Source organism: Anaerospora hongkongensis, assembly GCF_004339805.1.
GTDB lineage: Bacteria > Bacillota > Negativicutes > Sporomusales > DSM-15969 > Anaerospora > Anaerospora hongkongensis.
Genome location: NZ_SLUI01000004.1, coordinates 115,344 through 173,014, shown reverse-complemented (window position 1 = coordinate 173,014; position 57,671 = coordinate 115,344). Strand labels below are relative to the sequence as shown.

The window sequence follows — 57,671 nt, the reverse complement described above, 5'->3', positions numbered from 1 at the left end:
GCTATTGTATATTCAACGCTGTCATCAAAAGACAACTCATATTCCGCTAAAAACGCCTCTATTTGACGAAACCGGTTGGCATCTTTCAGGTTTACAACTTCAATTTCGTACTCACTCCACACCACGACCTGTCTCCTTTCTGCAAGCTGCATCCTAATCTCTTAACTAACAAATTACCCCATTATAAGGTATCATTTGCCCTTATAATGGGGTAATTTACTAACTACAGCAAGGGACGCTTAACTACATCCAGTACTGTACCATCGCGATATTCTACCACTGCTACAATTTCATCGCTTATTTTTAGAGGCTCTGGTTTACCGCCAAGCTCATAAGCCATATCACGAAGCTGCTCGATTGTCATAAGCGGCAATCCCGATCCTTTTAGATTTTCAATTAAATCAGAACGCTTCGGATTTATCGCAACGCCGCGATCTGTAACAATCACGTCTACCGTCTCGCCTGGTGTAGAAATGGTTTGTACGGCATCAGTGACCATAGGCAACCGTCCTCTGAGCAGCGGAGCCACGATAATCGTACATTTAGCTCCCGCTGAAGCATCGGGATGACCGCCAAGAGCGCCCATCATAATTCCGTTGGAGTCAGTCATTACATTTACGTTGAAGTTCACATCTACTTCAGTAGCGCCTAGAACGACATAGTCCAGTTTATTGACCATTGGTCCCTTATTCCACGGATTAGCATAAAAGGTGCAGTCATATTCCTGATGCCTAGGGTTATCACGAATGGATTGGATTGTGCGGGCATCAAAGCTTTGCACATCAAATAGCGTACGGATTAATCCTTCATCCAGTAAATCGCAGAACGGGCCGACTATGCCCCCGATAGCAAAGCTTGCTGCTACCTTATCACGGATCATAACATCTCTCAGATATTTACCAGTCGCAACAGAAGCTGCCCCTGCGCCCAATTGCATACCGAATCCCTCTTTGAAATAGCCGCCACGCTCAATTACTTTCGCAGCCAGTTTTGCGATTTGCAGATCACGCGGATTGGATGTTAAACGCAGCGCACCAGTGGAAATACCTTTGGGATCACCAATGCAATCGATCTTGACAATAAAATCAACCTGATGCTGAGGAATGCTTACCGGGCAAATCGGATGGTCCACTAAATTATCCGTAATGGCAACAACCGTATCAGCCATGCGTGCATCCACCATTGCATATCCCATGGAACCGCAGGCAGCAGGTCCGTCAACGCCGTTAATATTCCCGTAGGTATCGCAGGCCGGAGCCGCAATAAAAGCAACATCAATCTTCAGTTCGCCGCTTTCAATAGCACGGACCCTGCCGCCATGAGTACGAAGAATTGTCGGTGTGCCGATTTTATTTGTTGTAAGGAACTGTCCCAGTTTGTTTCTAAGTCCACTCGTTTGCGCACTAACCAGTACTCCCTGCTGGAAATAAGGTATGAGTTCATCATTTGTATCCAAAAAAGAGCTGGGCGCCAGCGTAAGTCCTCTGATGCCTTTTTGGGCAATTGCTTTAATAACGGCATTCATCACATAATCGCCATTGCGTAAGGCATGATGAAAGGAAATAGTCATCCCATCCCGCAGCCCGGATGCTTCGATCGCTTCCTCAATTGACTGCAGTAGTTTGTTTGTGCCTGGATATATCGCTTTCAATTTAGGGCCTGCTTTACGCGCATCCGCTACCGGATGAGTTGCAAATGGACTCGCGTAGGGTATTATATTTTTATAACCTTGTATGCTAGTCGGGATTTCCCTTCCTGCTGCATTAATCATATATTTTCCTCCTTCTGGTAAACACCGGCTGCGCTGGCAATCGCTAATACACGCTCAGCTCGAATAACCATAGGCATATCAATCATTTTTCCATCCAGAGCGATTACACCGGAATTATTGGCCAGCGCTTCCTTAAATACATTAAGAACTCGATGCGCATAATTAATTTCTTTATCAGAGGGAGTGAAAACCTGATGAATAATATCAATTTGGCGAGGATTTACACAGGATTTACCATCAAAGCCCAATTCCTTGACTAACGCAACTTCATTGATTAGTGTTTCTTCATCTCGCATATCGGAGAATACCGAGTCTATAGCCTGAATGCCTGCTTCCCTGGCAGCGAATACGATCATACTGCGCGCCACATAAAGCTCTCTGCCGCCTGTTATGGTATTTCCCCTGGTCTTTGCTGTCTTCAGCGATGCGGCAAAATCTTCACCGCCAATGGCAATAGCGATCATCCTGGGGCTTGCTGAAGCAATCTCATAGGCATTACGCAAGCCTTTCGGACTTTCAATTGAAACCATAATTTTTATGCTTCCCGGTTCAAACCCGCACTCTTCTTCCGCTTTGGTAATAATTTTATCTATATCGCGAATTTCATCTCCGCTTTCCCCTTTAGGCAGCCGAATATAATCCGGTTTAGCAGGCAATAAACACTCTAAGTCTTTATAGCCCCAAGGAGTACTGATATGGTTGATCCGTACCCCTATTTCGCAAGGAAACTTGAGAGATTTCAGCGCATGATAGACCAGTTGACGGGCGCTGTCCTTTTCTGCAACCGATACAGAGTCTTCCACATCGAATATTACGCTGTCAGCTCCATAAATAGCCGCATTCTGTATTAGCCCGGGATTATTCCCGGCTGCGTACATAACTGTTCTGCGAAGCCTTTCCTTACTCATATTAAAATCCCCTCTCGCCCAGGGCTCGCTGAATAGCAGTCTTTACCCGAGCCTCTATTGTATAATCCAGAGCACCCTTTTCGTTTGCGTGTATGATTGCATCTTGTATCCCCTGGGCAGATGCTGTCTTCACAATCAAATTTTTAATATGTTCACCATACTGCTGAAGAGTAGGGCTGACTAGCTCCACCTGTATTCCTGTCCCTGCCTGAGCCGGAGCCAGCATTATAAGAATATCTGATGATTCAACTGTGCCCGCCTGAGCAGCTGTGAGTAATTTGGCCATGAATAATCCCCCTTTTGCACAAATATGATTTTGTCTTGTCATTGATACCCGAATTAAGCATCCGATTTGTTCCTGGCATCATTATAACTAACAACTCTATCTGTGAAAAATTCAGATTTACAATAGAAATCGATCAGAAATTTATATGGATCTCAAGAAATTAGCTAATAACAGGAAATAATAACCTAATCTCGAATCCATTCTATAGTCAGCATGTAATCATTTCATATGGACACAAAGTGAGGAATATCTATTGGATGAACGAGACTGGCTCATTATTCATATTCTCTATGAAAAAAAGAATATAACAAAAACGGGACAAGCTTTGTTTATTTCACAACCTGCACTTACCGCACGTCTACGCCAAATCGAGACCAACTTAGGTACTAAGTTGGTCTACCGTGCCGGTAAAGGCATTCATTTTACGCCTCAGGGCGAATATCTCGCCAAATGCTCTACAGAAATGCTGGGACGAATGAGAGAAATAAAAGATCATCTTATGAATATGCATGAAGATGTACAGGGAACTTTACGGATTGCCGCTTCACATTATATAACAAAGTACAAACTCCCCCGCCTCTTAAAACTCTTTAAAACAAGCTATCCCCGTATTGAGTTCAAAGTAACCACTACCTGGAGCAAAGAGGTATTAAACCTAGTTAATAACCAAGATGCCCACTTGGGGTTCATTCGTGGTGATTACCCTTGGCCAGCTGAAAGACATCTACTCTTCGAAGAGCCTATGTGTATCGCATCAACTGATCCTATAGCAATCAGCGATCTCCCCCGCCTGCCGATGATCAGCTATCGTTCGGAAGAATTTGCGCAATTATTAATTGACAATTGGTGGAGAGAGAATTTTACAATCCCCCCGTTAATCAGTATGGAGGTAGACCGTGTTGATACTTGTAAGGATATGGTGCTAAACGGTCACGGTTTTGCGATTATGCCTAGCTTGATCGTAAATGATACAGATGCTATACATAAAACAGTAATTACCAATAAAAATAATGATCCTATTCTTCGAAGAACCTGGTTGATTTATCAAAAGGAATTGCTGGATATCAATGCCGTGACAGCTTTTGTTAAATTCCTGGAGCCCATCGACTTTTATACTCTCTAAACAAGTAAACCACGTCTAAAGCATTAGCTTCATGCGTGGTTTACTTGTTTATCAATCACCCTGTATTTATTAATCGGCCGCCCTACTTCTCCGTGCTTATTTCCTTTGCTTAGTATGCCATTCGTAACTAAGAATTCTAAATACCGTCGCGCTGTGACTCGCGACAGCCCGCTCAGTACCGCAAATTCACTGGAGCTAAAATCGAGATCAGCGGGAATTTTTCTAATGGTTTCCTTGATTTTCAGGAGAGTCGTTTCATTTACTCCTTTTTGTCCCCCCTGTGGAACCAATGGCCCGTAATTAGTCTTATACCCCGGGCGGATCATAGAATGATCGGTATCAATCGTTATATAGCCCTTGTTTTCCAGGACTTTAACAACCGGCATCATTGCCGACTCCGTTATGTTCATCATCGATGCCAAATCTCTTAAGGCCACTTCCCGGGGCTCTTGTAAAAAGAGCTCTAAGCATTCGATTACTATTCTCATTGCACTAAGCTTATTCATACTTTTTCTCCATTCCAATATAGGCCAGCTACATTTGACACTCAATCATAATTCTTCTAAAATTATTTTATAGTAAATTGTCAAATATAAAAAATAATGGCTTTGAATATTCAGCCATAACAAAATAGAATAACACCAATGAAAGCAGGCAGATGATCAATATGGAAACTCAAGACTGGCTAATTTTAAAGGTTCTGTTTCATACGAAAAATATAACCAAAGCAGCCCAAACATTGTTTCTATCCCAACCTGCCATTACTCACCGCTTGCGTCATATGGAAGAAGAATTCGGCGTTACGATTGTCCAGCGAGCCAGCAAAGGTGTCCACTTCACACCTCAGGGAGAATATCTGGCCAAAGCAGCGGATGCCATGCTGGTACAATTTCGCCAATTAAAAGATGATCTATTAAATATGGAAGATGCAGTTACCGGTACGCTGCGCCTGGGATCGGCGCACGTTTTTACCAAGCATCGTCTTCCTGGTCTTTTAAAAGTTTTTAAAAATAATTATCCTAACGTTGAATTTAAAGTTACTACAACAAGAAGCAAAGATATTTTCAGTTTACTCTATAAACAGGATATCCAGGTTGGCTTTATTCGCGGTGCCTCCGGTTGGAATGGTGAAAAACATTTACTCTTTGACGAGGCGATATGCATAGCCTCTAAAGAACCTTTTGACATTATGGATCTCCCGCAGCTGCCGCGCATTGATTACCAGACTGACCCTACAATTCAAGCCTTAATCGACAATTGGTGGCGCGAAACTTATCCTGTGCCGCCATTAATCAGCATGAATGTCGACCGGGTTGATATCTGTAAAGAAATGATTTTAAATGGCCTTGGCTATGCCTTTCTCCCTGATATTCTCGTCAATGAAAGCGATAATTTGTATAAATACATCATAACCGATAAGGCTGGCAAGCCTATTTTACGGCAGACTTGGATGATTTATCAAAATACGGCCATAGAAACAAATGTCGTAAATGCGTTTGTTAAATGCGTCAAATCAATTAACTTTAAAACATTCTTTCCCTAGATATCGTTTATACAAAGAAGTGAGGGCGTCGCATTTGCTTTTCATTAAGCATTTTGCGCGCCCTCTTTTTGTAATCTTCTAGTCCTCAAATACTATAGACTTCTACTATCTGAAGCTGTTTTATTTTTTCCAGGTCAATACAATCCCCTTGTGATGTTTTAATAAGTGGTTTCGTGCCTCTTATGCAGTCTATATGGATAATAGTTCCCTCAGTCCCGTTATTTAATCGTACGGAATTGCCAATCAGCGACTCATAGAGTTTATTCAGAAACGTAGTACAAACGTAAGGGTCCAGTTTACCAAACATTTCCGCACACAGCTCCTCAATCACCCTAAAGGGGGTGGTGGCATTGCGGTACACGCGGTTAGAGGTCATTGCATCATAGATATCAGCGACGGCAATCATTTGAGCATGATAGCTGATCTGGCCGCCAGCTCGGGCATCCGGATACCCGCTGCCGTCCAGCCTTTCATGATGCTGCAGAATCCAAAGTTTAACCATTTGAGGAACTTCTTTATATTCTTGCAGCAATTGATATCCCAGCACAGAGTGCTTTTTCATATCATTCATTTCAGTCAAGCTAAGCTCACCAGGTTTATTTAGGATTGATAAGGGAACTTGCGTTTTTCCAATATCGTGCAGTATGCCGGCAAGAACTAGCTGTTGAATAATCCCTTCGGCCAAGCCCAGCCATTTCCCCATCAAACCGGCTACGATTGCCACATTAATGGAATGGCGAAAGGTATAATCTTCTTTATTAATCACAATCTTTTTTATTTGATTGAGCACGCCTACTGTATAGATTAGTTCCTCAACCCCTGTAACTAAGCCCTCTACCTCCGGCATAGGAACGTGTCCGGAATATCTTGTCTTTTGGAATACATTTCGTAGTGTCATTACTAAATCCCGGTGTTTTTCCTGAAACTGCCTTGAGCTTAACAAGGATCTCCCTTGCATAGGTCCTCCTCCTCATCAACTGTGTAACATTGTTAAAGACTCTTCCGCCCATTGCAGAGCTTGCAAGTAAACGTCATGTACCGCGGCCTCGTTAACCTGGCCCTTCTCCGTATAATACGAAAATTGGTTCCAGCGCCCGTTTTCATAAGACACCACCAAATAATAAAATACGCTAATTTGATTATCCCTTCCCAATAATGCATTTTTGACGTCCAATGGCAACGGAAATTCTATCAATATCTCATCCCACGAGAGCTGTAATATGCAGTCCAATAAAGAAAATAACCCTAGAACAAATGCATCCCGGGCATAGTGCGGAAAGTTCGTTTGCTCTACCAGCAATTCACCAAATCTTGCTCGTGTAAGTAAGATAAGAAGAATTTCATCAGTAATATTGCGGCTCATTTCCTGGAGAATAAGAATGGATAGCCATTTTTCGACCTCTTTTTTTCCTAGAATAATCAAAGCATGTTTAATGGAATGAATACGGGCATGAACGTCTAACCGAGCCCGATTAGCATATTTCAGCAGCTGCGAAGAAAAGGTATCATTGCCTGTGACGGTCTCTTCCATTCTTTTATAAGAAAAACCGGGCTGATAAATGTCTTGCAGGATCCGTAAATACTGCCGCCTCTCCGTCAAATCCAAAATACTGCTCTCTTTAAGTTCGCAGAAAAAACCACCTTGTATATAGATGTAGCCTAAAGCAGCCGCCTGTGCAAAGTCCTGTCGTGTTTCTACTTTTTCTGCCATAAGCCTAATTTGTGTATTTTTCATATGCCGTGCTATCCATTGCCGTTCGTCGCAGTCATTTTCCAAAAAATTGACTTTAACAACATCAACTAGATTATTTAGTTCTGATAAGTTATTGAAAAATTCACCTGCAGTAAGCGCTATCGCATATCCCTGACGCTTTAGCTTTTGGCAGATCTCCACAATCCCACTATCTTTTTCAGCAGCATCTGCTATTTCCACAATCACCGTCTGCCGAGGCAGGTACGTAATAAAATCTTCCATTTTCAGCATAGCTAGTGGAAACTGAATAAATACTTGCTTAGTTTTAGCAAGTATGCGAATTACATCCTCCTCAGCTTCTGCAGCATCATAAGCTGACGCAGGTCCCGCCCGGAAGAGTAGTTTATAAGCAACGACCTTTTCATTCCTGTTAAAGACAGGCCGCCTTACTACGAAAACTTTCATCAAATACACCACACATATCCACATACTACTTTGCGGCTATTCATGTGAACATTTGCCTGCCCGCTTGCAGCTATACAATTTACTGTCTGCCTGCTTAATCATTTCATCCATTTGCCCGGCATGCTCTAACCTGCCAATAGCCGACCCAATACTGACAGAGCAGTTCATTTTCTGTTCCCCATGACAAAACTTCCAGCTAGAAATACAATTCCGGATTGTTTGAGCGGCCAACGTTACTTCTGTCTCAGACCGATCAGGCAGAATAATCAGAAACTCATCGCCGCCAAACCGAATTACCCTGTCCCCTGGCCGGATATGCCTATGAATAAGATACCCCACTTCAATTAGCACCAAATCACCCGCTTGGTGTCCATAGCAATCGTTGATTTGCTTAAAATCATCAATATCCAGCAGCAACAAACCAATGTTGAGTTTAGTTATTCGCCCCAAATAGACGTCAAACAAGTAATGGCGGTTATACGTACCGGTAAGATAATCACGATAAGCCCGGCAGCTTAATCTATATAGTAACTTTTTGAGTTGAATTTTCTTTTCTTGATGTCGCGTAATATCCTTCACTTGCGCCAGGACATAACGCCTGTTATTCATTAATATAATCTTAGAAATTATTTTTACAGCAAATAAATTGCCATTCTTATGTATGTGCTTGGCTTTTGAATAATAATCGCGGGGATAGGTTCTGGCTACCTTTAAAAAGTAATTTGTCAACATATCTTCATTCACAGCACAAAACAGGGTAATTGGCATGCCTAACAGTTCATCCTGCATGTAGCCGTACATTTTTTCACATGCTCCATTCACGTAAACGACTCGTTGGGTGTTTATATCAACAACAATCAGTGCATCGTGTGTGTTGAAGAGTATCTCATAGAAGAACGCCTCTGATTCCTTCAGAAGGAGTGGTGTTGTCAAAGTTCTTATTTTATTATTATTTTTAGTAATATATCCTCGCTCCTTTCTTATGGGTTCGCTGCTTTACTTACTTTTAATAACAAATTATAACAATATCTTTCATCCTTAACCATTATCCCTAGGGATAATGCTGCACCCCTAAAGAGGGTGTTTCGTTATCCTTGGGGATATAGGCAGTCCAGAAAGCCCCGCTTTTCAAGGCTTGCCCGTTTGACTGCGAAATTCCCAATAAAGCCAAAAAAGGATCTGGCTTATGCCAAATCCTTTTTGCTTTGCGTTCTTACTGGGCGCCTTTTCTCGCCATCAGCATTTTTCTAATTTGCAGTGCTGCCCCCAGTCTCATCCTGTCTTCCGCTGAATCCAGCGAAACTTGCAGCACTTTTTCAATTCGCTGCTTTCGGGATGCAAGGGTTTTGTAATGAACAAATAAACTTTCTGCAAGATCTTTCAAATTGTTACCCGATAAGAGTTTCTCCAGCGTATCTACCAACTCGGTATGATTAGCCTGATCATATGCCATGAGCGGTTGAAGTGTCCTGGCTACGAATGTTTCCGCCTCTTCCAAACCGGAAAAATAATCAAATATCTCATAAATTCCGCATTCTTCATAATGTTGAACGATACTGCCGGCACTTCTCTGCCTGCCGATTCTGGCTGCAGTACGGGCATGCTGCAGCCGACGGGAAAACGTCTGCACCGAATCGGCATAATCAGCAACACCGATCCTAAACAGCTTACCCGCAAATTCGGCTTGCAGCAATTGTAAACAATCCGCTGCATGCTGCATCACCGACATTTTTCCACCGTCAATACATTCCAAATTGAACAATATACCAATGCCGTCGGCCATACTCCAGGCTTCTGCCGCATATTGCTGACTAACAAAATTCGCAACTTCATCCAGCAGAACATCCCTTTGTTCCATACTTGCCGGGTGTTGAAAGTCTTCAACCAGACAAAAATACAGGGCAAATTGAGCCGGAAGATTAATACGCAATTGTCGTGCCCGCGCATATATTTCAGTTTCAGCAGACAACACACCTTCCGATATATCCGCAAAAAACTGACTTCTCCTATGCCGCTCGTACGAATAAGCCAGCAATCTTTCTGTTCGTTTTCGACTGGTGATGTCCCGGGTAATTCCCAGGAGACCCAGGATTTCTTTTTTATCATCATAGGCAATTGTGATGGAAGTTTCAACCCAGATACTATTGTGGGCAGAGTTACCAATTTCTTCTTCCAGCAACACCGGAACCTGAATTTCTTCTCCCTTGTAATAACTGTTTATGACTTCATGAATGGCAGCATCGAGCTGAGGACTAACCAGTTCTTGCCGCAACTTCTTCAAATACCCTTCCAGGCTTGATCGCATGATTTTTTTTAATGATGGGCTTATATAAAGCAAATGCCGGTCAAAATCTAGCAGCCAAATACCCTCTTCCATGTTTTCCGCCAATAAACGATAGCGTCTTTCGCTATCTCTGAGAATACGCTCTGATAAAACCCGGTCGGAAATATCCCGGTAAACAGCATAAACGCCAACTTGATTCGTTTCGGTGATAAAAGGATAGGCTGTTAACGCGACCGTAATGGGATTACCGGTTTTGTGAAACCGTATTGTCTCCAAATGTATATCTTGTGCCATACGGCTCGTATCAAATATATGCTCTTCCACGCTGACAGTACCCGGAATTTGCAGTAAAGTGCGTAATTCTTTGCCAAGTACCTCTTGCTCACTATAGCCGAATAACAGTTCAAACGACGAATTCGCCTTCGTAACTTGGTAGTTCAAATTCAGCATAACCATGGCATCCGGCGAATTATCAAAAAGCTGCTCCAGACAGGCATTCTGAATGGATAAATCAAGTGTCCGCTCATTGACGATGTTCTCCAAGTCCTGATTAAACTCTTCAAGGTCCTGAGAATACTCATTCATTCGATTCTGTATAGCCGCATATCTGAGCAGTAAAACACTGGCTAAACCGGCAACCTCGGCGAACTGTCCCACCCAGGATATAAAAGCCGGTGTATATATCACTCCCAAAATACTTAGGGTATCAAGTGTATTGGTAATAAGCCAGACAGCTGTGCCAATTGCATAAAACTGAACCTCTTGCCCATAAAATATTTGATTGCGGCAAAAATACAGAATAAGCAGAAAGCAAGTCACGCTAATTACGGTATGCAATAATAAAATAGTTTCAATCCAAAGCGGATTAACAAAGGCTGCTAGGATAAACAGGCAGAAAACTCCTGATATTGTCCAGGAGATTATTTGCACTGCCCGGTTATACCGTTCTTCAACAATATAGACGAAAAATTGAAACCAAAATATTTTCCACCCTAACACACTGCAAAAAATAAAGTAATTCCAGAAGTCAGCATTAGGATAGATGAGAAAACTATTATAGGTACTGCTGAAAACTACTCCAGCACTAAGTATGGCATTGCCGGCAAAAGTAAAATAGATGGTATCCCGCCGGGAAAATAGGTATAAGCCAAGAACAAACACTCCGGAAAAAAATAGTAGCGCAGCTGAGCTGATTTTTAGTAAATCCAGCATATTTTTATAGCGAAACAGGCCATGCGTCGGTCCATATTCAACCACGCCCTTAATGCCAATGGCGGGAGCATCAGAGGAAATGCGAAAATACACCATTTTACCAGCAGCTTCATCAGGCAGCCCAATAAAATGCAAAGGCAGCCAGGGCCGGAATCTTTCGCCTGCAGGCGCGGGCAAGATTCCATAATTGTATTGCAGCTTTCCATCCAAATACACTTCAAAAGTCTGCTGTACGAATTTAGCCAGGATGATTGGATTTTTTACCGGCTCTGACGGCAATACAATTCGCAGCCATAAAAAATTCTGCCCATTACGTTCGGGCGGTTCTGTAAATGCCTTCAGCGGCTGCCATTGCCCATCACTGCCTGCAGTTTCCGGCGGACGGTCCCCCCAGGAATATTCCCAGCCGTTGTCCAAGAAACGATGGTCCTCTTTTGAGCCTATGTCACATAGGGTAAGTGCAATAAGTCCACTCACCAAAACCAGAAAAAGCATGATCTGTAATTCATACCGTTTTTTTACCTTATTCGTCATTAGGACCGCTCCTTACCGACTCACTACAGTAAACATCACAAAATCAACAAAATTCGCCGTTTTCTTTTAATTCCCTGCCATAGGCTGGCCATGCACGAAATTTTGTCTACAAAATAAAAATAACCGGCTGTTGCCGGTTATTTCTGCAATGCTGACATCGCTTTAAACTACAGCGGAACCTTAACTACAAGTCTCGTTCCCTGTCCTTTTTTCGAGTTTAAATTGATTTCGCCATTTAGCAAGCTCATCCGTTCCCACATTCCCATTAAGCCGAAGCTTTCACCACCTACATTAGCAGCGGTATCAAAACCGATTCCATTATCTTCAATAATAGCTGAGGCAGTTTTATCCATAAATTCAATGCGGACAATCACTGATGAGGCTCTGGCATGTTTCTCTACATTCGTCAAGGCTTCTTGTATGATGCGGAAAAAACTAATTTCCACATGTGAATCCAAGCGTTTCTCTTCCCCAATGACGCGCAAATCAACATTCATTCCTGTGCGATCCCGTAAGGTGTCTAACGTCCGGCGAATAGTCGGAACTAAGCCTAGGTCATCCAGTGTCATTGGCCGGAGGTCAAAAATAATTTTACGTACTTCTTTTATACAGCACCGCACCTGCTCGCGTAAATCCCGCAGTTCCGTCTTAGAACGGGACAAATCAGATTCTATCAGCCTTTCACAAACTTCTGCCCTAAACACAATATTAGCCATTGTCTGCGCCGGGCCGTCATGAATTTCACGGGCAACTCGTTTTCGCTCCTCTTCTTGTGCTTTAATAATTTTCGCGCCAAATAGCTGCCGCTGCTGCATAGACTCAACATGCACAAGTACATTCTCCATCTGTGTTCCCATAACGGTAAGAGCTGACCCGACTAAAGTAGCGAGACTTTCCGCCTTGGCTACAGTTTCCTTAAGTACTTTTAAACGCTGTTCCAAATCATTGCGTTGACGCCTCATATTTTGTTCCTGCTCCCGGGCCACCGCAAGTTCCACCTGCAGTTGGCTGGCTTCTTCATAAGCAGTTTTTACATCCTGCTCACTATAGATATGGAAGTTGCGGCTTACTTCCATCAAGCGCAGCCGAGAACGGCGTTCTTTACGCTCCAGTTCATCGACCTTACATATAATTACAGCTGCCTGCTGTTTTATTGCATACACATCTTTGGCGATATTGTCCATCTCGCCCCGGGCGGCTTCATATATCTCAAATATCTGCGATTTGCCCCGCTCTACGGCAGCGATGGTTTGTTTAATTATCTGATCAAGTGCCTTTGTATCAAATGTTTTATTCACTACGCTGCTCCTTGCTTGCAAATCAATGCCAATAAATAGGTTGTAATCTCATTCGCTGTTTTGCGCCGTTTACCTGCACTTAGATCCACTTCTTACCATTAAAATACCGGTACATGATAACGCCAATTACCGTCATGAGAAGTAAAACTGCCGGATACCCATAACGCCATTCCAACTCAGGCATATATTTAAAATTCATGCCATAGAGCCCGGCCAAAAATGTGAGCGGCATAAATATAGTGGAAATTACCGTTAGCATTTTAATTACTTCATTCATCTTGTTGCTGATGCTTGATAAGTAGATTTCCAGCATGCTTGAAGTCATATCGCGATAGGTCTCCACAGTCTCAATGACCTGAACGGTATGATCATAAATATCCCGTATATACAACAGGGTATGGTCCTTAAACAGCACTGAATCGCCTCGCTCCAACTGGGCAATTACTTCTCGGAGAGGCCATACGGAACGCCTCAGATAAAGTAATTCCATTTTGAGGTTGTGAATGGCAGGCAGCAGTTTGGCATCAGGCTTTGTTACCAGCTCCTCCTCCAGTCCTTCTACCCGCTCTCCCAGCTGTTCCAGCAGAATAAAATAATGGTCAATAATCATATCGACTAAAGCATAAGCAAGATAGTCGGCACCATACTTTCGAAATCGACTTTTGCCGCTTTTGATTCTTTCCTGTACTGGTTTGAATATCGGCTGACTGGTCTCCTGAAAGGATACGACAAACCCATTACCTACCACGATATTCATGTTCTCGGCGGCAATACCCTGCTGCCCCTGCTCATATACCATCATTTTAAGCGTTATATAAACATAATCACCATAGTCTTCCAGCTTAGGCCGCTGATTTGTATTTAGAATATCCTCCAAAGTCAGCGGATGAATGGCAAACAATTGGCCGATACGCTCAATAACTTCGATGTGGCTGAGTCCGGTTACATGAAGCCAGGTAACATCATCTTGGTTTGCGGCAGGCAGCGCCTCAAGCGAAACATGGTCTTGCTCTATTACCTCTTGCTCATTATAACGCAGCAGTGAAACTACAGTTCGTTCTGAACGTTTGCTCCCAACATGCAGTAAAGTTCCCGGAGGCAGCCCTGCCTGCCCAGCTAAAGAACGATATTGTTTTCTCATCATGACCCCTCAATTCTTAAGCTTGCCTGCTGTAGACCTATTCGCTATATCCGGTAAGAATTCCTATAGAACCTTGATGGAGAATAAAAAAACGGCAGTCTGTACGACTGCCGCCAAAACGGTTGTAGAAATTATTTACCCCATTCTGTGTGAAAAGTTCCTGGTTGATCGATGCGCTCATAGGTATGAGCACCAAAATAGTCACGCTGAGCCTGTATCAGGTTAGCCGGTAAAACAGCCCGCCGATAGCTGTCATAATAATCTAAGGACGCGCTGAAGGCCGGGGTAGGAATTCCGAGTTCCTTGCAGGTCTTAACTACCAGGCGCCAGTTATTTTGCACACCGGCTAAAGTGGCACTGAAGTAGGGGTCAATCATTAAGTTTGGCAAATCTTTATTGGCAGTAAAAGCTTCTTTTATGCGATCCAGGAAACGGGCCCTAATGATACAACCGCCGCGCCATAGCAGCGCCATATCACCATAGTTCAAATTCCAGCCGTACTCTTCGCTGGCAGCCTTTAAGAGGGCAAAGCCTTGAGCATAGGAGCAAATCTTCGAGGCATACAATGCATCGCGGATTGCCTCGATAAATGCCCGCCTGTCACCGGAAAACGTTGCGTCAGGTCCCGCCAATATAGTGGAGGCCGCAACACGTTCTGCTTTGTAAGCAGACATGCAGCGGGCAAATACCGCTTCCGTAATAGTTGGCGTGGCAACACCTAAATCCAAGGCGCTTTGCGAAGTCCATTTCCCGGTTCCTTTTTGACCGGCTTTATCGAGAATCAGCTCAACAAGCGGCTGACCTGTCACTTCATCAATCTGCGTAAATATATCACGGGTAATTTCAATTAAGTAGGAATCGAGTTCCCCTTTATTCCAATCACTAAACACCTCATGCAATTCATCCGCAGTAAGCTGCAAGGCTGTTTTCATAATATAATATGCTTCGCTGATAAGCTGCATATCACCATATTCAATGCCATTATGAACCATTTTTACGTAATGCCCGGCTCCGTCAGGACCAACGTAAGCACAACAAGGCCCATCGGCTACCTGCGCAGCAATCCGGGTAAAAATAGGGGCCGTTTCTTCATAAGCAGACCGGTCGCTGCCCGGCATCAGACTCGGTCCTTTCAATGCGCCTTCTTCACCGCCGGAAACCCCCATACCGATAAAGCGGATTCCCTTTGCGGTTAACTCTTGATTGCGCCGGCGGGTATCTTCAAAAAAGGAATTACCGCCATCGATTAAAATATCACCTTGCTCCAGATAAGGAAGCAGTTCGGCAATCATATCATCGACTGCTTTACCAGCCTTGACCATCAGCACAATTTTACGGGGAGCAGTCAGCATACTGACCAGCTGCTGCGGGGAATGAGCTCCGGCAATAGGCAGCCCCTTCCCTTTAGTCGTAACAAATTCATCCACTTTACTTACCGTACGATTATAAACCGCCACAGAAAATCCCTTGCCAGCCATATTAAGAACAAGATTCTCGCCCATTACGGCTAGCCCAATCAAACCAATATCAGACAATTGCATATTGTATCCTCCTTGTCGAGTGCGGAAAATTATTTTCATATTTATGTAGCTATGCAGGAAATAATTTAAATATTTACATTCGCGCCAAAAATAGTATCTCCTTTTTTTGCAGGAAAAAAAGGTGCGTTTTCACGCACCTTTTCAAGATTGCTTAAACAGCATCAGGCAATACCGTTGCTGCCGTCTCGTCCAATTCAGCTGCTACATCTTCCCACACAACCCGCGGTGCTTTTGCAAAACCGTTAAATACCGTTGCCGAAGCAGAGGTATAGGCTCCACAGATCGGCACCAGGATAAGGTCATCCACATTAAGCGGAGGAGTCATTTTATCGCGGAACATAATATCCAGCGAATCACAGCTGGGACCGGCAAATGTCGCCGGGATTTTTTTGCCTGACTTAAAGGATTCTAATTCAAAGTCCCAATGATCAAAAATAACCCCTGAAAATGTTCCGTACAATCCTTCATCCAGGAAATACCACTGTTGGCTGTTGCGCTGCTGTGTACCGATAACCCGGGTTATAAGATTTACTGTTGTACCACAAATAAAACGACCCGGTTCGCACCAAATTTCCGTATTGGGGAAATACTCTTGCAGCGCGGTACTGATTTCACGCAGCATAGCTTCACAATCAAAATCATCATCAATCTCTGGAATCGGGAAGCCACCGCCGATATCGAGAATTCTTAAATCAAGTCCTGCTTGAGCAGCTTGATCAAATAACATGCGGCAGCCTGCTATTGCTTCCAGATAGGGTGTTGCACTTTTAGACTGACTGCCGACATGAAAACATAACCCCGCGACATCCAAACCTTGTTCACGTGCTAAGAACAGCAGCCGCAATGCCTCATCAGTAGAGCAGCCGAATTTTTTATTCAAGTCCACATGCGCTTTAGGATTGTCCACCCTTACTCTCAGGAGTACCGAGCCGCCGGGAACCGCTTTAGCCATTTTATAAATTTCGCTCTCACTGTCGTAGGTAAATTTATGAACTCCGACCTTATTAGCTACTTGTAGTCCATTGGCTGTTTTTATCGGATTGGCGTACACCATTCGGTCGCCAGCAATTCCTTTAGCAGCTAAAGCCAACATTTCACCGTCGGAGGCAACGTCAAAGAAACTTCCTAATTGCACCAGCTCATCAATCAGGCGCTCGTCAGGATTGGCCTTCACGGCATAATAGACATTTACGCCGGGCAGGTGTTCGGTGAGAAACTGGTAATTTTGGCGTACTTGCTCTGTTGACAGAACAAGCAAAGGAGTTCCATATTTTTGAGCTAAAAATTGAACTGCTGCTTCGGATAATTTGAAGTGGTTTTGCAAGCCCTTCACCCGCCTTAACTAAAGTTGCCCCGAAAAGGCACGTTACGATTGTATCATAACTAGGGGAAAGTGCAATAGGAAAATGAAGAAAATAGTACTTATTCCATGCTAAGTTACTATAATTCTAGCAATGGATATATCGGCCCGACTTGACAAATCCAGTGTTGTTCCATCTTCCAGCCCAACAACAGGCTGTAAATTAGGAAAACACTCAAAAAAAGATATTTTCCCAGAGGCACCGTTAGACAATAAAACCTTAGCACCGGTAAGAGACTGCCGCATGCGGTCAATAAATGTGCCAAACACATGAGAATCAAAATGTCCGCTCATTTCATACAACATTGTATACAGGGCAGCAAACGGGGAAATACCCTGTTTGTAGTAACGATCACTGATCAATGCATCATAAACATCAGCAACTGCCAGCAGCCTGGCAAAGGGAGAAATCGTTTTTTCATCCAATCCTAAGGGATATCCCAAGCCATCAATGCGCTCATGATGCTGTAAAATACCATCAAGTACCGGCTTTTCAACGTACCTATTGTCCACCAGCAATTGCAAGCTATACCGCACATGGTTTTTGGACAGTTCCATTTCCTCCAGTGTCAGCGGACCTGATTTCGCAATAATTTCAAAAGCCACTTTTGCTTTACCTATATCAAGGAGTAAACCGGCATAAACCAGGCTGCGCACCTCAGTTTGCGCATACCCCAGCCAGCGCCCTAACAAGCCCGCCAGCAGCGCTACATCGATTGCATGGCGATATAGATAGGCATCTGCACGGCCGGCAGCATGAATATACAAAAACGTCTCTTTTTTATCCAGCAGCGGATAGAGCCTCTGCTTTGCCAGCTGCTCCAGCTCCGATAGTGGAATCGGTCGTCCACAGCGGGCCAGGAAATAGATACGCCTGAGCTGATTTTCAACCGATTGGCAGACTTCTTGAAATTCATCATATTGCGAATGGCTGCTTTTTATATGCGAACTCCCCTGCTCAGAACCGGCAAATTCAAATACCTGGTGAAGCAGAGCATCCAGCTCTCCAAATCCTTGGTCCGTTTGTGGGAGGGCGCAGGCAATCCGAACGCTGTTTCGCCCCCATTCTTTCAATTTCCGAATCCATAATTCCGTTAATACCGTCCCCTGCCCCAAGCTCATTTTATCGTCAGGGCTATGTATTTGCTGCGCCAGCCGCATGCCTGGCCGTAACGCCCCAATCGCTATTTCCTGCACAGCTTACCTCCAGTATTCTTTGCTATCATGCTTTTTGTCGAATATATGGAATATTTTAACTTTTATTACATTCTACACGTCAATGCATTCTCCTATTACTAATACAGGAATTTTTGTATTTTTTTTACAAATTATTTGCTGCTCTTTTCTCTCTAAGTAAACACTATACTTTCTGCTAAGATAAGAAAAGCGCAACATAACGTTGCGCTTTAGTTACTAGTTTACTGCCTGTTTTAAATTCGCCAGATTCTGCCGCATCATAGATAAATAATTTTTCCCTTGTTTTAAATCATCTTCCGTAAGACCGTCTATTGGATTTAGTACCAAAAGCTTAGCTCCGGTTTCCTTAGCAATCGTTTCTGCCAGTTTGGGACTAACTAAGGTTTCAAAGAAAATAGTCGTAACTTGCTTTTCCCGGCAAAATCTCACAATCGAAGCCATCTTATCCGGCGTAGGCTCAGCATCGGGAGACAATCCCATAATGGGGGTCTGCTGGAGTTTATACCTTTTTGCTAAATATTGAAAAGCAGCATGAGTTGTAACAATTTCCTTTCTTACTGCGCCGGCAAGACCACTTTGAAACTCTCCATGCAGCTTAGTCAGCTCTGCATTATACTTTTCAGCATTCACGCGGTAATATTCGCTGTTTGCAGGATCAACCTGACTGAGTGCCTGAGCAATATTGTTCACTTCCACTTTAGCATATTCAGGGTCAAGCCACACATGAGGATCAACCACATGCTGATGGCCGGCGTGTTGCTTATCGTGGTCATGCCCCTCATGCTCATCATCCTCATCGTTATCCTCAATACCGCTAATAAGCGGAATTCCTTTGGAAACTTCAATAGCAGCCGCATTACCTAAAACTTCCTTGTGCAGCAATTTATCGACAGGCTCAAATCCTGCACCATTGTACAAAAAGACTTTTGCGCTTTTTATGGTAATCAGATCTTTGGCCGTGGGCTCCCATTCATGGGGTTCAGCACCAGGCGGAATAAGCATCACCAGATCAATTTTATCACCGCCCACTTGCTTAGCAAATTCATACACAGGATAAATGGTTGCTACAACCTTTATTTTATCACCGGCAGTCGAAGTGGGAGCAGGCTTGCCTTTACCACCGCACCCAGCGGTTAGCAGCAGACTAATGAATAACAGAGTAATTAACAGCACTATTTTACGGAACATGAAATCCTCCTTGCGAATATAACTAATTAGGAATATTACTATTAGTTTAGAAAAAATTCCCGTAAAAGTCAACTTTCTTTATACATTTTTTCTAAAAAACTCCTTTAATTGCCACTAGACTTTTTGTATTGCCAAATAGCCAATCGGAAAAACTATCGCAAGGAGGTGGATTTTATGCAAAAAGGTACGCATCCTGAGAAGCCCCAAATCAATAGTGAAGCGCTCAAGGCCAATCAGGAAGTCGGCTACAGTGCTAATAACCCGGAGCCAGCGCAGATGAAAGATTCCGTTGCCAGCGACTCTGACGGATTGCATTCCGCACTTGAATATATTAATCATCACGCCGCCGGACAGGAGGAATAGGGCATGAGTAACTATGATGAGCAGGTTTTCGTAGCCGGTACCGAGGATGGTATAACAGCTGAATTGGAGAGTTCCGGTGTCACCACAGCCCTCTCGCCTCAGTCTGCCGTTGCCAAAAACACCGCCAAAAACCAGTCGGCAGAAGGTAAGCACTCAGAGTTATTCTAACCATATAAAAGGCATAAGCTCGAGTCCTTTAGCAAGATTGGCCTCGAGCTTATGCCTTCCTTATTGCTTCTCCTGCTGATACTGAGCTAAACCGTTATTGCGCAGCTTACAGGCTGGACACTGGCCGCAGCCTTCTCCCATAACCCCATCATAGCAGGTTAACGTCTTTGTCCGGATATAATCCAGCCGTCCCATTTGATCAGCTAACTCCCAGGTCTGTGCTTTATTAAGCCACATTAACGGAGTATGAATAACAAATGGATATTCCATGGCCAAGTCAATCGTAACATTCAACGACTTAATAAATACGTCTCTGCAGTCAGGATATCCGCTGAAATCAGTTTCACATACACCGGTAACGATATGGTGCAGGCCTTTTTGCTTCGCTAAGATTGCGGCAAACGACATAAACAACAAATTTCTGCCGTCTACGAAAGTAGATGGTAAGTTGCCCTGCTCTCCCGGCGTAATTGCCATTGCCGGCCGGGTTAGTGCATTGGCAGTTAATTGATTTAACAGCGACATATCCAGTATCGTGTGCGCTATATTTAGATCACTTGCTATAGTCCGGGCACAATCAATTTCCAGACTGTGGCGCTGGTTATAATTAAACGTAACCGCTTCTACATGCTTAAATCGTTCCAATGCCCAGAAAAGACAGGTAGTGCTGTCTTGGCCACCACTAAAAACCACCATTGCTCCGCCGTCAGATACTGCCATTACCTTCACCTCATTATGTAGTATTTTTTATTTATTTTTGAATAGCATTAGTTTATCACAAAGTATAGTATTGATAAATGACTACCGTGAAACGAAAAAGAAGGGCTACCTGACGGTATGCCCTCCTTCATGGAACTTCCGGCCCTTCCTGCTGCACATCCTCCATTGTTTCCATAACTTCAGAGGCTTCAGGTACTTCCACTTCTTCTGTGCGCTTAGGTTTGTGAAACCGCAGTTTGCTTGCAGCAAGATTTGCTTGCTGCTGCCGGTGCTTTGCTAGCTTTCCACTGTCCACCGGTTGAAGCTTATCACCAAAATCAGCCAGCAACATCGCTTCAATTTCCTCAGGCAGGAGCGTATACGATTTTAATTCCAGTCCATTCTTCACTATCTATCTCGCCCCTTTCGCACAGGTAGTATTAGCGTTTACAGGTAATTTTATGCTCAATCACGCCTTCTATTGCGAAAAAACACAAAAATTCCCACGAGCACGGACCCTAAGATCCCACTGGCAAGCTCTTCCCAAATCATCGCTGGGTACGAGAAGCCAATTTGCAAAACAAACTGCGCATAGCTGCCTAATATAAAAGCCATAAACAGGCTTACTACTCCTACTATTATTTTTTCATTATTCTTCGGATTGGCTAACATAGCCCACACCTCCGATAATTGTTATTATTTACTACATACTATCATATTTTCATTGAAATTCCAATATTATTTCAAAATAATAATTATCATCTAATAATATAAAAAAGAGACGGTTAACCGCCTCTTTTTTTACATAATCCCAAGTACACCTTCAATTTTTGTCAATGCCGCCATAATCTGCTCCAGCTTCTGTGTTTCCGGCAATTGAATCGTCAGCGGAATCAGGATGATCCCCTTTTCGCACTCCTCAATTTGGATCTGCAGTATATCGACCCCCAGAGCCCGGAGGCAGGAGCCGACACGGCCAATTTGACCGGGAAAATCCTGCGATCTGATTGACAACTGCACCAAAGAAGGTACACGACAGGAATTTCGCCGATCAATGATCGGAAAAACTTCCAGGACAATTGCAATTAATACAGTCGTAGCAACCGCACTGGTCAGCGCGCCTACCCCAGTTGCCAGGCCGACAGTAGCTACGACCCATAGACTGGCAGCCGTAGTCAGTCCTTTAACCGTAGGCCCTTCCTTCATAATCGCGCCTGCCCCTAAAAAGCCGATGCCGCTGATCACCTGCGCGCCAAGTCTGGCTGGATCAGCATTGGTTAAGCCTTGTACGGCAGCATACATATTTACCGAAAGCACTGCCGTCAGGCAAGAACCCAAGCACACCAGGATATGGGTTCTCAATCCTGCGGTTTTCCCCCTGTGCTGCCGCTCGAAGCCGATAATACCGCCTAGAACGACTGCTAGCACAAGCCTAGTCAGCATAGTCACATCATCTATCATCATATCGATCCCCCGCCTGTACCTGCCTGACGGCTTAGCAGTCTTTGCCGCGACAGGCTCAGTAACTTATCGTAAACAGTTGTTGAGCCAGGCGAGCGAGGTCAATACTGCCGATGCTACGGCAGCCTCGAAAAGCAGCCTTGTTACATCTTTTGTCGACTTAGGAGCCGTATTTGCCTCCATAAGAACCATATAATCCCTCCTCACCTGATTGAACACCAAGTTTCCTGCATATACAGCACGGGGAGCAAGGAGTACTCCGGTGTGCATTCTCTCCTTATTTTATGCTTATAGTTTTAGACTGCACACCTTTTGCGGTTCACGGTAATGATCCTTTTCACCACGATACAGAAGGGGGAACACAAGGGCCCCAAGCATAGCAACAACACCGGCTGTAACAACACCGGCTGTATAATGTCCTGTTGCCTGGACAATATACCCCATAAAAATAGGCGCAATGATGCCGGGAATGTGACTGATAATTTGTACAAGCGCACAAGCGTAGCCTGCAGCTTTTTTACCGCCCACATCAGGCGGAATCGCCCATTGGGGACCAAGGATAAACATGATCAGAGAATATCCGATTGATAAGAGGAAGACGCCTGTCATTGGATCTTCGGCTAACGCCGCCGGTATCATCATAATGCCGCCGGCAAACAATCCGGACATAATTGGCAGATTTTTAGCCAGTTTCAGATTGCCTGTCTTCTTATACAGCCAATCTGATACGATTCCGCCACAAGGAATGGTAATCATCGAAAACAAAAAGGGCAGCATGGCGACAAAACCTGTTTTGGTAATTGTGAAGCCCCGTTCATGTTGTAAGTAGAGCGGCAGCCAGCTGGTATAAGTATATAAAGTCCATACAAGTGCTCCATTCGATAAACAGGCTGCATACAGAGACGGTTTTTTAATTACTACTTTAATTGCTTCCATGAACGAGAGTGGCTGCTCATTACCTGCTTCCTCGGAGCTAACCACTTGTCCTTCTGCAATATGCTTCAATTCCGCAGCATTAACATCCGGATGCCGCTCCGGGCGGTCACTCATGGTATACATCCAAAAAATCAGCCAGACGAGGGATAATCCTGCAGAAACTAAGAATGCGCCCCTCCACCCATACTGCATCATAAAATACGTAACAAATGGCGGAGCAATCGCCAGACCAACCACCATGCCATTAGCTTGCAGCGACATGGCCCGTGAGCGCTCTGACTTAGGAAACCAGGTTGCTCCTACTGTTGAGGCTACCGGCCAGCACATACCTTCAAAAAAGCCAAACACAACACGGAAAATAACAAAAGCGGTTACGCTTGTTGCCAGACTGGTAGCCGCCAGAAGAGCCGACCAGCAGATAATTGCAATAACATACATTCGTTTGGCGCCGAACATCGAGGAGAGCGCGCCGCCAGGCAGCTGGCCCAGAACATTTCCCCAGGTAAAAGCACTGAAAATGACTCCCAGCTGTACAGGAGAAAAGCCGAATTCTTTTTGGATAAGCGGTGCGGCAATTGAAATATTAACCCGGTCTAAATAATTAAGTGTAAGAATAACAAAAACCAGAAACATAATCCGCCAGCGGATATTGGTCATTTTCACAACGGCGGTACTAGGGGTCACAGGTAAGGTTGTCAATTGGATTCCTCCTTAGAATATGAATAGAAATGCCGGAATTCTAGCCTCCTTTCAAGTGAACAACAGGCATGAGATAATTATCAAAATATCTGCCTTTATTTATCAGAATTATCCCACGTTTACTTATCCTGCGATAGCAGGGAAATACACCATCAAGCTGTAAGAAAAGGCCGCAGAAAATAATAAAAACACGTAGGGATTTTTCCTACGTGTTCACAATTGGCAGCAAGCCATATTTAACTGCATACTCGATAAGTTCGCTCTTTTTGACAAACTCCAATTTTTGCATTAGCCGTGATTTATAGGTCTCTACCGTTTTGACGCTAAGCGCAAGCTGCTCACCGATTTCGCTTAGCGAATAGCCACGGGCAATTAATTTTAGTACCTCTCGCTCGCGGGCGCTTAAAATAATGTAAGGATTTTTTTCTTCTTCCGGCTTTTGCGGTGCAGCAAGCAAAGCAGCCAACAGCATTTGCGATTTTTCCGGGTTAAGATAAATTTGCCCTCCTGCAGCAGTTTTAACGGCAGTAATCAGCTCCGTATCAACCGCCTGCTTCTCCACATAAGCATTAGCCCCCGCTTGCATCGCTTCCTTAACATAACGCTCATCACTATGCATAGTAAACACAACAATTTTAATCTTTGCATTTCGGCTTTTAAGTTCTCTGATGCATTCTATGCCAGACATATGGGGCAAAGATAAGTCGAGAATAAGAACATCAGCAGCAATTTGCTCAACCAGTTGCAAAGCCTGCCGCCCATCCGTTGCTTCCCCGACTACCTCACAGGAAGCATCGCTTTCCAGCAAAAATTTGACTCCCGCCCGAAGCGCCGGATGGTCGTCGACAAGAATAATACGATATTTTGCCATAAATTTCACTCCATTACTTGGGCAATTGAACTGTGATAACAGTACCGCCTGCCTGGCCCGGCTGAATAGCAAACGTTCCTCCCAATAGTTCCGCTCGCTCCCGCATTCCGTACAGACCTAGCTTTTTGTTTTCATAACTGACCGCTAATAGGTGCGATGCAATGCCAATTCCATCATCAGTAACCATTAGGGCAACTGTATTTAACTCCTCCATTACCTTCACAGATACCGAACGAGCCTTTGCATGTTTTGCTATATTCGTTAAACTTTCCTGTAAGATGCGATATAACGCCAGCGACACATCGTTCGTCACAATCAGCTTATCAATATCGGTTGAGAAACAAACCGGAATCTTGTACTGCGAGGAAAAATTGCGGCAGTGGCGCTCCATAGCGGCGACAATACCATGATCATCTAACACCGGCGGCCTGAGTTCAAGCGCCATATTTTTCATTTCAGCCAGTAAACCGACCGCCAGATCCCGCACGGTCTCCACTATTTGCTGTTGTTTCTGATCAGTGGACCGTGAGGCTAGCACTTTCAAATAGGCAAGGAGCGATGTCAGCGATTGTCCCGCTTCATCATGCAATTCCCGGGCGATCCGTTTTCGCTCTTCTTCCTGAATCGTAAATAATTTACTAATCAGTTCCGCCCGGATTGCCTCTTTTAAGCGTAATTCTTCCAGCAAATGATCGTTTTCTCGCTGCTTTTGCTTAAGGTCATCAACCATCTCATTAAAGGCACTAGTCAGTAAGCCGACTTCATCATTTCCTTTGACTGCAATATGTTCAGGCAAATTCCCCTGGCGAATTTGCGCTACCGCCGCAGCCAGCCTGCGTATCGGTCTGATAATGACCGTCGTAAGCCCTGTAGCTGCAATTGCTGCAGCCAGAGCCATCAGGAGGATGCCTGTAAAAATTTCGGTATTTTTACGGGTAAGGAATTGCTGCATGTGCTTATCGGACATGCCGACGCGCACATAGCCAATATCGCCATTTTCAATTGGTACGGCAGCTTCATGAATAGCGCCTTCATTGCTGTCGTACCGGTTAATGCGGTAAGGCTCACCGGGAGCAAGAACCTCCGCCGCAAGCACCGTCAGTTTCTTCGGCAGTCCATCGGAAAAAGTATGAACCACGATATTGCCCAGAGAATCCGTAATAAGGATGTACCGAACATCTTCCGTATTATTGCGGGTATTGCTGATTCTTTCATAGAGGGCATAATGATTATCAAGTACGATGTCATTTGCACTTAATATAGCTATATATTTTCCAATATCTACGCCTCGTTTTTCCATCTGATGCCCTAAAAACTCAACCATAGCATACTGAACCAGCAGCCAAATCAGCATCCCCAATAGCAGCAGCAGACCTACAATTACGCCGTTGACCTGAGAGTAGATTCCTAAATGTGACAACCGCCTAATCATAGTTCGTCCACCCGGTTATACAGATTACGCAGCGGTTCATATAAATTCGGCTGGGGCACGACGAAGCGGTCAATAAGCAGCCCCTGCATGCCTTTTTGGGCCTCAGGTGAGTTCTCCATATTTAGAAAAATCCCCCGCAGCTGTGCTTTCATTTCAGAGCTTAAGTTCTTCCTCATAATAATCGGTCCTGTCGGTGCTGACCCGATTGTAGCAATAATGCGAATCTGCCTGACCAAATCAGGCGTTTTTTCCTGGGCATAGTCATAAATCATACTATCTATACTCGCGCCGTCTGCGAGATTATTGGCAACTGCCCAAATCGATTTATCATGATTATACGTATAAAAAAAGCGATTGAAATACCGTTCAGGTAATTCCTTGTGATTTTTTAGATACTGTATGACCGATAAATGTCCGGAGAAACTTAAGGGATCGGTAAAAGCGAAGCTTTTGCCGCGAAGATCCTCCATACTCTCAATATTACTGCCCTTATTGACAATTACATACGTATTATACAGCGAGTTTCCTTGGTACTGCTGCATAGCCAGAATCTCTACATCGGTCAGCCCGCGATAGGCACCATAGGCTCCAGTTGAAGAAAATGCAATATCAACTGCCCCATTAGCCATCAGCTGATTAACCTCTTCATAGGTATTACGCTGAACCAGAATCACCGGAACATCCAGCTGAGAAGCAACATAATCGGCTATCTTGCGGTAATAACCGATAGTGTCCTTTGCCGAAATTACCGAAGCCAATGCTATGCGAATGGGCTTACGCATACTTTCATTAGCCTGAAGGGGTTCCAACTGTATCTCTTTGTCGGTAAAATCAATATATACCGTCTGACTGGCTTGCTTCTGACAGCTGGCCAAAATCAGGCAAAGCAAAACAAGCATACTGAAAATTAGTCCGGTTCTCACCCGTTCATTCACCTGCATTTCTGTGAAGGGTATTACCGTTATTATAGCATAGAGCCTGATATACCCCAAAGCTGTCTACTGGAAAGAAGGAGACAGCAGCTTCTACCTGATCACAGCCACCGTCCCCTTCTTCATATATTTTGCAGCTTCCATTTTTCAAACCATTCAACAAACTGTCCAGCTGGCAGTGGCGGGGAAAAATAATATCCCTGAACTTCTTCACAGCCACACTTTTTCAGCTGTTCTAATTCTTCTTTGCTCTCAACACCTTCCGCCAGAACACGCAGGCGGAGCTGCCTGGCCAAAGTAATAATTGTCTTGATAATAGCCAGTTGAGTTGAATCAGCATTCATTTCCCGGACAAACGACTGATCAATTTTCAGCTTATCAATCGGGAACTGACAGAGATAGCGCAAACTGGAGTATCCGGTTCCAAAGTCATCAATTGACAGGTTCAGCCCCAGTTTTTTCAAGGCATGCATTTCTTCGATAGCGCCGTCATCATCACCCATTACAATCCCTTCGGTTAGTTCTATTTCGAGATAGGAAGGATTAACATTATATTTTTTGATGATGTCCGCTATTACTGTCGGAAATTGCTTCTGCCGGAACTGAATAGCGGATAGATTGAGGGCAATCTGAATAGCGGGCAAGCCTATGTCCAGCCAGATATTATGCTGACGGCACACTTCGTGAATTACCCATTCGCCTATGGGAATAATCATCCCTGTTTCTTCGGCAACCGGGATAAATTTCGCAGGAGATATCATTCCTTTTTGTGGATGATTCCAGCGAATCAGCGCCTCAACTCCAATGAATTCATTCGTACGTATATCAATTTGCGGCTGATAATACAGCAGAAATTCATTGCGCTCTAATGCCAGCCGCAGACTGCTTTCAATTGATAAACGCTCGGCTATCCCTTCGTTTAAAGATTCCGTAAAAAACTGATGATTATTTCTGCCCGAATCCTTTGCATAATACATTGCTAATTCCGAATTGCGGATGAGAATTTCCGGCGAATGTCCATTATCAGGAAAGCAGCTGACTCCAATACTCGAAGTAAGCCGAATCTCTGTTTCTTTACTGATTAAAGGAGTGGCCAGAGCCAGGTGAAATTTACCAATGATTTGCGGCAAATCGGAAACCTTAGGAATATCCGTCAGCAGGATAATAAACTTATCACCACCCTGGTGACAAATTGTATCATCATCACGCACACACATTTGCAGCCTGCCGGCTACCTTTTGCAACAGTTCATCACCTGTATCATGTCCCAAAGAATCATTGATTGTTTTGAACCGGTCCAGATCGAGGTAGAGAACTGCCAGCTTCTCACCATTTCTTTTGGCATGTGCCAGGGCGATGCTTAGACGGTCTTCAAAAAGCCGCTTATTGGGAAGGCCGGTAAGTGCATCGTAGTTAGCAAGCCGATAGATTTTTTCCGTTGCTGCCCGCCTGTCGGAAATATCCCGTACGACTGCCATTATGTAGCTTTTATTAGTGATGTTTACTTGTTTAAGATTGACTTCAACATCTACGTGCCGTCCCTGGCCATTTTTAATTTTCCACTCAAATAAAGGACGTTCTCCGGCAATAGCCTTCTGAAACCAGGTTTGTATTTGCGAAGAATCGTAAGGAAATTCACCGCTGCCTAACGACTCGGCATTCATTTTCAATACCTCATCTTTAGAAAGCCCCAAAAACTCACAGACCTTATTATTAGCTTCCAGAACATGGAGTGTTTCGAGGTCGTACAAAACAATACCATCATTGACCAGTCCGAATATTGCCTGATAATTAGCCTGCACCTGCATACGGTCGGTTACGTCCCGCGATGCAAACACCGCTCCCATGACCTTGCCATTCTCAAAGATCCGCTCACCAACACTTTCCAGCCAAATTTCCCGGCCCGAGGCTGATAGGATTCTATGGCAATAAACACCTGGCTCACCACTAGTTAAAAAGGAAAAGAAGGTTTCCCGGATGGTTTCCCGGTCATCAGGATGAACATAGTCCCAAAAATACGTTCCGCATAGCGCGCCTGCAGCATGCCCTGTAGCTTTTTCACAGGAGCTGGTAATATATTCGACGATTCCTTCCTGATTGACCTTGCTGATAATATCATGCATATTTTCAGTAATATCCAGCAAATGCGCCTGTGTTTTTTCGCGTTCTTCAAATTCCTGCTTTGCCATAGCGTATAGCATTGCATTATCAATAGCTATAGCAGCGATTGTGGAGAACTGCTCAAAAAGAGCAATATCACAACCGGCAAACCGGCGCCCCGCCTCAGTAAAGGACAGGCCCAAAACACCGACAATAACCGAATCAATGATGATGGGGATCTGCATTTCCGCGCGGATCTTATCAAAGAAAGGATCATGCAGCCGTTCTTCCCAAGCGCTGTAATCATCGATAATTGCAGCCTTGCCGGTCTGCAGAGTTTGTTTGATAAGGCCTTGTTGAATGCCCATTGTCCGGTTTATATCATCTTGATAAATCCCTATACCGGCTTTTCTGACCATCAACTGCCGGTCAAGATCTACAGAATTGTAATATCCGTTAGGAGTGTCAAGCAAATTGGCCGCTCTTTTAACAATCAGTTCTAATAAAACATTCATCTCTAAACGATTAAGCAGACCAAGAGCTGACTGATACAATATGGCAGCACTGGTTTTACAAGAAGCACGTTTCAATAGCGGTTTCCGGTAATACCGCTTATCTAGCTTTTTCATATCAAGCCTCACAAGTACATATCAAATTATCATTTACGTATTTGTTTTAGTTCGACAAACTATCCATTCTTCCTTTGCTGGCAGTCAGATAAATCCCAAAGGAATAATCTGGATACCGAACGTTCTCTCAGCAGCGTTTTCCCAGAAAAAAGGTGCCACATTTTGCTTTACAAAAAGCATTTTGCGGCACCTCATTTTATCTTTACTATTCCTATTATATTTTAAATTTGCGAACAACCATCTGCAATTCATCAGCCAATCTGGACAAAGCCTGACTGGAGGCTGCAATCTCCTCCATGGATGCCGATTGTTCTTCGGCTGCGGCGGAAATAGTCTGCGTATTGGCCGCCGTCTCGCCGGCCAGTTGTTTTACCGATTCTACCGACTTCACCACTTCTTCGCTTGATGCTGACAATTGCTCAGAAGCTGCCGTAATTTCCTGTATTTCAGAGTTAAGGTTTTCAACCAGACTCACAATAGCTGTAAAACGTTCACCTGTTGAAATAATGACCTCACTGCCACGGGCTACATCAACCGTTCCTTGCTGCATTACAGTAACAACACTAGTTGTTTCCGCTTGTATCTCCCGCACAATGTGTGCAATTTTTTGTGCCGCTTCATGAGATTGTTCCGCCAATTTCCGCACTTCATCAGCAACAACCGCAAAGCCGCGTCCCTGCTCACCCGCCCTGGCAGCCTCAATAGCTGCATTGAGGGCCAGTAAATTCGTTTGTCCGGCAATGCCGCTGATTACATCTACAATTTCCCCAATCTGCTTCGAGCTCTCGCCCAATTTCCCCACTACTTCAGCCGACTGGCTGACTGAGCGATTAATCGCCTGCATTTGATCAGTAGCCTGCTGCATCGCCTGGCTGCCAATCGTTGCCGCTTTGCTTGTTTCTGCCGACCGGGCAGAAACGGTACTCGAATTCTCTGCAATATGTCCAATCGCTCTTGCCATTTCCTGCACAATGTCGGCAGTATGCTCAACTGTTGTTCCTTGCGTATAAGCGCCTGCCGCAACAGAGGTTATAGTTTCCGCCACTTGTCCGGCTGCGAGAGCTGACTGATCGGCACTTGCCGTCAATTGTTCACTAGCTGCCGCAACCTGCTCAGCAGACCTTGAAACATGGGTGACAATCTCCTGCAGATTTTTGGCCATGTGAGAGAATGCTTTCAGTAAATCGCCAATTTCATCATCACCCGCATACCGGATCTGCTTAATCTGCAAATCTCCATCGGCAATATCATGAGCTGCTGTAACAACATCGGCCAACGGGCGGGATATGCGCCGCATCAGCCAGGTTGAACCTGCTATTGCACACACGAGGATAATTACATCTAAAATAATAATGATCCGTTCAATACTATCAGCCAAATTTTTGTTTTGTTCTGTCCTCAGGTCCATTCTTTCCGTAAGAAATGCAACCGTGTCAACCATCAGCTTTTCCGCTATTTCATTTTTCTCTTTTGCCGTATTCATCACCAGTGCTGCATCAGCCAAGCCCTTCTCCGTACGGGTGACGATTGTTTGATCCGCAACCCGGTTGTATTCGGCCAAGGCATTGCGGAGACCTGTTACTTTTTCTTTTCCCTCCGGCGTAATGAGCTTTTTCTCCAGGCTGTCCATTGTTGTCTTAACCGCTTTGGTAGACTGCTCATACTCAGATACATATTTTCTGTCGCCGCTGATGATGTAGCCTCGGACAGCAGCTGCCTGAGCCTTCACTTCGATATTAAGATTTTTTACTTCAACCACTAAAGGAACACTGCGTTGAATTACTCCGTCATAACCTTGTTCAATTACTTGCAATTGATAGTATGTATACAGGTTAAGTCCTGTAAAAGCCAATACAACTAACAAAGAAACGGTAAGTATTTGTTTTCCAATTGTAAAGCGCATGCAAAAAATTCCCCCTTTTACTTTTTTTAATGATTAAGCTCCCGTTTTACTTTCGCTGATTTTCTACAAAGTCCTTTTAAAAAACAGCCTAAAATAAATTTCCATTATACACCTATAACTATTCTCTATTGATTGCAAATTTCCAGAAAATTCCTAACAAAAATCCGCTTTTAATCTTGACACCGCACCTACCCTTTAGTACAATAAAAAGTAATTACACGTGTAGGCAATGAAGCCTCCGCATCAATTGATGTGGAGGTTTTTTGTTTAAAATTTGCGAAGGGGGAGTAACGATGAGTTCAGCCACGTTGGATGATTTAGATCTACTATACGCTTACTGGTTCTTCTACGCTACCTTCTCACCAGACTACTTTATTGACTAGCTTTATTCAAACAACAAGAGTCCTTCTGCTTGTTAAGCCAGCGTAGACTGGCTTTATCTTTGCAGCAATTTGTGGAAATATAGATTTTAGTTATAGTTTAAAGTAACTATTCAATAAATTCAAAACCTTTTCCTGCCATTCTATAAAAAACTTATAAAGCAGGCATCAGATACTGATGCCTGCTTTCCTTTTATCTTACTTATAGCCTTTTATCCGGTCTGTTCCCATATACGGTCTCAGTACTTCAGGAATGATCACTGATCCGTCAGGTTGCTGATAATTCTCTAATATAGCCGCGACCGTACGTCCAATAGCCACGCCAGAGCCATTTAAAGTATGAACAAATTCCGGTTTTGCTTTTGCCTCGCGCCGGAATTTAATATCTGCCCGGCGTGCCTGGTAATCTTCGAAATTGGAACACGAAGAAATTTCGCGGTATTTATTAAAGCTCGGCAGCCATACTTCCAGATCATAGGTTTTCGCCGAAGCAAAGCCCATATCGCCACTGCACAGCAGCATTACCCGGTAAGGCAGCCCCAGTAACTGCAGGACCCGTTCGGCATTGTTCGTCAGTTTTTCTAATTCATTGTAAGATTCTTCAGGTAAACTGAATTTCACCATTTCCACTTTATTAAATTGATGCTGGCGGATAAGACCGCGTGTATCGCGTCCGGCAGCTCCGGCCTCTGCTCTAAAGCAGGCACTATAGGCAGTATAATAAAGCGGCAAATCTTTTCCATCCAATATTTCGGAGCGATGATAGTTGGTAATTGGCACTTCCGCCGTAGGGATAAGATAATAATCCAGCCCTTCCAGTTTAAACATATCCTGGCTAAACTTAGGCAGCTGACCTGTACCTACCATGCTGTCGCGATTTACGATAAATGGCGGGAAAAATTCCGTGTAGCCATGTTCACCAGTATGTAAATCGAGCATAAAGCTGATAAGAGACCGCTCCAGACGCGAACCTAAACCACGGTAAAATGTAAAACGCGCGCCCGTTACCTTGCCGCCTCTTTCGAAGTCAAGAATGCCCAGTTTTTCACCAATTTCCCAATGTGGCAGCGGTTCAAAATCAAACGATGCCGGAGTACCCCAGCGACGCACTTCCTGATTGGCATTTTCATCACTGCCCACAGGCACTGAGTCATGAGGAACGTTCGGGATTGTCATGACAATATCACCTAACGCCGCTTCTGCCTCGCGTATTTTACCATCCAATTCGCTGATGCAATCACCAACGCCGCGCATCTCAACAATCAGCGCATCTGCATTCTGGCCATTTTTTTTCATTTGGCTAATTTCCTGCGATACTGCATTGCGCTTGCTTTTCAGCGATTCCACTTGCTGAAGCAGTTCGCGCCGCTCTTTTTCCAAACGCAAAAACTCCTCCAGCCCAACGGCGGCACCGCGGTTGGCAAGAGCTTGCTGAACTCTATCAGTATTGTCACGGATAAAACGAATATCAAGCATGATTGAAACCTCCTACCTGCATTAGCAAAAGACACCTTTTTGTAGAAACAGCTGTCCTTCACAACATGAGAAATAACATAATCAATTCAAACAAAAAGCCCCCGTCTGAGCACGCCTGACGAGAGCGACTTCCCGTTCCGGTACGGCTTGCAACCGTCCACTATAGTTTCACCTTAATATTCTACAGTATACAATTATCCTTGTAAAGTATTGGAATTAAACTAATCAGCGGCTTTCCACGATAAATTACTGCTTACAAAACGCAAAAAACACTCTGCAACCATTGGATCAAATTGGCTTGAACTGCACCTTTCAATTTCAGCCATTGCTTGTGCTTTTGTGACCGGCTGACGGTAACAGCGATCCGATACCATCGCATCATAGCTGTCACATACAGCCAGCATACGGCTTAAGAGAGGAATACATTCACCGGCAATTTGATGGGGATACCCTTTGCCATCATACCGTTCATGATGATGCAATACAATGGTGGCTATATCAGCGAAACCATCAATTTGACGCAAAATATCAGCGCCTATGGCTGGGTGTTGCTTCATGAGTGCAAACTCATCCTCACTCAGCCGCCCTGGCTTGTTTAACACATTCTCTGGCACGCCTATTTTACCGATATCATGAACGATACCTGCCAAATAGGCTACAGTTGCTTCACCGGGTGACAACAGCATTGCTTCCGCCAAACCAAACATTAAAGCAGCCACTTTTTCACTATGCTGCATCGTATAAACGTCACGGGCCCCGATTGCTTTTGAAAAAGCCTTAATTACTTTTAGGTTAATACTGTTAAGCTGCTGTTCAATTGCTTTGAACTTTTCGATAACACTATAACTGGCAACGCCGTATTCTACTTTCCCCTGTTTGTCCCGGATCAAGAAAGTGTCAACTAATTGCCAAATCCGCTCATCGCTTAGGAATTTCTGCAAACAGGCCTCTACATTTTGCATTTCCACGCCTGTTGCCATCGTTTCAATTAAAGGACCAAAATAATTTCCTTCGCTGTTTTTCTTATGTCCGGCATACCACTGGAGCAAAGACTTACCCAGCAGAGCTTCGCGAGTGCATTGCCACATACGGCAAAAACTGTCATTGACGTATACCACTTCATACTGAGGATTAATAATAATCCAACCCTGAGAAGAACGTGTCTCAATAGACTCCATTATACAATTAAAATAGATTTCGCACATAGAACTTCTGCCTCCAAACTTGCCGTAAAACGATTGTTGAGTAGTGCTGCTAAACAAGTATGAAAGAGCTACCACGCAAGCTTATCAGGCCTACAGCATGACGATAACAGTCCGGACTATACAGGGTCAATCCTAACTTTAATAAATCTAAGCAAAGATCAAACCTAACAAATAATGTAAATTTCAATCCGTTCTATTCTATTCGCCAGGCCACACCGAAATCCTTGTCGAAAAAACACGAATTTTTAAATAATTTTGGTTTTCCTGTCATAAAAGGCCGGTCATAATTATTTATCTGAAAACGCAGGCTGGAATAATAATCCATGTAAGAATTGCTTTACTACTTCATACATATGTATCAAGTAGTAGGAAGGGAGGTGTCATCATGGGCCGTCTGCTGGATATTGCCCGCGTAGCCGCGACCTATGCCGGCACCGTCATTGGTGCCGGCTTTGCCTCCGGCCAGGAATTATTGCAATTCTTTGTTTCTTATGGAGCAATCGGCCTTATAGCCATGCTGCTCTCAGGCTTTTTATTTGCCTTGCTGGGGGCACGGATCCTTGAACTTGGATACAGGCTGAGGGCTACAAATTATCACCAGGTGCTTTACTATATTTGCGGACCACGCCTAGGACTTGTTTTGGATTCGGTTTCAGCCCTTTTCCTTTTTGGCGGCTTATGCATTATGCTGTCAGGAACGGGTACCGTAAGCCGGGATTATTTTGACATCAGCTATAACACCGGCTCTATTGCAATGGTCCTTGCCGTGGCAATTACCGTTCTATTTGGCGTAAAGGGTATCTCCCTGGTTAATCTCCTGGTGATTCCCCTTTTGATTGCGTCTACATTAACAGTCGGCATCAGTTCACTGACACATCATTGTTCAGAGCTCTCCTGGTCGTTGTTAGCTTTGCCGCCCCAACCGCAGCTTTCTCCCGCGCCCCATTGGCTGCTGGCCTGTCTGCTCTATGTTTCCTATAACCTGATCCTCGGTGCCACCGTATTAGCACCACTCGGCCGGGACATTAAAGACCGTTCGGTGCGCGTCTGGGGGGGAGTATTGGGCGGTATACTGCTTGCCGTATTAGGGCTGATCATTATTCTGGTCATTATGCTGCATTATCCCGACATACTCAGTTTTGAAGTTCCTATGCTCTATGTGTCCAATTCTCAGCATAACTTCAATCACTTCAGTTATGCTCTCATGCTGGTTAAGGCCATGTTCAGCACAGCAATGGCCAGCCTCTACGGTTGTACGGTTAAACTGCAGTCTCTAACCGGAATGCCATTTTGGCTTTGCCTTCTAAATGCAGCAATTGTGGCTCTTTTGTTCAGCCAGGTAGGATTCGCCAACCTGGTATCCACCTTATATCCCCTGTTCGGGTATATTGCCCTGTTTTTTACTTTTGCTCTTCTCTGGCATTTTTATCGAGATAAGAGATAGCACTTAACACCGCTACCAGGCCTTCCCCGGTAGCTTTGGCTATCTGCCAGGGTTTGCCGGTGCAGTCACCGGCGGCAAATACCCCCGGTAAATTGGTTGACATATCCCGATTCACTTTAATTACTTCTCCATCCAGTTCTAATCCGGGCAGTAAATTTTCAACCGGGTCCGATTGACGCATAATAAACACACCATCAACCTTTAACTCATCCTGATTTGTAACCAATTTTTCTACGGTAGTATCACCGGTAATCGTCTTGGGCTGTATTCCCGGCAGAACTTTAATATTCGTCCGCAATTTAGGCAATTGCGCCTTGTATTGGGGAATGTAATATACATTGCGGCATAATTCTCCCAAGTACTGTGCTTCATGCTCACCTTCAGGCGTATAAGAAATAACAGCTACATCTTTATCCTGGTAGAACATCCCGTCACAAGTGGCACAGTAGCTCACGCCCCGGCCCAGGAAGTCTTTCTCGCCGCCGAATAAAGCTGTCGCTACCACACCTGAGGCAATAATAACCGTTTTGGCCTCATAAACATCTCCAGGTGTAACCAATGTAAACGGATCACCGGGAAAAATGTTCACAACTTTGTCTTTCACTACAACCGGCTCATACGATAAGCAATGAGATGCAAAACTCTGCATCATTCCTTTGCCGGTGATTTGCGGCATACCAGGATAATTATCGACTACATGGGCTTTTTGTAATTTAGGACTAAAATCGGAACGCTCAAACAGCACAATGTCTTTTTTACGGATCTTTCCGGTAAGCACTGCCGACAGTCCCGCCGGGCCGCCGCCAACAACCGCAATGTCATAAACGTGTTTAGCCATAAAATCATCCTCCCATTAAGTAAGGGGTGAACCGTATGTATAATCAGGAAATTATCCGCATTTCACCTTGGACTGCTTTTCGGGTGTTTTTCCTTGCAGGAACAGCTTTTTTCGGTCTAGGAGGGCTCATTATCGGTATCATGGAGAAGGATATTCTCGGCATGCTGGGTGGAGCCTTTATCGCACTGGCGCTCGGCCTGTGCACCGGCCTGGGAGCTGTGGTTTACTGCGCCATATTTAACTTACTGGCCCCGCTTACAGGTGGTATTGCTGTTCAAATTAAACCGGTAGCTCAGCAAGCGCCCTCAGACGAATCGGACTCACCGTAATCCCGCTGCCTCCCATAGATTACACCTGTCCAGGCAAAATACGCTGTTGTTAGTGTTATACCAACAGACTAATTCTAATCATTTTCTGTTCGGCTACATTTAAATCCTGCGCCAAACTACTACAAGTTAGGCGTTTTCTTTTTGAAATTTTTCCATCAGTTCTTTTAGAGCCAGGCAAGATTGATAAGGAACGGCATTATAAGCCGAAGCTCTGCAGCCGCCCACCAGTCTATGCCCTGCCAGACCTACGAAATTAGCTTGCTTGGCGATCTGAAGAAACTTTTTTTCCAAACCGGTATCAGCAAGTCGAAATGTAATATTCATCAGAGACCGGCTGTCCTTGTCCGCATGCCCAATATAGAAACCGTTACTGTTATCAATTGCTTCATAAATTGCAGCTGCCTTACGTTGATTTTGCAGTTGAACAGCAGCTAATCCACCTTGCGCCTTGATCCAGTTCAACACTAAATTAACCAGATAAATACTAAAAGTAGGCGGCGTATTATAAAGGGAATTATCTTTCGCATAGGTCTGATAGCGCAGCATCGTAGGCAAATTCTTATTTGCCGTATCCAGCAGCTCTTTGCGCACAATAACCACTGTCACTCCTGCCGGTCCCAGGTTTTTTTGCGCGCCTGCATAAATCAGGCTGAACTTGCTTGCATCAAACGGCTGCGAAAGAATATCGCTGGACATATCGGCGATTAATGGTACCTTGCCCGTTTCCGGAAATTCCCGCCATTGAGTACCAAAAATCGTATTATTGGAAGTAACATGCAGATAGGCACAGTCATCGTCATAGGCTAAATCCTGAATAGACGGTATGCGGCTATAGTTATTTTCCTTGGCACTGGCAGCTATCATTACAGCTCCCATTTTAGCTGCTTCCTCATAAGCTTTCTCCGCCCATACCCCCGTCATTGCAAAAGCCGCCTTTTTACCTTGCGGCAAAAAGTTCATGGGAATCATGGCAAACTGCAAGCTGGCACCACCCTGTAAAAACAGTACCTCATACCCTTCGGGTAATGCCAGCAGTTCTTTCAACAACGTTTTAGCCTCATTGTGCACAACTTCGTACTCCGGGCTGCGATGACTCATTTCCAGCATGGACATGCCTGTTCCGTTAAAATTAGTGAGCTCAGCCTGCGCCCGCTGTAAAACTTCCAGTGGAAGCGCTGCCGGCCCGGCATTGAAATTATGTACCCGGATTTCATTTGCTGTCACAAAAATCAACTCCTGTTTTTTTAAAAATAAAAAAGCCTCTCCCCAGCAACTGGGGCGAGACTTTTCCCGCGGTGCCACCCATTTTAGCGTCAGCAGCCAGGTAAAAACACAAAAACCTCACATCCCAAAGGGACGAGAGGTTATTCCCGCGTTGCCACCCAAATTGCCATACGGCCAACTTTACCCGCTTTACCGGGCGGACCCGTCATGATTCATCATCAGCCGCTCAAGAGCGGAACGTCCTGCCTGCTCACCGGCTCACACCATCCGCCGGCTCTCTGAAAAACACAGCATTCAGCTTCTCTGTCATTGCGTTCAGTTGTAAACTTATTATCGATTATAACAGCTTGCCTTATAAAGTCAAGTAGCTCATTGCCTGAATAAATAAGATTTTTATTATCGTAACCGTTACCTTTCTGTTCCATACACGTTATAGTAAAGGAAAATACATACCAAAGGAGAGTTTCAAAATGAAAAAATTAATTGCCGGATTATTTGCTATTACCTTATTGTTTACCTCACTGCTTCCAGCCTCAGCCGAGCAGGGCGAACGCCCCTCCGTATCGGTAACAGGGCATGCCGAGATGGCTGTTGTGCCTGATACGGCTTACATCTCTTTAGGGATTATCACTACAGGTGCCGATGTGGCTAAAGCCAAAACAGAAAACGATACTACTATGAACCGGATTTACACTGCTGTCGAGCTGCTCGGCATCAGCAAAGATCAAATACAAACTTCCGGATTTTCGGTGCAGCCCCAGTATAAACAAAATACGAAAAATGATGATCTGGCAGTCATCGCCGGTTACCGGGTTCAGAATACCGTTACCGTAAAAGTAACTGACTTTACCCAAATATCACAAGTTATTGATGCAGCCTCCCAGGCCGGTGCCAATCAGATCAACGGCTTACGCTTTGCTGTAAATGACGAAAGTGCGTTAAGAGACCAGCTTTTGGCTAAAGCCGTATTGGACGGCAAGCACAAAGCGGCACTGATTGCCGACACCCTTGGTGCTTCGCTGGGACAGGCAACTTCCGTAAACCTTAGCGGATATTTTTCGCCCGTAGGGGAAAACGTCCGGATGTACAAAGCGGATATGGCCTCCTCCACACCGGTCAGCGCCGGTACATTGTCAGTAAGCGCGGATGTGAGCATGGTATTTCAATTAAATAATTAACCTAAAAGAACAGGCCGCCGGGTAAACCGGGCGGCCTTTGTTATTTTATACCTACGTGTACAGCCACAATTCCACCCGTCAGTTCATAGTAACGGGCTTGTTGCAAACCGACTTCCGTAAAATAGTCACAAATTACCGACTGATGCGGAAAACGCCGCAGTGATTCCGGCAGCCACCGGTACGGTCCGTCTATCCCCACTCCCAGTTTGCCCAGCAGCGGCAGGATTTGTTCAAAATACAAATAATACAGCTGTTTAAAAACAGGGGCACTCGGCTTGGCAAGTTCCAGCGACACAACACGCCCGCCTGGTTTCACGACCCGCCTCATCTCCGCTATTGTCCGTTTAATATCAGGCACATTGCGTAAGGCAAAGCCGATTGTAGCGCAGTCAAACGTATCATCAGCAAACGGCAGCTCCATAGCATTGCCCTGGACCAAGTCAACTGTACTGCTATAATTTGAGCTTGCCACGTTTTTTCGCCCCACTGTCAGCATTTGCTCACAGAAATCTAAACCGGTTACCCTGGGGTTTATCACATTTTTAGCCAGTTCGAGGGTGAGCATAGCTGTACCGCAGCACACATCCAGTGCCCGTCCGCCCGTCGGTAAGGCGGCTTGCTTAACGGCGAACCGTCGCCAGTATTTATCCTGATTAAAGCTAAGTGCTGTATTAAGCAAATCATACCTGTGGGCAATTGCGGTGAATACCGAATGGACGTACTTTTCTTTTTCCGTATCTTGTTTAAACTGCTCGATCGGCAAGGAAATTCCTCCTATTCCTGTTGCTGGCATTCACTTCATTATACCACTTTCTGATGCTTTCCACGGCTCTTGTACTGTACGCCAATACAATAATTTAGAGGCAGCCCCGGACAAAAGTAATCCGGTGCTGCCTCTGTTACTAAGATTATTCTTTCAGCCAGGGCATCATGGCCCGCAGCTCTTTGCCTACTTTTTCAATAGCGTGGTCTGCCTCGCGCCGGCGAACAGCGTTAAAGCCAGGACGGTTTGCCTGGTTCTCCAGAATCCATTGTTTAGCAAATTCACCTGTTTGAATTTCAGTTAGAACCTTTTTCATTTCGGCCCGCGTTGCATCTGTAATGATTCGCTTGCCGATTTGATAGTCACCGAACTCAGCCGTATCACTGATCGAATAGCGCATATTGGCCAGACCGCCTTCATACAGCAAGTCAACAATCAGTTTCATTTCATGCATACACTCAAAATAAGCAGATTCCGGCTGATAACCGGCTTCTACCAGTGTTTCAAAACCGGCTTTAATTAACTCAGTAACCCCGCCGCACAATACCGCCTGCTCACCGAACAGGTCAGTTTCCGTTTCTTCTTTAAAGGTTGTCGGCAATACACCTGCCCGGGTCCCGCCGATACCGCGGGCGTATGCCAAGGCAAGCTCCTGGGCATTGCCGGTATAATTCTGATGAATAGCCATCAGGCAGGGAACGCCTTTCCCCTTTTGATATTCGCGCCGGACCAGATGTCCCGGACCTTTAGGCGCAACCATAAAGACATCCACATTCTCCGGGGGAACAATTTGATTAAAATGAATGCTGAAGCCATGGGCAAAAACCAGGGCAGCACCGGCTTTTAAATTTGGTGCAATTGATTCACGGTATACTTGGGCTTGCTTTTCATCAGGGATAAGAATCATAATAACATCTGCACTGGCAACAGCCTCACTTACTACCGCTACCTTTAGACCGTCATTTTTGGCTTTGTCCCAGGATTTGCTTCCTTCATATAAACCAACCGTTACATCAAGCCCATAGTCATGCATGTTAAGAGCATGCGCATGCCCTTGGCTGCCATACCCGATTACAGCAATTTTTTTGTCCTGAATTACATCCCAATTCGCATCCAAATCATAATACAACTTAGCCATACCTAATATCCCCCTTCAAAATAAACCCTTTATAGTTAACTTAAGTTACTACCGATAATATGTTTTACAAACTGCTGAGCGACCCTGCCGGACCGGCCCGAGTGTGATAGTTCCCAGCGCAAGGCCTGCTGTTTAAGCTCGGCGGCCGGCAGATTAATCGAGTGCTGTTTCGCCAGTGTTTCTACAATATGCAGATAATCTTTCTGATCCGGTGCCTGATAGGTCAGCGTAATACCAAAGCGATCAGATAGTGAAATTTTTTCATGTACCGAATCAGCCGAGTGGACGTCTTGGGCATCAGCCCGGTCGGACCAGCTTTCGCGGATGAGATGGCGCCGGTTGGAGGTGGCATATAGCAACACATTATCCGGCCGCGACTCCAGACTTCCTTCGATAACCGATTTTAAAAACTTATACTCGGTCTCTGATTCTTCAAACGAGAGATCATCAAGAAAGACGATAAACCGCTGACTCCGTCCCCGAAGCTCGCTGATGATCTTATGCAAAGACTGAAACTGGTGCCGCTGTACCTCAACCAGTCTGAGGCCTTCTTTCCAATAACAATTGACAAGCGCTTTTACCGAGGAGGATTTTCCAGTCCCTCTCGCTCCAACCAGCAGCACATTATTAGCCGGCTTATTAGCCAGAAAAGCTTCGGTATTTCTTACCAGCACCTGTTTTTGCTTTTCATAACCGACCAGATCATCCAGTTTGATCCGGTCGCGGTCTTTAATCCCTACCAGCCCGGTTGCATCATCCCAGCGAAAGGCCGCATAACCGGCCACACTACCGCAGCCGTGCTGCAGATAATAAGCAATCAGTTTATCAACCAGCTGATCAAGGGAATACTCCTGATCAGCTTGCACAGCAAAAAGCTCGAGCAGTGCCGCTCCGTTCTGATCTTTTTCTACCGCTTCAGTTGGCGTAAAATCGCCAACAAGCACGCTGTCCCGCATTTCAGCATTATTAAGCTGCAGCAACCGTCGTATAATTGCCAAATCATGCATAACGGCACGTCTCAGCCCGGTACCGATCTGACCGTTTCGTTTTTCCACCGTTGTACTAAATACATTTTCATCACGGGAAATTAAATACACTAAATAGCTTTTCCAGAGATCTCCTTGCAGGCCATGTTTCTCAGCTTCTTCAATCAGGCCGGCATACACCTCATACAGCAGCTTGTCTTCTCCGTTGCTGTTCAGCACATGTTGCATGGTGCTAACCAGCTTATCTGCAAGTAAGTTACGATAGACAAGCAGATTCTGTATTTCTCCAAAACTACATTTGTCCTGCATCACTCGACCTCCAATCAATCAAAAGTGTACCATTCGGCCTTTTGTTACAAAATCCATATCCACATTATAGTTCGCGGCAAAACTCTTTGTCAACCAACATAATATAAATGAAAAAGACAAAAGAGCTTTCCCCTATGGGAAAGCCCCTTTGTCTCTGATACCGGGGAATTTCTCAATCAGCGTCCCAGCCAGCCGCCGTCAACGGCGATTACCTGGCCCTGCAGATAGCTGGCTGCATCGGAAGCCAGAAATACTGCCGTTCCCTGCATATCTTCCGGTGTCCCCCAACGTCCCTGCGGAATACGCGCCAAAATCGAACCTGCCCGGTCAGCATCCTGTTGCAAGGCATCAGTCATTTCGGTAGCCATATAACCAGGTGCAATTGCATTGACATTGATTCCATGCTCGGCCCATTCATTCGCCAGCGCTTTCGTCAGTCCGGCAACGCCCGACTTAGCCGCCGTATAGGAAGGAACAAGAATTCCGCCTTGAAACGACAACAGCGAGGCAATATTAATGATTTTTCCTTTCCGTTGCTTCATCATTTCTCTGGCAGCAGCCTGAGAAATGAAAAACAAGGACTTGAGATTAATATTCATGACCTCATCCCAGTCTTTTTCACTGAAATCCGCTGCAGGTGCGCGGCGAATAATACCGGCACAATTAACTAAAATATCGAGCTTACCGAATTCTGCCAAGGTGGTATTGATAATCTGGGGAATCGGTTCGGTACTCCCCAGGTCAGCTTGAATCGCTACCGACTTACGCCCTAACTTACGAATGTTAGCAGCCGTTTCGTGCACTTTATCCGAGCTTGCCACAACTACGACGTCCGCTCCGGCCTGAGCCAGACCAAGCGCCATTCCTTCACCAAGGCCTCGGCTGGCTCCGGTTACAATAGCGGTACGACCTGCTAATGAAAATTGTTCTAGTATGATAATCCAAGCCTCCTATACATTACCGGTCCATAATCCAGCTGCCTGCTGGTGAATTACAGTCCATTATTTGATGTATGTCATTGCCACCCCATCCATATCATTAAATGTCTGGTTTTCACCAGCCATTCCCCAGATAAAGCGGTAACAGGAAGTACCAACACCGGAGTGTATGGACCAGCTGGGTGAAATAACCGCCTCTTCATTGCGCATGACAATATGCCGTGTTTCATCCGGTTTTCCCATATAATGAAAAACGACTGCATCTTCTGGCAATTCAAAGTACAAATATACTTCCATTCTTCTTTCATGCGTATGACACGCCATTGTATTCCACATATTGCCCGGTTCAAGCACGGTCATGCCCATTACCAGCTGACAGCTTTGTACGCCTTCGGGATGAAAATATTTATATATGGTACGGTCATTTGACTGATTCTGCGTTCCCAGACGCGTAGGCTGAACATCTGTGATACCCACTTTTATGGTCGGGTATGCTTTATGCGCAGCGGCACTGTTAAAATAGAACTTGGCAGGATTGGCGGAATCAGTGCTGGCAAAGACAATTTCACGGGAACCCATGCCCACGTATAATCCGTCATATTTGTCCATACTATACTCTTTGCCATCCACGGTTACTGTTCCAGGACCACCAATATTAATGACTCCCAATTCCCGTCGTTCCAGGAAAAATGCCGAGCCCATTTCCTTACCGCCTTCAAGCGCAAGCGGCTCTGCAGGAACAGCAGTACCGGTAATCATGCGGTCAACATGACTATACACCATCGTAACCTTGCCTGGCACAAATAAATTTTGAATGAGGAATTCCTGACGCAGCCGGCTTGTATCATACGTTTTAGCATCTTCGGGATGTGCACCATAACGGATATCCATATTTATTTCCTCCTATTATTCCAGCTTTGATAAAGCTGGTTATTCGCACGCTAGCAGGTAAAACAGCCGCCTCTCACCTCCTTATATTGACTGCCGCCTCTCAAGCTACTCGGCAATCAGGCCTAAAAACTGCGAAATCTGTCTGGTAGACTGCAACAGCCTGGGCGCAATGGAATTATGAATTACAGGCAGCGAAAATCTGGATACCGGCCCTGATATGCTGATAGCCCCCACTGCCTTTCCCTGGTGGTCATAAATCGGGGCACCGATGCACCGGCAATCAGCGGCACTTTCCTGATCATCCAGAGCATACCCAAGCCTGCGGACTTCTGCCATTTCACTAAGAAAAGCCTTCGGATCAGTAATAGTATACGGCGTACGCTTTTCCATAATCTGCAGACTAAGTAATTTTTCAATTGCCTTGTCGTCACTGTTTATCAGTAACGCTTTCCCCAGTGATGTACAATGAATGGAATTCGTAGCGCCTATTCTCGCCACTAACCGCACCGGATGATTGCTCTCTACCGAATCCATGTACATTACACGATTATTCTCCAGTACACCGAGATGAACCGTCTCACCACTGAAATCTCTTAACTGATGGAGAATAGGGCGCGCTGCATGTTTGAGCTGAAATTTCTGTTCCACCCGCTGACTCATCATCAGCAGCTTTAAGCCAAGCTCGTAAAAGCCGCCGCTCGTACAGCGAACATAATCCCTGCTTTCCAGGTTACCCAGCAGCCGATACACCGTTGTTTTGGGCAATTCGGTCTTTTCCGTGATTTCCCGCAGCGTGATTCCCTTTCTGCTATTGCCAATTGTTTCTAAGATATCGAAGGCCCGTTGTAATGACTGTACATCTGTGCTTCTTTTCTCCATGTTCGCCTCACATCAAGTTCCACAATGCGGAACAATATTCCATCATCGTGAATCTACTATACCACATGCACAGGCAAAATCCCTGCGAAACTTCCGGCAGAGCCCACTTATTTCACCATGCGGAATAACAGAGCAACAGGCAGAATGTGATTTCCGCAAACAAAGAATGCCTACTGCAAATTGCTGTAGGCATTTCCTTTATTCACCACAAGATTTACGGACCACCAACTCAGGATCAAATAAAATTACTGCCGGTTTCCGGCGGTTCTTTTTACTCTTAAGCCGTTTAATCAGCAGCGCAGCCGCTTCCTGCCCCATAGCATAAGTAGGCTGACTGACAACCGTGACCGGCGGATCAATCAGCTCCGCCCACTCCCAGTCATCAAAACCGACAACCGCTATATCTTGCGGAATAGCAACAGCTAATTTTTTTAAGGCCTTCACAACTGCCATCGTCATCAGATTATTCGCGCCAAAAATGACAGCAGGAGGTACAGGTGCGGCAAGCACCGTCTTAATTGCACTTATAATGGAGGCTTCATCTAAAGCCGTTTCCACCAGTAAATGCGGTTTACAGGCGATGCCATGGGTAGCCAGGGCCTGCTTATAGCCAAATACACGTTCCAGCCGGGGACTCACTTCCTGGCAGGGCATAGTAAAAAAAGCAATTTCCCTGCGTCCTTGTCGGATAAGGTGGTCAATCATCAATTGAACACCCTTTCTGCTGTCTGACGTTACGGTATCCGTATTAATTTCCGGAACCTTACGGTCAATCAACACGACCGGCAAATGCAGATTCAAGCTTTTCACCAGTTCATTGTTATGCCCGGTAGTATTAATGATAAGCCCATCTACCTGCTTATCTGCTAAGACCTCCAGATATTCCCGCTCCTTTACAGGGTCTTCATCGGCATTGCACAAAATCAGGCTAAATCCGTGCTGATTGCAATAATCCTCGACACCACGAATCATACTGGTTGAGAACGGATTTAATATATTGGCTACAATCGCACCCACAGTATGTGTTTTCTTTTGCTTTAGACTGCGCGCCAGCGCATTCGGCCGATAGCCGAGCTCTTCGACAACCTGGGCAATATTCTCTTTTGTTTCCTTACTCATGCTGTCATAGCGGCCATTTAGGTAGTGCGACACCGTAGTTTTCGACACCCCTGCCCGGGCTGCAACATCTTTGATTGTTACGGGCATAAGACTCTCCGTTCTAGCGTACAGGATTCGTAATGGTTCCAATCGCAGGGCTGGCTAAGGTAAACACATCACCGGCAGCAAAGTCTCCACCGCCCAGTGGTGTTCCCGTAATGATCAAATCCCCTGCTTCCAGCGTCATCACCTGGGATATGAAAGCGATGACCTTCCGGACGCCGAAGATCATATCCTGAGTACTGCTGTGCTGTTTTTGGTCGCCATTCAGCAATAATGTTATTTCGGTATTCTCCGGGTCTATTCCTGTTACAATGTAAGGCCCCACAGGAGTAAATGTATCAAAAGATTTGCCCTTAGCCCATGGCTGCCCTTTAATCATATGGTCTTTGGCGGTTATGTCATTAGCCAAGGTGTAACCCAGGCAATAATCAAGCGCCGTTTCTTCGGTAACATTTTTCGCGGTTTTACCGATAACCACTGCCAGTTCTACTTCAAATACTGGTTTTTTTACCAGTTCCGGTATGATAACACTGTCTCCTGGTCCAATAATTCCGGAAGGAGGCTTTAAAAACAGAATTGGTTCTGCAGGAAACTCTACCCCTTTATCCTTAGCAACCGATTGGTAATTTAAACCCACGCCGATTACTTTGGAAGGTTTCACAGGTGCCAGCAGCCGGACGTCCGCCAGTGGCAAAACTTCTTCCGTAACACGATAGCTGCCGTAAATATTGCCTTCTATTATTTTAACCTGCTGTTCCTCAACTGCACCGTACAATTCGCGATCCTGATAATGAAAGCGGGCAATTTTCATCTCTGCTCCTCCTCACATTGAATAGATAAATGCCGCCGGAACGTGAAAGTCCCAGCGGCAAAAAAGGGGGGGTTTTTTACCGTTGAACCCGGCCTGAGCCATCACCGGCCATCAGTGTTTTTACTTCTGCCACTGTTACATGGTTGTGGTCACCTTCAATGGTATGCTTGAGGCAAGATGCTGCTACGGCAAATTCCAGCGCATCCTGATTGCTGTAATTATTCAGCATGCCGTAAATCAGGCCACCGCCGAAAGAGTCCCCGCCACCAACGCGGTCGACAATACGGATCGCATAGTTGCGGGAGAAATAAAACTCATCGTCTTTATAGAGCATTGCTGCCCAATTGTTATCGGAAGCAGAAATACTGCCGCGCAGTGTAATGGCAACTGCTTTAAAACCAAATTTTTCTTTGAGTTTCTTGGCAACATCCTTGTAACCGTCGTGATTAAGCTTGCCGCCTTCAATATCAGTATCAGCCGCTTTGATGCCAAATACTTTTTCTGCATCCTCTTCATTGGCAATACATACATCTACATACTGCATATATTGAGACATAACCTTACCGGCTTTTTCACTCGTCCATAAGTTTTTGCGGAAGTTAAGGTCGCAGCTGACAGTCAGCCCTGCTGCTTTTGCTGCCTTGCATGCTTCCAGAACTGCTTCGGCCACACTGTCACCCAGGGCAGGAGTAATGCCGGTGAAGTGGAACCAGGTAGCCCCTTCAAAGATCTCCTTCCAGTTGAAGTCAGCATTGGTAGCCGTAGAAATGGAAGAGTACTTGCGGTCATATACTACTTTGGAAGGCCGTTGCGAAGCTCCCTTCTCACAGAAGTAAATTCCTAAGCGCTCGCCGCCGCGCACCATATAGCGGGTATTGACTCCGTACCGGCGCATTTCATTAACAGCCGTCTGGCCAATTGGATTTTCCGGTACTTTCGTAACAAAAAGCGCCTCTTCGCCATAGTTGGCTAATGAAACACACACATTGGCCTCGCCGCCGCCGTATACAGCCTCAAATGTACTTGCCTGTTCAAAACGGGAATATCCTGGGGGCTGCAGCCGCAGCATAATTTCTCCAAAACAAACTACTTTTGCCATTGATAAAAACTCCTCTCAAATATAAGCTGATAAACTTAAAATTATTTAGCCCGCGCTTCTTTAATTTTGGCAATAAACTGTTTGGCAATTTCAGTAATAGACTCATAATCGCCTTTTTTAGCACCGCCGGTCAGGTTGCCGCCAACACCAACCGCTACGCAGCCTGCCTTAATCCATTCACCAACATTATCAAGACCAACACCGCCAGTAGGCATCATTGGTGCCTGAGGCAGAGGACCTTTAACAGCTTTAACAAATCCAGCTCCCATTGATTCGCCAGGGAAAATTTTAATAACATCGGCTCCGGCTTCCATCGCCTCGACAATTTCTTTAATTGTCATAGCACCAGCCATGATAGGTATCTGATAACGGTTGCACAGACGCACAGTTTCCGTATTCAGCGAAGGACTGACAATATACTGTGCCCCCGCCAAAATAGCAATCCGGGCCGTTTCAGGGTCAAGTACCGTACCGGCACCAATAATAATTTCACCCGATTTATAGGTTTCGGCTAAGCCTTTAATTACATCGGCTGCACCAGGAACAGTAAATGTTATTTCAATACCGGCCACACCGCCTTTAATGCAGGCGTCAGCAATTTTTACCGCCTGCTCGGCATTTTCAGCCCGCACAACAGCCACTAAACCACAATCCATAATTTTTTCCAGTGTTTGCAACTTTGGAATCACAAATGTCACGCTCCCTCTCTCTTTATAAACCGGTTTAGTAAACCGGTTCACTTCCTATATTTCTGGCAATTACCGCTTTTTCCTGCCTCAATGATAAGATTTTTTTAAATTTTTCAGTTTATTTATGCTCAGTATGCCGCCCTTTGTGAAAAAGGGGACTGTCCCCTTTTCTTTGCTTTCTAGCGCCAGACTAAATGCATCATTCGAATGATACAGGAGAACCGTCCCCGTGTATCATTGATAAGATTTTTTTAAATTTTTCAGTTTATTTATGCTCAGTACGCCGCCCTTCGTGAAAAAGGGGACTGTCCCCTTTTCTCCTGCTTTCTAGCGCCAGACTAAATGCATCATTCGAATGATACAGGAGAACCGTCCCCTTGTATCATTGTGCACCCCGTAGGGGAGCCTCACCACCACAAACTGCCACAAGCCCCGTCCCCCTTTGCCGACAAGCTTAGGCCGTCGAGAAGGCTCCAGCTGCTAGGTGGGGCCTTATCGGCGGCCGCCCCTACAGTGTGACGCCGGTTTTAAAGATGGCAATCTCCCGAAACCCCATTTTTTCTGCCTTGGTTTCCTGGCCTGAAGCCACAGCAAGAATATACGCGAAGAACTCGTCGGTTACTGCGTTCATGGTCTTACCGGCAAGCAGCTGCCCTGCATCAAAATCCATCCAGTTTTGCTTGCGCTGAAACAAATCGCTGTTTGTGGCAATTTTAACAGTCGGCACCGCTGTTCCCAAAGGGGTTCCCCGGCCGGTGGTAAACAGGACCATATGACAGCCTGCTGCCGCAAGCACCGTGCAGGCAACCGCGTCATTGCCGGGTCCATTTAACAGATTCAGGCCTTTCTCTTTTACCCGCTCGCCATAGTCCAGCACATCAACTACTGTACTGCGGCCGCCTTTTTGCGTACAGCCGAGCGATTTATCTTCCAGCGTAGTGATCCCGCCTTTTTTATTCCCCGGCGAAGGGTTCTCATAAACCGGTTGGTTATGAAACTGAAAATATTCCTTAAAATCATTGATCAGTTTAACCGTTTTCTGAAATACCTGTTCATCCCGGGCCCGGTTCATAAGGATTGTTTCGGCACCGAACATTTCCGGAACTTCCGTGAGAACCGTGCTGCCGCCGCAGCTGATCAGCGCATCGGAAAAGGAGCCTACCAGCGGATTGGCAGTAATGCCGGAAAAACCGTCAGAGCCGCCGCATTTCAAGCCTACTACCAATTCCGATACCGGACACTCACTGCGGACATACTGCTTGGCATGGTTAAGCAGCTCCTCCAGCAATTCCAGTCCGGTGGTAAGTTCATCTTCAACTTCTTGGGCAACCAGAAACTTTACCCGTTCAGGATCATAATCCCCCAGGGCAGCCTTAAACTCTGGAATATTGTTATTCTCACAGCCCAGTCCCAGCACTAATACCGCTCCGGCATTAGGATGATTTACTAAATCAATCAAAATTTGCCGGGTTGCCCGGTGATCCTCTCCCAGCTGGGAACAGCCGTAAGGATGAGTAAATTCGTAGACGCCGTCAATGTTCGGTACCCCGGACAATTTATCCTGAGCTGCTTTGGCAATCAGCTGCGCAGCCCGGTTAACGCAGCTGACGGTAGGGATAATCCACACTTCATTGCGGATGCCTACACTGCCGCCAGGGCGCCGGTAGCCGGAAAACGTTTTGCTGCACTGACCGGACTGGGCGTGGTAAGCAGGCTCGGGCGTATATTGATACTCCAGCATTTCGCCCAGATTGGTTTTGACATTATGCGTGTGCAGCCATTGACCGGCTTTAACCGGCGCTGCAGCTTTGCCGATAGCAAAGCCGTATTTCATAATGTCTTCACCGGCTGCAATATCACGTAAAGCAATCTTATGGCCTTTGTCAATATCCTCCAAAGCAGTCAGTCCAATTGTACCGCAGCTTATCCATTCACCTTTTTTTATATCACTGATTGTAACAGCCACATTGTCGCGATCATGAATCACTAAAATTGCCATATTACCTCCGTACCAGTTGTCCGGCAACCGTTTGCATACCGTCTGTGGCAATTCTGTGTAAATACTCTGCCGTTTTTTCCGTTAACCCCGGCACTTCATTCAGATCCCTGCTCCACATGGCAGTATTGGCAAGTACTGTTTTGGCAACTTCCCGTGCTGATTGCAGAGAATGATTATAGTGTGACCAGGCCTTGGCAAAAAACGCAAGAGCAGGCAAATCATCCTTCATTTCAAAAGTACCCTTGCTTCGCTTGGCCTGCATGCCGGACCCTTCAATCCTGCCATCCTTATATACGCTAATAAGCGCTGCCAGCGAAAATACCAGCTTGTCCGGCAAGGTTCCGAACTGTTCCTGATATTCCAAAATCGATGGTAGAACACGGGTTTTAAATTTTGAAGACGAATTCAGCAAAATGCTTAGCAAATAATGCTTAATATAGGGATTTTGAAACCGTTCTACTACGGAATCGGCAAAATCAGTCATCAGTGCCTTATCAAGTTTGATTGATGGTACAATTTCATCATAGATAGCCTGACGCACAAAAGCTCCCATAACCTCGTGATCCATCATTTCACCAACCGTATCAAGACCATAAAGAAAGGCCGCCGGCACGGATGAAGTATGTCCGCCATTTAAAATCCGTACTTTACGGGTACGATAGGGTGCCATATCCTCTGTCCAGACTACATTAAGACCGGCCTCAGCAAAAGGCAGCCGCTTTGCTAAGTGAGACGGCCCTTCAATCACCCACAAATGAAACAGTTCCCCCGCATTGAGCAATTTGTCCTCATATCCCAGCCGTTCCGTCAGTGCCGCGGCCTCATCGCGGGGATAGCCGGTAACAACGCGGTCAACCAGCGTATTTAAGAAATAATTATGCTCTTTCAGCCATACGGAAAACGCCTGCGGCCATTGCCACTCTTCAGCCAGACGCAGGACAATCGCTTTTAAATTATCTCCATTGCGGTCGATCAACTCACACGGCAGAATCACCAGTCCAGCCCCCGGATCACCCTGGAAATGGCAGTAGCGATGATATAGGTATATGGCCAGCTTGGCAGGAAACGATACTGGCGGTGCCATATCCGGCCGGTCGGTACTCTCATAGGCAATACCGGCTTCTGTCGTATTGGATACAATAAATTCGATATCCCTGTTTTCAGCGCAGCGTAAGTATTCATTCCACTCTTTATAGGGATTAATACCGCGGCTGATGGAAGAAATAATTTCAGTCTGTTCAACAGGTTTGCCGTCCTGCAACCCCCTGAGCAGCAACGTAAACAGGCCTTCCTGCTCATTGATTAGTGGCACTAAGCCTTCGGCAATAGGCTGTACAACAACTACACTGCCATTAAACAAACCTTGCTTATTAAGCTGGTGAAATTTCCAGTCTACAAAGGCCCGCAAAAAATTACCTTCGCCAAATTGCAATACCCGCTCAGGCCATTGAACTGAACCGGCAATGCCAGCTATGTTACGATTAAGTTGATGCATCTTGTATTCCTCCCCCGATTATTACTGATGTCTACTGGTTCTAAACATGCATTGCAAAGCCTTTTCGTATCGCCGACTGATCCGCGAGCTCTTTTAAAAACAAGCTGTCGCTAAGCGGAAGAGCTACCGTCTTACCCAGAAAAGCCGATTTATAGAGGGCAAGAATGATTTCTAATGCCCTCCGTCCCTCAGTTCCGCATACATTAAGCTTCTCTTTTTTCTGTAAGGCGGTGATAAACTGCCGGAACTGCTGTTCATGATTCTCATCCGTCACCTGCGGACTGCTCACACCCACTTGTTCAGCAGCAGCGCCTGTACTATATTGTTCGCCCGATTTTAGGCAGAAATAGACCAGCTCATCATTCTCGATAACGGCTGTCCCCTCACTGCCATACAGTTCAATTCTGGAGGCCAGGCCGGGATAGGCATTGGTAGTCGCCTCAATGACCCCGATTGCGCCATTGGCAAAGGAGACAGCCGCCGCTGCCGTATCTTCTACTTCTATCCGTACATGTCCCGTAGTAGCACAGCGAGCAGACACTTCCGTCACCGGGCCGGCCAGGTACTGTAACAAATCAACGTAGTGAATTCCCTGATTCATCAGGACGCCGCCGCCATCCAGCTCCCAGGTACCGCGCCATGCGCCGCTGTCGTAATATTCCTGACTGCGATACAGTTTGGCATAACAACCGGCATAACTGATTTTCCCCAGCTTTCCCTGGGAGAGCATCTCTTTTAATCGCACTACTCCCGGGCTGAACCGCCGCTGGAATATGACACCAAGCTGTACGCTAGCCTGCTCACAGGCCCTGATAATTGCATCGGCCCTTTCCAGCGAAATCTCCAGCGGCTTTTCAACCAGGACATGTTTACCTGCCTGTGCTGCCTGAACAGCAAAATCGGCATGCCTGCCGCTGGGTGTACAAATCGCTACCGCATCGATATCGCCGTTTTGCAGCATCTCCTCAAAATCTGCATAGAAACTACAGCCAAATTGCTCTGCCAGCTCCCGCCCTTTGGCATCGGACCGGGAATAGACAGCTTTTAATTCGGCTGCCTCAATACGGGTCAGTGCTTGTGCATGGGTCGGAGCAATTGCGCCGCTGCCCACAAGCCCAAACCGGATTTTGTCCATACTCGCTACCAACCTTTACTGAATATTTTTTTCTAGATTCTTGCGGTACTCGGAAGGGCTTACACCCGTCAGCTTACGAAACATGTTGCTGAAATAAGCAATGTCGCTGTAGCCAAGGCGGCAGGCAATTTCCGAAATACGCAAAGTTGTACTTGTTAACAGCAGCTTGGCTTCTTTAATCCGCAGGCTGCTGACATAATCAACAAAGTTAATCCGCATTTCCTGCTTGAATAGCTGACTGAGGTAACAGGGGTTCATATGCACATGTTTGGCAGCATCCGCCAAAGTAACCTCACCGGGAGGAGTTTTAGCGATATAGCGCAACACCTGCTGGACAGCAGATAATGAATTCGTCTCAGAGCCCTTTTCCGTTCCGGGCTCCACCTGGCGGCTGCGGCACAACCGGAGCCACTTTTCCAGGCAGTTGTCCAGCTCAACCGGATCAACCGGCTTTACAAGATAATCAAAAACGCCGCTTCGCAGCGCTTTTTGCACATATTGAAAATCATCATGAACCGTAATCAAAATGACGTCTTGCTTTTCCTGCCGCTGGCGAAGCTGCTCAATAAAAGCCAGACCATCCATCACCGGCATCCGGATATCGCTTACCACTAAATCGACGGTATTCTCCTGCAGCCAGTCAAGTGCTTCAAGACCGTTCGAACATTCATGCCTGATTTGAAAGGGCTTGTTCAGTTTTTCAATGGTGTGGCGCAATGCTGTCCGCACCCAACGCTCATCATCCACTAACAACATGCTGTTCAACCTGCATCCCCCTTTTGTATAGCGACTGACAGTGGCAGCCTCAGAGTTACTGTCGTTCCTTTGCCGGGAACGCTTTGAACAGATAAACCATAGTCAGCCTCATAAATGCGGCTAATCCGTCGATGCACATTCACCAGTCCGATGCTGTGACCGCCTTGGGTAATATCTTTTTGCCGCAAATCTGCCCTGATACGGTCCAGAGTATCCTGCGCAATACCTGGGCCATTGTCACTGACTTCAATAACAAAAGACTGTTCATCTCGCTGGCAGGCTGTTATGCAAATACTGAGCGGCCGGCTCGCCATGCCCATGCCGTGAGTAAAACAGTTTTCGATTAATGGCTGCAGGGAAAACTTAATCATTGATAAATCCCAGGCCCAGTCAGGAATGCAGAACTCATACGTAAACTGGCCCTCAAACCGGAACTGCTGGATTTGGAGGTACACCTGGCAGACGCGAATTTCATCACGCAGCGGCACTACCGGTACTTTACTGCGCAAATTATAACGAAGCAAATGCCCGAGGGCCGCTGCCATCGTGGCAATATCTTCCTCTTCTTTTTCCAGGGCCATGCCCCGGATCGTCTCCAGCGAATTATACAGGAAATGCGGATTAATCTGGGACTGCAATACCTTCAGTTCCATATCCTTGCTCCTGAGAGCCCCTTCGGTTTCCCGCAGCTTGGAGAAATAGACTTCTTCCACCAGGCTAGCCAGCTTTTCCACCATTTTATTAAAGCCTTTGGATAGCTGACCTAACTCATCGCCGCTCTCGACCTTCACCCGGGAACTAAAATCACCAACTTCCACCTGCCGCATAAAATGCTGCATGCGCCGGATCGGCCGGATAAGCGAGGCAGCAAAAAAGACGCCCAGGATATAAGCGGCTGCAAGTGTCAGCAAAGTAGTGAGCAGCACGGTTTCCCCGATGCGGCCAGCTGGACGGCTAAGCTCAGCATAGGGAATGGAAGTAACAAAACGCCAGCCGAGATTGGCGGAATGACTAAAGGTGATAAAGTCTTCCCCCTTATTGACACGCAGCGAGGTGCCCTCATCTGCCTGGGTAAACAACGAAAAGTCAAGTTTTTCCAGTACTTTCCCCAGTTTTTTTTCGTCCGGATGATAGACATAATGACCTTCACTATCGAGAATATAGAAATATCCTTTGCGAGTAACACTCACTTTATCAGCGATGTCCTTAATGCGCCGGTAATTGACATCTACCAGCAATATTCCAACAGGCTCCAGCGTCTGAGGACTGTAAATCCGTCGGGCCAGGGTCATGACCGGCTCGTTTCTCGCATCATGCTGCAATATGCGGGTAAAGAGCAGTGACCCACCGTTATAAGGAACAGCGGAATACCATCTCTCCCCTGTTACATTAATTGCGGCTCCTTCGGGGATATGTCCGTCACTGGCGGCAATTTCTGCTCCATCGAGAATAACGGTAATATTGGAAATCTCCGATCCCGAATAGGCCGCATTCTTCAGCATAAATTCCACTTGTTTACGAAAAGCATCATAATGGGGTCCGACTCTGGGGCCGGCCTTTACCAGCTCAGCCAGATCGGGATGATTCAGGATTTTTAAAGAAATGATTTCCAAATCACGGACGTAATACTCCACATGTGATTCGATCTGCTCCATAACCTGCCAGCTGTATTGGCGGGCTTCCTCTTCCAGCTCAACGGAAGACTGGTGATACGAAATCAAACCTACAATCAGCAGCGGAACAATAATCAACAAGGCCGAAAAAATAAACAACTTGGTTGTCAGCGGTGTATCCGATAGCCAGAACCGCAACAGACTCATCATGCTTCACCTAATATTTCAAATTTACTCATCAATTTCGGCAAAAGATGGTAAGATACCTCCGCTGATTTCAAAAAACTCCAGAGAGGCAGGCCGCCTCTCTGGAGTTAGGAGGGTTACTTTGGGGACTGCTTGGTCCGGTTTTGGGTGTGCTACTGCTATTATTTACGGGCTTGAGCAACAGCATCCAATACTTCTTTAAAGTCAGCCTGATATTTTTCAATAACAGGTTTTACTGCATCCTGCCAAGGCTTAACATCTGGTACATCAGTAATCGTCACGCCAGCTTCGCGCAGTTTGGCTTCCGATTCTTTCTCATATTTAGCCCAAGCTTCGCGTTGGAATTTTACAGAATCCATTGCAGCCTGTTTAATCAGCTTTTTGTCATCATCAGACATTTTGTCCCAGTGAATTTTGCTGATCAGCAATACTTCAGGAACCCGTTGATGTTTGTCCAGAATGAAGTTCTTAGCAGATTGATAATGATTGGAGGAATAGTAGCTGGGATAATTATTTTCTGCAGCGTCAATAACGCCGGTCTGCAATGCACTGAACACTTCACCGTAACCCATAGGAGTAGCGCTGGCACCCAGAGCAGACATCATATCCATGTTGATTTTGTTCTGCTGAACGCGGATTTTCAGGCCTTTAATATCATTCAGGCTTTTGAGCGGTGTACGGCCATAGAAGCTGCGGGCTCCCGAATCATAGTAGGCCAGGCCTTTCATTTTGGATTTTTCCAGGCCATCCAGCATTTGAGCGCCCATAGGGCCTTCGAGGAATTTCCACAGATGCTCGTCATTGTCAAAAATATAAGGCAGCGACATGGCACCAAACTGCTTATTAAACTCGGCTAACGGGGCTGAACTGACGCGCGTCATTTCAATTGCGCCTAATTGAACCTGCTCAATAACCGCTTTTTCTTCACCTAACTGAGCAGAAGGAAATACTTCAACTTTAATACGGCCGTTACTGCGTTCGCCAACGAGTT

Annotated in this window: 53 protein-coding genes (2 of these 53 cut by a window edge); 7 read left to right on the top strand and 46 right to left on the bottom strand. The window is 45.5% G+C overall.

Features of this window, described 5'->3' with window-relative positions; all coding sequences use genetic code 11:
* The 4 genes from citC to citD all read right to left on the bottom strand — a co-directional run.
* Nucleotides 1-125, bottom strand: partial view of a [citrate (pro-3S)-lyase] ligase gene (citC, locus tag EV210_RS07235; protein ID WP_243650465.1) — the 5' end (the start) only. Its footprint begins 922 nt before the window's first position; the window shows 125 of its 1,047 coding nt (coding positions 1-125); it begins with the start codon at nt 123-125; its stop codon lies beyond the left edge, outside the window.
* 98 nt (nt 126-223) lie between these two features.
* Nucleotides 224-1,771 (bottom strand): citrate lyase subunit alpha, encoded by a 1,548-nt coding sequence (citF, locus tag EV210_RS07230; RefSeq protein ID WP_132077805.1) that lies wholly within the window; start codon nt 1,769-1,771, stop codon nt 224-226.
* Nucleotides 1,768-2,679 (bottom strand): HpcH/HpaI aldolase/citrate lyase family protein, encoded by a 912-nt coding sequence (locus EV210_RS07225; RefSeq protein ID WP_132077802.1) that lies wholly within the window; start codon nt 2,677-2,679, stop codon nt 1,768-1,770. Before EV210_RS07225 ends, citF begins: the two co-directional genes overlap by 4 nt.
* A gap of 1 nt (nt 2,680) precedes the next feature.
* Complete coding sequence (gene citD, locus EV210_RS07220; RefSeq protein ID WP_132077799.1) at nt 2,681-2,965, bottom strand: citrate lyase acyl carrier protein; 285 nt, start codon at nt 2,963-2,965, stop codon at nt 2,681-2,683.
* Between the two features lie 253 nt (nt 2,966-3,218).
* On the opposite strand from citD, the gene EV210_RS07215 reads away from it, so the two are divergent.
* Nucleotides 3,219-4,088: a LysR family transcriptional regulator gene (locus EV210_RS07215; RefSeq protein WP_132077796.1), complete on the top strand. Its 870-nt coding sequence runs from the start codon at nt 3,219-3,221 to the stop codon at nt 4,086-4,088.
* A 29-nt stretch (nt 4,089-4,117) separates the two neighbouring features.
* On the opposite strand, the gene EV210_RS07210 is transcribed toward EV210_RS07215, so the two are convergent.
* Nucleotides 4,118-4,594, bottom strand: a complete 477-nt coding sequence (locus tag EV210_RS07210; RefSeq protein WP_132077794.1) for a hypothetical protein — start codon at nt 4,592-4,594, stop codon at nt 4,118-4,120.
* A gap of 161 nt (nt 4,595-4,755) precedes the next feature.
* On the opposite strand from EV210_RS07210, the gene EV210_RS07205 reads away from it, so the two are divergent.
* A complete protein-coding gene (locus tag EV210_RS07205; RefSeq protein ID WP_132077791.1) occupies nt 4,756-5,631 on the top strand; it encodes a LysR family transcriptional regulator in 876 nt (291 codons plus the stop codon).
* Nucleotides 5,632-5,716: 85 nt separating this feature from the next.
* Here EV210_RS07205 and EV210_RS07200 read toward each other — a convergent pair whose 3' ends face one another.
* The 10 genes from EV210_RS07200 to EV210_RS07155 all read right to left on the bottom strand — a co-directional run bounded on the left by EV210_RS07200 (nt 5,717) and on the right by EV210_RS07155 (nt 19,544).
* Nucleotides 5,717-6,589 (bottom strand): HD-GYP domain-containing protein, encoded by an 873-nt coding sequence (locus EV210_RS07200; protein ID WP_132077788.1) that lies wholly within the window; start codon nt 6,587-6,589, stop codon nt 5,717-5,719.
* Between the two features lie 15 nt (nt 6,590-6,604).
* Nucleotides 6,605-7,789: an EAL and HDOD domain-containing protein gene (locus tag EV210_RS07195; protein ID WP_165898824.1), complete on the bottom strand. Its 1,185-nt coding sequence runs from the start codon at nt 7,787-7,789 to the stop codon at nt 6,605-6,607.
* Between the two features lie 36 nt (nt 7,790-7,825).
* The gene (locus tag EV210_RS07190; RefSeq protein ID WP_165898823.1) at nt 7,826-8,722 is read right to left on the bottom strand and encodes a sensor domain-containing diguanylate cyclase; all 897 of its coding nucleotides are present in this window, start codon (nt 8,720-8,722) and stop codon (nt 7,826-7,828) included.
* 280 nt (nt 8,723-9,002) lie between these two features.
* Entirely contained in the window at nt 9,003-11,819 is a 2,817-nt protein-coding gene (locus EV210_RS07185) for a PAS domain S-box protein (protein ID WP_132077779.1), read from the bottom strand.
* Between the two features lie 167 nt (nt 11,820-11,986).
* Nucleotides 11,987-13,117: a sensor histidine kinase gene (locus EV210_RS07180; protein WP_132077776.1), complete on the bottom strand. Its 1,131-nt coding sequence runs from the start codon at nt 13,115-13,117 to the stop codon at nt 11,987-11,989.
* A 79-nt stretch (nt 13,118-13,196) separates the two neighbouring features.
* Nucleotides 13,197-14,261: a magnesium/cobalt transporter CorA gene (gene corA, locus EV210_RS07175; protein WP_243650464.1), complete on the bottom strand. Its 1,065-nt coding sequence runs from the start codon at nt 14,259-14,261 to the stop codon at nt 13,197-13,199.
* Between the two features lie 128 nt (nt 14,262-14,389).
* Nucleotides 14,390-15,799: an NADP-dependent phosphogluconate dehydrogenase gene (gene gndA, locus EV210_RS07170; protein WP_132077773.1), complete on the bottom strand. Its 1,410-nt coding sequence runs from the start codon at nt 15,797-15,799 to the stop codon at nt 14,390-14,392.
* Between the two features lie 151 nt (nt 15,800-15,950).
* Entirely contained in the window at nt 15,951-17,123 is a 1,173-nt protein-coding gene (locus EV210_RS07165) for a type III PLP-dependent enzyme (RefSeq protein ID WP_132077771.1), read from the bottom strand.
* A 108-nt stretch (nt 17,124-17,231) separates the two neighbouring features.
* Nucleotides 17,232-18,356, bottom strand: a complete 1,125-nt coding sequence (locus EV210_RS07160; RefSeq protein WP_132077768.1) for an HD-GYP domain-containing protein — start codon at nt 18,354-18,356, stop codon at nt 17,232-17,234.
* Between the two features lie 216 nt (nt 18,357-18,572).
* Nucleotides 18,573-19,544 carry a metal ABC transporter substrate-binding protein gene (locus EV210_RS07155; protein ID WP_132077765.1) on the bottom strand — a complete coding sequence of 324 codons (972 nt, stop codon included), beginning with the start codon at nt 19,542-19,544 and terminating at the stop codon, nt 18,573-18,575.
* Nucleotides 19,545-19,718: 174 nt separating this feature from the next.
* On the opposite strand from EV210_RS07155, the gene EV210_RS07150 reads away from it, so the two are divergent.
* Together EV210_RS07150 and EV210_RS22560 are read left to right on the top strand one after the other, a co-directional pair.
* Nucleotides 19,719-19,907 carry a hypothetical protein gene (locus tag EV210_RS07150; protein ID WP_132077762.1) on the top strand — a complete coding sequence of 63 codons (189 nt, stop codon included), beginning with the start codon at nt 19,719-19,721 and terminating at the stop codon, nt 19,905-19,907.
* Nucleotides 19,908-19,910: 3 nt separating this feature from the next.
* Nucleotides 19,911-20,075, top strand: coding sequence for a hypothetical protein (locus EV210_RS22560; protein ID WP_165898822.1), 165 nt, complete (start codon nt 19,911-19,913; stop codon nt 20,073-20,075).
* Between the two features lie 60 nt (nt 20,076-20,135).
* Here EV210_RS22560 and queC read toward each other — a convergent pair whose 3' ends face one another.
* The 13 genes from queC to EV210_RS07090 form a co-directional block, all read right to left on the bottom strand.
* Entirely contained in the window at nt 20,136-20,795 is a 660-nt protein-coding gene (gene queC / locus EV210_RS07145) for a 7-cyano-7-deazaguanine synthase QueC (RefSeq protein WP_132077759.1), read from the bottom strand.
* Between the two features lie 127 nt (nt 20,796-20,922).
* Complete coding sequence (locus tag EV210_RS07140; protein WP_132077756.1) at nt 20,923-21,183, bottom strand: hypothetical protein; 261 nt, start codon at nt 21,181-21,183, stop codon at nt 20,923-20,925.
* Between the two features lie 56 nt (nt 21,184-21,239).
* On the bottom strand, nt 21,240-21,446 hold the full coding sequence (locus EV210_RS07135; RefSeq protein ID WP_132077753.1) for a hypothetical protein: 207 nt from the start codon (nt 21,444-21,446) through the stop codon (nt 21,240-21,242).
* Nucleotides 21,447-21,575: 129 nt separating this feature from the next.
* A complete protein-coding gene (locus EV210_RS07130; RefSeq protein WP_416333976.1) occupies nt 21,576-22,235 on the bottom strand; it encodes an MgtC/SapB family protein in 660 nt (219 codons plus the stop codon).
* Nucleotides 22,236-22,301: 66 nt separating this feature from the next.
* Nucleotides 22,302-22,427, bottom strand: coding sequence for a hypothetical protein (locus EV210_RS23310; RefSeq protein ID WP_279388494.1), 126 nt, complete (start codon nt 22,425-22,427; stop codon nt 22,302-22,304).
* 96 nt (nt 22,428-22,523) lie between these two features.
* Nucleotides 22,524-23,870, bottom strand: a complete 1,347-nt coding sequence (locus tag EV210_RS07125; protein WP_132077747.1) for an MFS transporter — start codon at nt 23,868-23,870, stop codon at nt 22,524-22,526.
* Nucleotides 23,871-24,075: 205 nt separating this feature from the next.
* Entirely contained in the window at nt 24,076-24,741 is a 666-nt protein-coding gene (locus EV210_RS07120; RefSeq protein WP_132077744.1) for a response regulator, read from the bottom strand.
* A 13-nt stretch (nt 24,742-24,754) separates the two neighbouring features.
* Complete coding sequence (locus tag EV210_RS07115; protein ID WP_132077741.1) at nt 24,755-26,173, bottom strand: HAMP domain-containing sensor histidine kinase; 1,419 nt, start codon at nt 26,171-26,173, stop codon at nt 24,755-24,757.
* The gene (locus EV210_RS07110) at nt 26,170-27,096 is read right to left on the bottom strand and encodes a substrate-binding domain-containing protein (protein ID WP_243650463.1); all 927 of its coding nucleotides are present in this window, start codon (nt 27,094-27,096) and stop codon (nt 26,170-26,172) included. The genes EV210_RS07115 and EV210_RS07110 overlap by 4 nt, the downstream gene beginning before the upstream one ends.
* A 131-nt stretch (nt 27,097-27,227) precedes the next feature.
* Nucleotides 27,228-29,834: a bifunctional diguanylate cyclase/phosphodiesterase gene (locus EV210_RS07105; RefSeq protein ID WP_132077738.1), complete on the bottom strand. Its 2,607-nt coding sequence runs from the start codon at nt 29,832-29,834 to the stop codon at nt 27,228-27,230.
* A 214-nt stretch (nt 29,835-30,048) separates the two neighbouring features.
* The gene (locus EV210_RS07100; protein WP_132077735.1) at nt 30,049-31,737 is read right to left on the bottom strand and encodes a methyl-accepting chemotaxis protein; all 1,689 of its coding nucleotides are present in this window, start codon (nt 31,735-31,737) and stop codon (nt 30,049-30,051) included.
* 578 nt (nt 31,738-32,315) lie between these two features.
* The gene (gene serS, locus EV210_RS07095; protein ID WP_132077732.1) at nt 32,316-33,593 is read right to left on the bottom strand and encodes a serine--tRNA ligase; all 1,278 of its coding nucleotides are present in this window, start codon (nt 33,591-33,593) and stop codon (nt 32,316-32,318) included.
* Between the two features lie 221 nt (nt 33,594-33,814).
* Nucleotides 33,815-34,798, bottom strand: a complete 984-nt coding sequence (locus tag EV210_RS07090; RefSeq protein WP_132077729.1) for an HD domain-containing phosphohydrolase — start codon at nt 34,796-34,798, stop codon at nt 33,815-33,817.
* Nucleotides 34,799-35,183: 385 nt separating this feature from the next.
* Here EV210_RS07090 and EV210_RS07085 point away from each other — a divergent pair, with 385 nt between their 5' ends.
* Nucleotides 35,184-36,242, top strand: coding sequence for a YkvI family membrane protein (locus EV210_RS07085; protein ID WP_132077726.1), 1,059 nt, complete (start codon nt 35,184-35,186; stop codon nt 36,240-36,242).
* Here the strand turns inward: EV210_RS07085 and EV210_RS07080 are convergent.
* Nucleotides 36,199-37,080: an NAD(P)/FAD-dependent oxidoreductase gene (locus EV210_RS07080; protein ID WP_132077723.1), complete on the bottom strand. Its 882-nt coding sequence runs from the start codon at nt 37,078-37,080 to the stop codon at nt 36,199-36,201. The two genes, EV210_RS07085 and EV210_RS07080, sit on opposite strands and share 44 nt — an antisense overlap.
* Nucleotides 37,081-37,115: 35 nt before the next feature.
* On the opposite strand from EV210_RS07080, the gene EV210_RS07075 reads away from it, so the two are divergent.
* Nucleotides 37,116-37,409 carry a hypothetical protein gene (locus tag EV210_RS07075; protein ID WP_132077720.1) on the top strand — a complete coding sequence of 98 codons (294 nt, stop codon included), beginning with the start codon at nt 37,116-37,118 and terminating at the stop codon, nt 37,407-37,409.
* Between the two features lie 126 nt (nt 37,410-37,535).
* On the opposite strand, the gene serC is transcribed toward EV210_RS07075, so the two are convergent.
* The gene (gene serC, locus EV210_RS07070; protein ID WP_132077717.1) at nt 37,536-38,633 is read right to left on the bottom strand and encodes a 3-phosphoserine/phosphohydroxythreonine transaminase; all 1,098 of its coding nucleotides are present in this window, start codon (nt 38,631-38,633) and stop codon (nt 37,536-37,538) included.
* A gap of 470 nt (nt 38,634-39,103) precedes the next feature.
* Between serC and EV210_RS07065 the strand changes: the two genes are divergently transcribed.
* A complete protein-coding gene (locus EV210_RS07065) occupies nt 39,104-39,811 on the top strand; it encodes an SIMPL domain-containing protein (protein ID WP_132077714.1) in 708 nt (235 codons plus the stop codon).
* A 40-nt stretch (nt 39,812-39,851) separates the two neighbouring features.
* Here the strand turns inward: EV210_RS07065 and EV210_RS07060 are convergent, their stop codons facing one another.
* The 16 genes from EV210_RS07060 to EV210_RS06985 all read right to left on the bottom strand — a co-directional run.
* The gene (locus EV210_RS07060; protein WP_243650462.1) at nt 39,852-40,574 is read right to left on the bottom strand and encodes a demethylmenaquinone methyltransferase; all 723 of its coding nucleotides are present in this window, start codon (nt 40,572-40,574) and stop codon (nt 39,852-39,854) included.
* 145 nt (nt 40,575-40,719) lie between these two features.
* Entirely contained in the window at nt 40,720-41,712 is a 993-nt protein-coding gene (gene ilvC, locus EV210_RS07055) for a ketol-acid reductoisomerase (RefSeq protein ID WP_132077708.1), read from the bottom strand.
* A gap of 35 nt (nt 41,713-41,747) precedes the next feature.
* Entirely contained in the window at nt 41,748-43,007 is a 1,260-nt protein-coding gene (locus EV210_RS07050) for an ATP-binding protein (protein ID WP_132077705.1), read from the bottom strand.
* A gap of 176 nt (nt 43,008-43,183) precedes the next feature.
* Nucleotides 43,184-43,942, bottom strand: coding sequence for a 2-dehydro-3-deoxy-D-gluconate 5-dehydrogenase KduD (gene kduD, locus EV210_RS07045; protein WP_279388497.1), 759 nt, complete (start codon nt 43,940-43,942; stop codon nt 43,184-43,186).
* A 66-nt stretch (nt 43,943-44,008) separates the two neighbouring features.
* Complete coding sequence (kduI, locus tag EV210_RS07040; protein ID WP_132077699.1) at nt 44,009-44,836, bottom strand: 5-dehydro-4-deoxy-D-glucuronate isomerase; 828 nt, start codon at nt 44,834-44,836, stop codon at nt 44,009-44,011.
* A 105-nt stretch (nt 44,837-44,941) separates the two neighbouring features.
* Entirely contained in the window at nt 44,942-45,715 is a 774-nt protein-coding gene (locus tag EV210_RS07035; protein ID WP_132077696.1) for an IclR family transcriptional regulator, read from the bottom strand.
* Between the two features lie 198 nt (nt 45,716-45,913).
* Nucleotides 45,914-46,921 carry a LacI family DNA-binding transcriptional regulator gene (locus EV210_RS07030; protein ID WP_132077694.1) on the bottom strand — a complete coding sequence of 336 codons (1,008 nt, stop codon included), beginning with the start codon at nt 46,919-46,921 and terminating at the stop codon, nt 45,914-45,916.
* A gap of 13 nt (nt 46,922-46,934) precedes the next feature.
* Nucleotides 46,935-47,687, bottom strand: a complete 753-nt coding sequence (locus EV210_RS07025) for a fumarylacetoacetate hydrolase family protein (RefSeq protein ID WP_132077691.1) — start codon at nt 47,685-47,687, stop codon at nt 46,935-46,937.
* Between the two features lie 76 nt (nt 47,688-47,763).
* Nucleotides 47,764-48,786, bottom strand: coding sequence for a sugar kinase (locus EV210_RS07020; RefSeq protein WP_132077688.1), 1,023 nt, complete (start codon nt 48,784-48,786; stop codon nt 47,764-47,766).
* A 41-nt stretch (nt 48,787-48,827) separates the two neighbouring features.
* On the bottom strand, nt 48,828-49,472 hold the full coding sequence (locus EV210_RS07015) for a bifunctional 2-keto-4-hydroxyglutarate aldolase/2-keto-3-deoxy-6-phosphogluconate aldolase (protein ID WP_132078283.1): 645 nt from the start codon (nt 49,470-49,472) through the stop codon (nt 48,828-48,830).
* Nucleotides 49,473-49,983: 511 nt separating this feature from the next.
* Nucleotides 49,984-51,474: a UxaA family hydrolase gene (locus tag EV210_RS07010; RefSeq protein WP_132077686.1), complete on the bottom strand. Its 1,491-nt coding sequence runs from the start codon at nt 51,472-51,474 to the stop codon at nt 49,984-49,986.
* A gap of 1 nt (nt 51,475) precedes the next feature.
* A complete protein-coding gene (locus tag EV210_RS07005; protein ID WP_132077684.1) occupies nt 51,476-52,969 on the bottom strand; it encodes a tagaturonate reductase in 1,494 nt (497 codons plus the stop codon).
* A gap of 40 nt (nt 52,970-53,009) precedes the next feature.
* Complete coding sequence (locus EV210_RS07000) at nt 53,010-54,104, bottom strand: Gfo/Idh/MocA family protein (protein WP_132077682.1); 1,095 nt, start codon at nt 54,102-54,104, stop codon at nt 53,010-53,012.
* 15 nt (nt 54,105-54,119) lie between these two features.
* Nucleotides 54,120-54,860: a response regulator transcription factor gene (locus EV210_RS06995; RefSeq protein WP_243650476.1), complete on the bottom strand. Its 741-nt coding sequence runs from the start codon at nt 54,858-54,860 to the stop codon at nt 54,120-54,122.
* Nucleotides 54,861-54,865: 5 nt separating this feature from the next.
* Complete coding sequence (locus EV210_RS06990) at nt 54,866-56,683, bottom strand: cache domain-containing sensor histidine kinase (RefSeq protein WP_132077677.1); 1,818 nt, start codon at nt 56,681-56,683, stop codon at nt 54,866-54,868.
* 158 nt (nt 56,684-56,841) lie between these two features.
* Nucleotides 56,842-57,671: the 3' portion of a TRAP transporter substrate-binding protein gene (locus EV210_RS06985; RefSeq protein WP_132077675.1), read on the bottom strand. The gene runs 190 nt beyond the window's last position; 830 of the gene's 1,020 nt are visible here — the last part of the coding sequence; its start codon lies off the right edge, out of view — the gene reads right to left on this strand; it ends in the stop codon at nt 56,842-56,844.

Coding starts and splice junctions, on each gene's coding strand:
- EV210_RS07000 (WP_132077682.1), bottom strand. CDS start 54,104: ATGGACAAAATCCGGTTTGGGCTTGTGGGCAGCGGCGCAATTGCTCCG.
- corA (WP_243650464.1), bottom strand. CDS start 14,261: ATGATGAGAAAACAATATCGTTCTTTAGCTGGGCAGGCAGGGCTGCCT.
- queC (WP_132077759.1), bottom strand. CDS start 20,795: ATGGCAGTATCTGACGGCGGAGCAATGGTGGTTTTTAGTGGTGGCCAA.
- gndA (WP_132077773.1), bottom strand. CDS start 15,799: ATGCAATTGTCTGATATTGGTTTGATTGGGCTAGCCGTAATGGGCGAG.
- EV210_RS07085 (WP_132077726.1), top strand. CDS start 35,184: ATGGGCCGTCTGCTGGATATTGCCCGCGTAGCCGCGACCTATGCCGGC.
- EV210_RS23310 (WP_279388494.1), bottom strand. CDS start 22,427: ATGGTTCTTATGGAGGCAAATACGGCTCCTAAGTCGACAAAAGATGTA.
- EV210_RS07020 (WP_132077688.1), bottom strand. CDS start 48,786: ATGGCAAAAGTAGTTTGTTTTGGAGAAATTATGCTGCGGCTGCAGCCC.
- EV210_RS07135 (WP_132077753.1), bottom strand. CDS start 21,446: ATGTTAGCCAATCCGAAGAATAATGAAAAAATAATAGTAGGAGTAGTA.
- EV210_RS07075 (WP_132077720.1), top strand. CDS start 37,116: ATGTATAATCAGGAAATTATCCGCATTTCACCTTGGACTGCTTTTCGG.
- EV210_RS07120 (WP_132077744.1), bottom strand. CDS start 24,741: ATGGCAAAATATCGTATTATTCTTGTCGACGACCATCCGGCGCTTCGG.
- EV210_RS07065 (WP_132077714.1), top strand. CDS start 39,104: ATGAAAAAATTAATTGCCGGATTATTTGCTATTACCTTATTGTTTACC.
- EV210_RS06990 (WP_132077677.1), bottom strand. CDS start 56,683: ATGATGAGTCTGTTGCGGTTCTGGCTATCGGATACACCGCTGACAACC.
- EV210_RS07155 (WP_132077765.1), bottom strand. CDS start 19,544: ATGTTCCGTAAAATAGTGCTGTTAATTACTCTGTTATTCATTAGTCTG.
- EV210_RS07185 (WP_132077779.1), bottom strand. CDS start 11,819: ATGACGAATAAGGTAAAAAAACGGTATGAATTACAGATCATGCTTTTT.
- EV210_RS07005 (WP_132077684.1), bottom strand. CDS start 52,969: ATGCATCAACTTAATCGTAACATAGCTGGCATTGCCGGTTCAGTTCAA.
- EV210_RS07105 (WP_132077738.1), bottom strand. CDS start 29,834: ATGAAAAAGCTAGATAAGCGGTATTACCGGAAACCGCTATTGAAACGT.
- EV210_RS07010 (WP_132077686.1), bottom strand. CDS start 51,474: ATGGCAATTTTAGTGATTCATGATCGCGACAATGTGGCTGTTACAATC.
- EV210_RS07195 (WP_165898824.1), bottom strand. CDS start 7,789: ATGAAAGTTTTCGTAGTAAGGCGGCCTGTCTTTAACAGGAATGAAAAG.
- kduI (WP_132077699.1), bottom strand. CDS start 44,836: ATGGATATCCGTTATGGTGCACATCCCGAAGATGCTAAAACGTATGAT.
- EV210_RS07090 (WP_132077729.1), bottom strand. CDS start 34,798: ATGTGCGAAATCTATTTTAATTGTATAATGGAGTCTATTGAGACACGT.
- EV210_RS07025 (WP_132077691.1), bottom strand. CDS start 47,687: ATGAAAATTGCCCGCTTTCATTATCAGGATCGCGAATTGTACGGTGCA.
- EV210_RS07150 (WP_132077762.1), top strand. CDS start 19,719: ATGCAAAAAGGTACGCATCCTGAGAAGCCCCAAATCAATAGTGAAGCG.
- ilvC (WP_132077708.1), bottom strand. CDS start 41,712: ATGGCTAAGTTGTATTATGATTTGGATGCGAATTGGGATGTAATTCAG.
- EV210_RS07200 (WP_132077788.1), bottom strand. CDS start 6,589: ATGCAAGGGAGATCCTTGTTAAGCTCAAGGCAGTTTCAGGAAAAACAC.
- EV210_RS07205 (WP_132077791.1), top strand. CDS start 4,756: ATGGAAACTCAAGACTGGCTAATTTTAAAGGTTCTGTTTCATACGAAA.
- EV210_RS07130 (WP_416333976.1), bottom strand. CDS start 22,235: ATGATAGATGATGTGACTATGCTGACTAGGCTTGTGCTAGCAGTCGTT.
- EV210_RS07035 (WP_132077696.1), bottom strand. CDS start 45,715: ATGGAGAAAAGAAGCACAGATGTACAGTCATTACAACGGGCCTTCGAT.
- citD (WP_132077799.1), bottom strand. CDS start 2,965: ATGGCCAAATTACTCACAGCTGCTCAGGCGGGCACAGTTGAATCATCA.
- EV210_RS07210 (WP_132077794.1), bottom strand. CDS start 4,594: ATGAATAAGCTTAGTGCAATGAGAATAGTAATCGAATGCTTAGAGCTC.
- EV210_RS07225 (WP_132077802.1), bottom strand. CDS start 2,679: ATGAGTAAGGAAAGGCTTCGCAGAACAGTTATGTACGCAGCCGGGAAT.
- EV210_RS07080 (WP_132077723.1), bottom strand. CDS start 37,080: ATGGCTAAACACGTTTATGACATTGCGGTTGTTGGCGGCGGCCCGGCG.
- serS (WP_132077732.1), bottom strand. CDS start 33,593: ATGCTTGATATTCGTTTTATCCGTGACAATACTGATAGAGTTCAGCAA.
- EV210_RS07050 (WP_132077705.1), bottom strand. CDS start 43,007: ATGCAGGACAAATGTAGTTTTGGAGAAATACAGAATCTGCTTGTCTAT.
- EV210_RS06995 (WP_243650476.1), bottom strand. CDS start 54,860: ATGTTGTTAGTGGATGATGAGCGTTGGGTGCGGACAGCATTGCGCCAC.
- EV210_RS07030 (WP_132077694.1), bottom strand. CDS start 46,921: ATGCCCGTAACAATCAAAGATGTTGCAGCCCGGGCAGGGGTGTCGAAA.
- EV210_RS07100 (WP_132077735.1), bottom strand. CDS start 31,737: ATGCGCTTTACAATTGGAAAACAAATACTTACCGTTTCTTTGTTAGTT.
- EV210_RS22560 (WP_165898822.1), top strand. CDS start 19,911: ATGAGTAACTATGATGAGCAGGTTTTCGTAGCCGGTACCGAGGATGGT.
- citF (WP_132077805.1), bottom strand. CDS start 1,771: ATGATTAATGCAGCAGGAAGGGAAATCCCGACTAGCATACAAGGTTAT.
- EV210_RS07115 (WP_132077741.1), bottom strand. CDS start 26,173: ATGATTAGGCGGTTGTCACATTTAGGAATCTACTCTCAGGTCAACGGC.